This is a genomic window from Paraferrimonas sp. SM1919 (assembly GCF_010993985.1).
Taxonomy (GTDB): domain Bacteria; phylum Pseudomonadota; class Gammaproteobacteria; order Enterobacterales; family Shewanellaceae; genus SM1919.
In genome coordinates this window covers 1-57149 of record NZ_WINH01000014.1, presented here as the reverse complement: position 1 = coordinate 57149, position 57149 = coordinate 1, and the positions used below count along the sequence as shown (strand labels likewise).

General features: G+C 42.1%; 57 protein-coding genes and 1 pseudogene (1 of these 58 running past the window's edge). 18 read left to right on the top strand and 40 right to left on the bottom strand.

All coding sequences use genetic code 11. The features are described from left to right. The 5 genes from GFB48_RS10065 to GFB48_RS10045 form a co-directional block, all read left to right on the top strand. Positions 1–158, top strand: the end of a protein-coding gene (locus tag GFB48_RS10065) for a hypothetical protein (protein WP_163934800.1). The gene continues 670 nt to the left of window position 1, outside the view; 158 of the gene's 828 nt are visible here — the last part of the coding sequence; its start codon lies off the left edge, out of view; its stop codon occupies positions 156–158. 213 nt (positions 159–371) lie between these two features. Next, positions 372–1595 (top strand): aspartate aminotransferase family protein, encoded by a 1224-nt coding sequence (locus GFB48_RS10060; protein ID WP_163934797.1) that lies wholly within the window; start codon positions 372–374, stop codon positions 1593–1595. A gap of 8 nt (positions 1596–1603) precedes the next feature. After that, on the top strand, positions 1604–2614 hold the full coding sequence (gene astA / locus GFB48_RS10055; protein WP_163934794.1) for an arginine N-succinyltransferase: 1011 nt from the start codon (positions 1604–1606) through the stop codon (positions 2612–2614). A gap of 9 nt (positions 2615–2623) precedes the next feature. Further along, a complete protein-coding gene (gene astD / locus GFB48_RS10050) occupies positions 2624–4084 on the top strand; it encodes a succinylglutamate-semialdehyde dehydrogenase (protein ID WP_163934791.1) in 1461 nt (486 codons plus the stop codon). 8 nt (positions 4085–4092) lie between these two features. Further along, a complete protein-coding gene (locus GFB48_RS10045) occupies positions 4093–4887 on the top strand; it encodes a DUF1338 domain-containing protein (protein WP_163934788.1) in 795 nt (264 codons plus the stop codon). A gap of 54 nt (positions 4888–4941) precedes the next feature. Here GFB48_RS10045 and crp read toward each other — a convergent pair whose 3' ends face one another. Continuing rightward, positions 4942–5577 carry a cAMP-activated global transcriptional regulator CRP gene (crp, locus tag GFB48_RS10040; protein WP_163934785.1) on the bottom strand — a complete coding sequence of 212 codons (636 nt, stop codon included), beginning with the start codon at positions 5575–5577 and terminating at the stop codon, positions 4942–4944. Between the two features lie 263 nt (positions 5578–5840). Here crp and GFB48_RS10035 point away from each other — a divergent pair, with 263 nt between their 5' ends. Then, positions 5841–6575 carry a sel1 repeat family protein gene (locus GFB48_RS10035; protein ID WP_163934782.1) on the top strand — a complete coding sequence of 245 codons (735 nt, stop codon included), beginning with the start codon at positions 5841–5843 and terminating at the stop codon, positions 6573–6575. A gap of 1 nt (position 6576) precedes the next feature. Here GFB48_RS10035 and GFB48_RS10030 read toward each other — a convergent pair whose 3' ends face one another. From GFB48_RS10030 to GFB48_RS10010, 5 genes are all read right to left on the bottom strand, one after another. Further along, the gene (locus GFB48_RS10030; RefSeq protein ID WP_163934780.1) at positions 6577–7461 is read right to left on the bottom strand and encodes a phosphoribulokinase; all 885 of its coding nucleotides are present in this window, start codon (positions 7459–7461) and stop codon (positions 6577–6579) included. A 65-nt stretch (positions 7462–7526) separates the two neighbouring features. Continuing rightward, a complete protein-coding gene (locus GFB48_RS10025; protein WP_163934776.1) occupies positions 7527–7763 on the bottom strand; it encodes a YheU family protein in 237 nt (78 codons plus the stop codon). Further along, positions 7757–8731 carry a hydrolase gene (locus tag GFB48_RS10020; protein ID WP_163934773.1) on the bottom strand — a complete coding sequence of 325 codons (975 nt, stop codon included), beginning with the start codon at positions 8729–8731 and terminating at the stop codon, positions 7757–7759. The genes GFB48_RS10025 and GFB48_RS10020 overlap by 7 nt, the downstream gene beginning before the upstream one ends. After that, the gene (locus tag GFB48_RS10015; protein ID WP_163934770.1) at positions 8719–9144 is read right to left on the bottom strand and encodes a TIGR02444 family protein; all 426 of its coding nucleotides are present in this window, start codon (positions 9142–9144) and stop codon (positions 8719–8721) included. Before GFB48_RS10015 ends, GFB48_RS10020 begins: the two co-directional genes overlap by 13 nt. A gap of 1 nt (position 9145) precedes the next feature. Then, a complete protein-coding gene (locus GFB48_RS10010) occupies positions 9146–11044 on the bottom strand; it encodes an ABC transporter ATP-binding protein (RefSeq protein WP_163934767.1) in 1899 nt (632 codons plus the stop codon). Between the two features lie 124 nt (positions 11045–11168). On the opposite strand from GFB48_RS10010, the gene GFB48_RS10005 reads away from it, so the two are divergent. Next, on the top strand, positions 11169–11366 hold the full coding sequence (locus GFB48_RS10005; RefSeq protein WP_163934764.1) for a YheV family putative zinc ribbon protein: 198 nt from the start codon (positions 11169–11171) through the stop codon (positions 11364–11366). 2 nt (positions 11367–11368) lie between these two features. Here the strand turns inward: GFB48_RS10005 and lpoB are convergent, their stop codons facing one another. The 3 genes from lpoB to GFB48_RS09990 are packed head-to-tail and all read right to left on the bottom strand — an operon-like array spanning position 11369 to position 13507. Beyond that, on the bottom strand, positions 11369–11962 hold the full coding sequence (lpoB, locus tag GFB48_RS10000) for a penicillin-binding protein activator LpoB (RefSeq protein ID WP_163934761.1): 594 nt from the start codon (positions 11960–11962) through the stop codon (positions 11369–11371). Positions 11963–12000: 38 nt separating this feature from the next. Further along, entirely contained in the window at positions 12001–13269 is a 1269-nt protein-coding gene (locus tag GFB48_RS09995) for a hypothetical protein (RefSeq protein ID WP_205597716.1), read from the bottom strand. Positions 13270–13297: 28 nt separating this feature from the next. Further along, complete coding sequence (locus GFB48_RS09990; protein WP_163934756.1) at positions 13298–13507, bottom strand: SlyX family protein; 210 nt, start codon at positions 13505–13507, stop codon at positions 13298–13300. Between the two features lie 184 nt (positions 13508–13691). Between GFB48_RS09990 and GFB48_RS09985 the strand changes: the two genes are divergently transcribed. The 3 genes from GFB48_RS09985 to GFB48_RS09975 all read left to right on the top strand — a co-directional run bounded on the left by GFB48_RS09985 (position 13692) and on the right by GFB48_RS09975 (position 15197). Further along, positions 13692–14429 carry an FKBP-type peptidyl-prolyl cis-trans isomerase gene (locus tag GFB48_RS09985; RefSeq protein WP_163934753.1) on the top strand — a complete coding sequence of 246 codons (738 nt, stop codon included), beginning with the start codon at positions 13692–13694 and terminating at the stop codon, positions 14427–14429. A gap of 73 nt (positions 14430–14502) precedes the next feature. Further along, positions 14503–14862 carry a YacL family protein gene (locus GFB48_RS09980; RefSeq protein ID WP_163934751.1) on the top strand — a complete coding sequence of 120 codons (360 nt, stop codon included), beginning with the start codon at positions 14503–14505 and terminating at the stop codon, positions 14860–14862. Positions 14863–14948: 86 nt separating this feature from the next. After that, entirely contained in the window at positions 14949–15197 is a 249-nt protein-coding gene (locus GFB48_RS09975) for a YebG family protein (protein ID WP_163934748.1), read from the top strand. Positions 15198–15272: 75 nt separating this feature from the next. Here the strand turns inward: GFB48_RS09975 and GFB48_RS09970 are convergent, their stop codons facing one another. The 7 genes and pseudogenes from GFB48_RS09970 to GFB48_RS09940 all read right to left on the bottom strand — a co-directional run bounded on the left by GFB48_RS09970 (position 15273) and on the right by GFB48_RS09940 (position 28766). Then, complete coding sequence (locus GFB48_RS09970) at positions 15273–17837, bottom strand: TonB-dependent siderophore receptor (protein ID WP_163934745.1); 2565 nt, start codon at positions 17835–17837, stop codon at positions 15273–15275. Positions 17838–18156: 319 nt separating this feature from the next. Next, positions 18157–21156 (bottom strand): TonB-dependent receptor, encoded by a 3000-nt coding sequence (locus tag GFB48_RS09965; protein ID WP_163934742.1) that lies wholly within the window; start codon positions 21154–21156, stop codon positions 18157–18159. Between the two features lie 319 nt (positions 21157–21475). Next, positions 21476–21857, bottom strand: a pseudogene (locus tag GFB48_RS17690) (TonB-dependent receptor); the annotation flags it as partial. A 135-nt stretch (positions 21858–21992) separates the two neighbouring features. Continuing rightward, positions 21993–22856, bottom strand: a complete 864-nt coding sequence (locus tag GFB48_RS09955; RefSeq protein WP_163934740.1) for a class I SAM-dependent methyltransferase — start codon at positions 22854–22856, stop codon at positions 21993–21995. A 56-nt stretch (positions 22857–22912) separates the two neighbouring features. Continuing rightward, entirely contained in the window at positions 22913–25636 is a 2724-nt protein-coding gene (locus tag GFB48_RS09950; protein ID WP_163934737.1) for a TonB-dependent receptor, read from the bottom strand. A 225-nt stretch (positions 25637–25861) separates the two neighbouring features. Then, positions 25862–27022, bottom strand: coding sequence for a galactokinase (gene galK / locus GFB48_RS09945; protein WP_163934734.1), 1161 nt, complete (start codon positions 27020–27022; stop codon positions 25862–25864). 157 nt (positions 27023–27179) lie between these two features. Beyond that, positions 27180–28766, bottom strand: coding sequence for a cation:proton antiporter family protein (locus GFB48_RS09940; RefSeq protein WP_163934731.1), 1587 nt, complete (start codon positions 28764–28766; stop codon positions 27180–27182). A gap of 71 nt (positions 28767–28837) precedes the next feature. Here GFB48_RS09940 and GFB48_RS09935 point away from each other — a divergent pair, with 71 nt between their 5' ends. Next, the gene (locus GFB48_RS09935) at positions 28838–29065 is read left to right on the top strand and encodes a DUF3820 family protein (protein ID WP_163934728.1); all 228 of its coding nucleotides are present in this window, start codon (positions 28838–28840) and stop codon (positions 29063–29065) included. 233 nt (positions 29066–29298) lie between these two features. Continuing rightward, entirely contained in the window at positions 29299–30663 is a 1365-nt protein-coding gene (locus GFB48_RS09930) for a YjiH family protein (protein WP_163934725.1), read from the top strand. A 79-nt stretch (positions 30664–30742) separates the two neighbouring features. Here GFB48_RS09930 and hemB read toward each other — a convergent pair whose 3' ends face one another. From hemB to rraA, 9 genes are all read right to left on the bottom strand, one after another. After that, on the bottom strand, positions 30743–31753 hold the full coding sequence (hemB, locus tag GFB48_RS09925) for a porphobilinogen synthase (protein ID WP_163934722.1): 1011 nt from the start codon (positions 31751–31753) through the stop codon (positions 30743–30745). Positions 31754–31771: 18 nt separating this feature from the next. Continuing rightward, a complete protein-coding gene (locus tag GFB48_RS09920) occupies positions 31772–32206 on the bottom strand; it encodes a hypothetical protein (RefSeq protein WP_163934719.1) in 435 nt (144 codons plus the stop codon). Positions 32207–32219: 13 nt separating this feature from the next. Then, positions 32220–32954, bottom strand: coding sequence for a twin-arginine translocase subunit TatC (gene tatC, locus GFB48_RS09915; RefSeq protein WP_163934716.1), 735 nt, complete (start codon positions 32952–32954; stop codon positions 32220–32222). 3 nt (positions 32955–32957) lie between these two features. After that, complete coding sequence (tatB, locus tag GFB48_RS09910; RefSeq protein WP_163934713.1) at positions 32958–33281, bottom strand: Sec-independent protein translocase protein TatB; 324 nt, start codon at positions 33279–33281, stop codon at positions 32958–32960. A 2-nt stretch (positions 33282–33283) separates the two neighbouring features. Further along, on the bottom strand, positions 33284–33508 hold the full coding sequence (gene tatA / locus GFB48_RS09905; RefSeq protein ID WP_163934710.1) for a twin-arginine translocase TatA/TatE family subunit: 225 nt from the start codon (positions 33506–33508) through the stop codon (positions 33284–33286). Between the two features lie 33 nt (positions 33509–33541). After that, entirely contained in the window at positions 33542–35188 is a 1647-nt protein-coding gene (ubiB, locus tag GFB48_RS09900) for a ubiquinone biosynthesis regulatory protein kinase UbiB (protein WP_163934707.1), read from the bottom strand. 3 nt (positions 35189–35191) lie between these two features. Continuing rightward, positions 35192–35797: an SCP2 domain-containing protein gene (locus GFB48_RS09895; protein WP_163934704.1), complete on the bottom strand. Its 606-nt coding sequence runs from the start codon at positions 35795–35797 to the stop codon at positions 35192–35194. Then, positions 35797–36552 (bottom strand): bifunctional demethylmenaquinone methyltransferase/2-methoxy-6-polyprenyl-1,4-benzoquinol methylase UbiE, encoded by a 756-nt coding sequence (ubiE, locus tag GFB48_RS09890; protein WP_163934701.1) that lies wholly within the window; start codon positions 36550–36552, stop codon positions 35797–35799. Before ubiE ends, GFB48_RS09895 begins: the two co-directional genes overlap by 1 nt. Positions 36553–36688: 136 nt before the next feature. After that, positions 36689–37174, bottom strand: coding sequence for a ribonuclease E activity regulator RraA (rraA, locus tag GFB48_RS09885; RefSeq protein WP_163934698.1), 486 nt, complete (start codon positions 37172–37174; stop codon positions 36689–36691). Positions 37175–37330: 156 nt separating this feature from the next. Between rraA and GFB48_RS09880 the strand changes: the two genes are divergently transcribed. After that, positions 37331–37843, top strand: a complete 513-nt coding sequence (locus tag GFB48_RS09880; protein WP_163934696.1) for a phosphatase PAP2 family protein — start codon at positions 37331–37333, stop codon at positions 37841–37843. Between the two features lie 9 nt (positions 37844–37852). Continuing rightward, a complete protein-coding gene (locus GFB48_RS09875) occupies positions 37853–38902 on the top strand; it encodes an MJ1255/VC2487 family glycosyltransferase (protein ID WP_163934693.1) in 1050 nt (349 codons plus the stop codon). An 11-nt stretch (positions 38903–38913) separates the two neighbouring features. Here the strand turns inward: GFB48_RS09875 and GFB48_RS09870 are convergent, their stop codons facing one another. The 6 genes from GFB48_RS09870 to priA form a co-directional block, all read right to left on the bottom strand. Next, entirely contained in the window at positions 38914–39765 is an 852-nt protein-coding gene (locus GFB48_RS09870; RefSeq protein WP_163934690.1) for a pirin family protein, read from the bottom strand. A 90-nt stretch (positions 39766–39855) separates the two neighbouring features. Further along, the gene (gene hslU / locus GFB48_RS09865) at positions 39856–41184 is read right to left on the bottom strand and encodes an HslU--HslV peptidase ATPase subunit (RefSeq protein ID WP_163934687.1); all 1329 of its coding nucleotides are present in this window, start codon (positions 41182–41184) and stop codon (positions 39856–39858) included. Positions 41185–41202: 18 nt separating this feature from the next. Further along, positions 41203–41727, bottom strand: a complete 525-nt coding sequence (gene hslV / locus GFB48_RS09860; protein WP_163934684.1) for an ATP-dependent protease subunit HslV — start codon at positions 41725–41727, stop codon at positions 41203–41205. An 83-nt stretch (positions 41728–41810) separates the two neighbouring features. Continuing rightward, complete coding sequence (locus GFB48_RS09855; protein ID WP_163934681.1) at positions 41811–42395, bottom strand: SPOR domain-containing protein; 585 nt, start codon at positions 42393–42395, stop codon at positions 41811–41813. A 3-nt stretch (positions 42396–42398) separates the two neighbouring features. Beyond that, on the bottom strand, positions 42399–44141 hold the full coding sequence (gene argS / locus GFB48_RS09850; protein WP_163934678.1) for an arginine--tRNA ligase: 1743 nt from the start codon (positions 44139–44141) through the stop codon (positions 42399–42401). 114 nt (positions 44142–44255) lie between these two features. After that, the gene (gene priA / locus GFB48_RS09845) at positions 44256–46445 is read right to left on the bottom strand and encodes a primosomal protein N' (protein ID WP_163934675.1); all 2190 of its coding nucleotides are present in this window, start codon (positions 46443–46445) and stop codon (positions 44256–44258) included. 231 nt (positions 46446–46676) lie between these two features. Between priA and rpmE the strand changes: the two genes are divergently transcribed. After that, on the top strand, positions 46677–46892 hold the full coding sequence (gene rpmE, locus GFB48_RS09840; RefSeq protein WP_163934915.1) for a 50S ribosomal protein L31: 216 nt from the start codon (positions 46677–46679) through the stop codon (positions 46890–46892). A gap of 3 nt (positions 46893–46895) precedes the next feature. Here the strand turns inward: rpmE and GFB48_RS09835 are convergent, their stop codons facing one another. From GFB48_RS09835 to rpsF, 5 genes are all read right to left on the bottom strand, one after another. Beyond that, entirely contained in the window at positions 46896–47231 is a 336-nt protein-coding gene (locus tag GFB48_RS09835) for a hypothetical protein (RefSeq protein ID WP_163934672.1), read from the bottom strand. 98 nt (positions 47232–47329) lie between these two features. Continuing rightward, on the bottom strand, positions 47330–47776 hold the full coding sequence (rplI, locus tag GFB48_RS09830; RefSeq protein WP_163934669.1) for a 50S ribosomal protein L9: 447 nt from the start codon (positions 47774–47776) through the stop codon (positions 47330–47332). 37 nt (positions 47777–47813) lie between these two features. Then, complete coding sequence (rpsR, locus tag GFB48_RS09825; RefSeq protein WP_163934666.1) at positions 47814–48041, bottom strand: 30S ribosomal protein S18; 228 nt, start codon at positions 48039–48041, stop codon at positions 47814–47816. A 9-nt stretch (positions 48042–48050) separates the two neighbouring features. Further along, positions 48051–48359 (bottom strand): primosomal replication protein N, encoded by a 309-nt coding sequence (gene priB / locus GFB48_RS09820; RefSeq protein ID WP_163934662.1) that lies wholly within the window; start codon positions 48357–48359, stop codon positions 48051–48053. Positions 48360–48367: 8 nt separating this feature from the next. After that, the gene (gene rpsF / locus GFB48_RS09815; RefSeq protein WP_163934659.1) at positions 48368–48751 is read right to left on the bottom strand and encodes a 30S ribosomal protein S6; all 384 of its coding nucleotides are present in this window, start codon (positions 48749–48751) and stop codon (positions 48368–48370) included. 235 nt (positions 48752–48986) lie between these two features. Here rpsF and GFB48_RS09810 point away from each other — a divergent pair, with 235 nt between their 5' ends. After that, positions 48987–49694 carry a YdiY family protein gene (locus GFB48_RS09810; RefSeq protein ID WP_240464854.1) on the top strand — a complete coding sequence of 236 codons (708 nt, stop codon included), beginning with the start codon at positions 48987–48989 and terminating at the stop codon, positions 49692–49694. A 52-nt stretch (positions 49695–49746) separates the two neighbouring features. On the opposite strand, the gene GFB48_RS09805 is transcribed toward GFB48_RS09810, so the two are convergent. The 4 genes from GFB48_RS09805 to metJ all read right to left on the bottom strand — a co-directional run bounded on the left by GFB48_RS09805 (position 49747) and on the right by metJ (position 52986). After that, a complete protein-coding gene (locus tag GFB48_RS09805; RefSeq protein WP_163934653.1) occupies positions 49747–50670 on the bottom strand; it encodes a sugar kinase in 924 nt (307 codons plus the stop codon). Between the two features lie 9 nt (positions 50671–50679). Next, positions 50680–51522 (bottom strand): 5-dehydro-4-deoxy-D-glucuronate isomerase, encoded by an 843-nt coding sequence (gene kduI / locus GFB48_RS09800; protein WP_163934650.1) that lies wholly within the window; start codon positions 51520–51522, stop codon positions 50680–50682. A 25-nt stretch (positions 51523–51547) separates the two neighbouring features. Further along, complete coding sequence (kduD, locus tag GFB48_RS09795; protein ID WP_305848752.1) at positions 51548–52300, bottom strand: 2-dehydro-3-deoxy-D-gluconate 5-dehydrogenase KduD; 753 nt, start codon at positions 52298–52300, stop codon at positions 51548–51550. 371 nt (positions 52301–52671) lie between these two features. After that, positions 52672–52986 (bottom strand): met regulon transcriptional regulator MetJ, encoded by a 315-nt coding sequence (gene metJ, locus GFB48_RS09790; RefSeq protein ID WP_163934647.1) that lies wholly within the window; start codon positions 52984–52986, stop codon positions 52672–52674. A gap of 188 nt (positions 52987–53174) precedes the next feature. Between metJ and metB the strand changes: the two genes are divergently transcribed. Continuing rightward, positions 53175–54341: a cystathionine gamma-synthase gene (metB, locus tag GFB48_RS09785; RefSeq protein ID WP_163934644.1), complete on the top strand. Its 1167-nt coding sequence runs from the start codon at positions 53175–53177 to the stop codon at positions 54339–54341. 2 nt (positions 54342–54343) lie between these two features. Further along, the gene (gene metL, locus GFB48_RS09780) at positions 54344–56734 is read left to right on the top strand and encodes a bifunctional aspartate kinase/homoserine dehydrogenase II (RefSeq protein WP_163934641.1); all 2391 of its coding nucleotides are present in this window, start codon (positions 54344–54346) and stop codon (positions 56732–56734) included. Positions 56735–57149: the final 415 nt, after the last annotated feature.

Below are 57149 nucleotides of genomic sequence, written 5' to 3'. Positions count from 1 at the left end.
AATATAATTTAGATTCGGTTGACCAAGTAAAGACTCAATTACAGGCTTTAGGTGGGAATTATAGCGCCACCCCTGTATTTGTTTCCCAAGCGTACCTAAGCTATCACTGGCGCAGTAAAAACTCTCAAATTGCTGATTTTATAAGAGATTTAAGCTGATTTTGTTGGTTTTTATCGGCAATGACTTTTTTTTGCTTAATTATTCATAAGTTTTACTGTTATTTGCTTGATAAAACAGCTTCGCTTTATAGCTATGCAATGCCCTCTTTTACGTTGTAAATTTTACTAGAAATTTGTCTATTTCCTCGTTATGTTGCCTGTTGTTAATGTAATGCTGTCAGAATGTATAGCAAAAGTTTTGAAGGAATATCTATGACTAATGTTCACCCAGTCCGTGCCGATTTTGATAAGTACCAAGCACCTAATTATGCCCCAGCACAAATCGTACCGGTTCGTGGCGAAGGTTTAAAAGTGTGGGACCAGCAAGGAAATGAATATCTCGACCTAGCGGGTGGCATTGCGGTTAACTGTTTAGGACATTGTCACCCTACAGTGACTAAAGCTTTGCATGAGCAGGGCGATAAACTTTGGCACGTTGCTAATGTGATGACTAACGAGCCCGCTTTGATGCTAGCGAAAGAATTAGTTGATAATACTTTTGCTGAGAAAGTCTTTTTTGCTAACTCCGGTGCCGAAGCCAATGAAGCGGCATTTAAATTGGCGCGTCGCTATGCCAAAGACCACTTTGGAGAGCATAAAGATCAGATCATCGCATTTAATCAGGGCTTTCATGGGCGTACTTTCTTTACTGTGACTGTGGGTGGCCAGGCCGCGTATTCAGATGGTTTTGGACCTAAGCCACAGAGCGTAGAACACATAGATTTTAATGATATCACTGCACTTGAGCAGCTAATCAGTGATAACACATGTGCGGTAGTTGTGGAGCCTATTCAAGGAGAAGGCGGGGTCATTAGTGCCCATGATGATTTCCTTGTTAAGTTACGTCAATTGTGTGACAAACATAATGCCCTATTGGTTTTTGATGAAGTGCAAACCGGTATGGGAAGAACAGGCAGTTTATATGCTTACATGCAAACCCCGGTGGTGCCTGATATTTTAACGAGTGCGAAGTCGTTAGGCGGTGGTTTTCCTGTTGCTGCAATGTTGACCACAGATAAAATTGCGCAGTCTTTGGTGATTGGTAGTCATGGTTCGACCTATGGTGGTAACCCGCTTGCCTGCGCGGTCGCTTTAGCTGTGCTAAAAGAAGTCAATAAGCCAGAAACCTATGCCAATGTGGCTGCACGCAGCGAGCAATTGAAACAAGGTCTACTTGCTTTAGGCAAGAAATATGATCTATTTGCAGACGTTCGCGGTAAAGGCTTGCTGATTGGTGCACAGTTAAGCTCTAACTACCAGGGTAAAGCTAAAATGATACTTAACGCCGCCCTTGAGCAAGGATTGATGATACTGGTTGCAGGGACCAGTGTTGTTCGTTTTACCCCGGCTTATATTATTACCGCTGAGCAAGTTGAGCTCGCTTTGAATAAGCTTGATGCTGCCATTGCGCAGTTAATGGTAAGCAACTGGGAATAACCAGCAGTATGTTAATAATTAGGCCTATTCGCCATGATGATTTTGAGGCTTTAAAGCACGTAGCCAAAAAAACAGGACATGGCTTCACTTCCTTACCAGAAGATGATGAACTGCTGCAATCTCGAATTGCGCGCTCGGTTGCTTCCATTAATAAAGATGTTGCCACTGTCAATGATGAGAGTTATCTGTTTGTACTAGAGGATACTCTGACTCAAAAAGTGGTCGGAACCTGTGGTATTGAGGCCGCTGTAGGTACTGCAGATGCGTTTTATCATTATCGTTTAGGTAAAGAAGTTTATTACTCCAAAGATTTAAACGTGAGGAATGAAGTTCAAACCCTCACCTTGTGCCACGATTATACTGGCGCCACAGAGTTATGTACTTTGTATTTAGATGAAGACTATCGACAAGGTGATAACGGGCGGTTGTTATCAAGAAGTCGATTGTTATTTCTTGCGAGTCATCCCCATCGTTTTGCATCGACAGTGATAGCTGAAATGCGTGGAGTCAGTGACAGAAATGGCGCCTCACCATTTTATGATTGGCTGCAAAAGTATTTCTTTACTATCGACTTTCCAGAAGCCGATTATTTATCTGGAGTTGGCAAAAAAACCTTTATGGCCGAATTGATGCCACGCAGTCCAATCTACACTTGTTTGTTACCGCAAGACGCTCAGGCGGTCATAGGCCAAGTTCACCCTAGTACTGCTCCAGCATTAAAGTTGTTGCAAAAAGAGGGGTTTAGCTTCAGAAATTATGTAGATATTTTTGATGCGGGGCCAACTATTGAGTGTCAATTGTCACAGATAGAGTCGGTTAAAAATAGCCAAGTATTCACTGTCAATGCCGATAACGTAACCTCCACAACACGGTATTTAGTGACCAATTTAGGTTTGACTGAATTTAGGGCTACGATTTGCGAGGCAACAATTGCAGGCGCCGTCATCCACCTTGAGCCTAAAGTGATTGATGGCCTAATGATCAACAATGGTGGTCAAGTGCGAGTAATAGAGATTTAAGGAAGAGAGATGCTGTTTATTAATGAGCAATGGATAGAAGGTGAAGGGCAAAAGTTTAATTCTTTAAATCCCTCAACCAACGACATAATTTGGCAAGGGTGCAGTGCCTCTGCAGAGCAAGTTGAGCAAGCATTCGAGTCTGCGCGTGAGGCGCAAATGCCATGGCAGTTATTGGGATTTGAAAAACGATGTCAGTTCATCGGTCAATTCAAAATACAATTGGAACAGAATAAACTTCATATCGCTGAAACCATTGCCTCTGAAACGGGTAAACCTCTGTGGGAAACCCAAACAGAGGTAGCAGCTATGATAGGTAAAATTGATCTTTCTATTAGAGCATATAATCAAAGAACCGGCACCAGCATCACTGAAATTAATACAAGTGCGCAAGCAGTATTAAGGCATCATCCCCATGGGGTTGTAGCGGTCTTTGGTCCGTATAACTTTCCAGGGCACCTCCCTAATGGCCATATCGTGCCAGCCCTTTTGGCGGGTAATACTGTGCTATTTAAGCCTTCACCTTTAACGCCTAAGGTTGCTGAAGTTATGGTTAATTTATGGCAACAAGCCGGTTTACCTAAAGGGGTGTTGAATTTGTTGCAAGGGGAATTATCTACCGCGAAGGCGATAGTTAATTTACCAAAACTAGATGGCTTATTTTTCACTGGAAGTTCAAACACCGGTGCTCATTTACAGCAAACCTTTGGTGCCGATCCAGGCAAAATATTAGCCCTTGAAATGGGGGGGAATAACCCGCTTATTGTGAAAGATATAAGCGATATAGACGCTGCTTGCCATGAAATAATTCAATCCGCTTTTATCTCTTCAGGACAAAGATGTACTTGTGCGAGAAGACTTTATATCAAAGATGACCAACAAGGGGAGGAGTTGCTTAAAAGACTGGTCGAATTGGCTGCCAATATCGTTGTTGACGATGCCTTTGCCCAGCCACAACCTTTTATGGGGGCGATGATTTCGATATCAGCGGCAGAAGGGATCATAGATGCTCAACAGGCATTAATTGCAAGCGGTGGTAAATTGCTATTAGAAGCTAAATTTATTAAACCCAATTGTGCCTTAATTAGTCCGGCAATCGTTGATGTCACTGATGTGCAGCAGTTAGCGGATGAGGAACACTTTGGTCCTCTATTAAAGGTCGTTCGATATCATAGTTTCGATGACGCTATTGCAATGGCAAACGATACTCGATTTGGATTATCAGCGGGACTGCTGGCCGACTCAAGGGACGATTTTGATTACTTCCTGGCGAGAAGTCGCGCTGGTATTGTTAACTGGAATAAGCAAACTACAGGAGCAGCAGGCTCAGCCCCATTTGGTGGGATAGGTGCTTCTGGTAACCATCGGCCTTCAGCATTCTATGCTGCGGATTATTGTGCTTACCCTGTGGCTTCGATGGAATTTGAAGCTTTAACATTGCCGCAAGTGCTCAGTCCCGGCTTAAAGTTTTAGGAGAAAATATGAATCGTGATATGCAAGGTTTATTTGAAGCTTTAAAACATGATTTTTACCAACAAATGCCCAGTGCTGAGGCGATAGAGCATCTATTCCAGGCACATGGTCCAATAGTGAACGATCATATTGCATTGAGAACTTTTGATCTTGCCAAAGTTAATATGATGCAGCTTGCAAGACATTTTATTGCTGGTGGCTATCAAGTGAAAGGAGAGTACCAGTTTGAACAGCGAAAACTCAATGCAATCCATTTAGAGCATATCTCAGGTAATCTTCCCAAAGTATTTATTTCTGAGTTACAAATAGAGTCGTTTTCTGCAGGGTTTCAAAATTTGATTCGTGAGTTAGTCGCTGAAGTCGATGAGCAGCAAGTATTGGCGGAAAACTTTCCGTATAGCGGGCGCTTATGGGATCTCAGCTATGATGAATATTTACGACTAAAACAAGAAAGTGAATATGGCGCTTGGGTAGCTGCTTTCGGTTATCGTGCTAACCATTTCACTCTAGATATTAATCGCCTTACCAGTATGAATGAACTTCAGCAGGTAAATCAGCTATTGCAAGACAATGGTTATCAAATGAATAGCGATGGTGGTTTAATTAAAGGCACAGCACAGCAGTTATTAGAACAATCTGCAACGGTTGCTGATCATGTCGAAGTAATTTTTACTGATAAAACTTGCTCATTACCAGGTAGTTTTTATGAGTTTGCTAAACGTTATCCAATGTCCGATGGCACACTTTATCAGGGATTTGTGGCCAGTTCAGCCGATAAGATTTTTTCAAGTACTAACAGTTAGTTATTAATAACATAAGACCCAGTATTAACTGGGTCTTAGCATTTGTGGCAATGGTTAGCGAGTACCATAAACGACGATGGTTTTGCCGTGCGCATGAATTAAGTTTTGATCTTCTAACATTTTTAAAATACGACCCACGGTTTCTCTTGAGCAACCAACAATCTGGCCAATTTCTTGGCGAGTAATTTTAATTTGCATACCATCTGGATGGGTCATTGCATCGGGTTGTTTGGCCAAACTTAATAGAGTCTGTGCGATACGACCAGCAACATCTAAAAATGCTAAATCACCGACTTTTTGGCTGGTTACCTGTAAACGGGCTGCCATTTGCGCTGATAGCTTCATTAAAATGTCAGGGTTTACTTGAATGAGTTGTTTAAATTTACTATAGGAGATTTCAGCTACCTCACAGGCAGCTTTAGCTCTGACCCATGCGGTACGTTCTGATTCTTCTTCAAAAAGCCCGAGTTCGCCAATAAAGTCACCTTTATTGAGATAAGAAAGGATCATCTCTTTGCCTTCTTCATCTTTGATTAAAACTGCAACCGAGCCCTTGACGATATAGTATAAAGTGTCTGAATTCTCACCAGCATGAATTAGTGTACTCTTTGCTGGGTACTTATGAATGTGGCAATGAGATAAAAACCATTCAAGTGTTGGATCGGGCTTGGGCTTACCAATCAGCGCCATAGTATTATCCTCTTAAAAGTGCTCCGAATTGTTGAAAAATACTTCCTAAAATACAGCTTTATTCAGTCAAAATCGGAATTGCATTAGTATAAATTTATAGTATGTAACCTTTTGAACTATATATATTAATAGACCCTTTACTGAGGATTGTCGAACTTTATTCTAAGAAAAGCCAAAATTTGCTAAGGACATAGGCTAAGCTCAACAAATAAGAGACAAAAATTTCTCAAAATTCTTCAAATTTTATAAACAGGTAGGGTCTTTTGTTTAGGATAATATTTTTATTAGTTATTCCATGCCTAGCTTTTGCAGGAAAGCTTCCTTCCGTTGCTGAAGATGTCAAACAAAGTAAAATTGCTTGGATAAGCTTTCAGGCACAAAGGGGGGATATTGATTCCAATTATGCTTATGGCTTACTCGTTTTGTTAGGTCTAGGTGTGCAGCAAGATACTGAATTAGCATTAGAAAAACTGATTTATGCGGCGGATAACGGCCATCAAGGTGCCATTGAAGCCATAGCTGATTTATATTTTGAGGATGATTATGTTAACCAGGATTTGGCTAAAGCTGTTGTTTATTATGAATCCCTAGCAGACCCTAAATCAGATAAAGTGAATTTCAGACTTGGTTATATCTATTCAGTTGCTACAGAGGTCGAACTGGACTGCAATAAGGCCTTAAAGTATTTTGCATTGGTTGATGATATAACCGCAATGGGCAATATTGTGTGGTTACTAGCCACTTGTCCGGAAGATGATGTCCGTAATGGCTATTTGGCGGTTAAATTAGGTTTGAAATTGGTTGAACAAGTAGGAGACGATCCGATTCATCTTGACAACTTAGCCGCTGCTTATGCCGAAATTGGTGACTTTACAAATGCACTGCAGTGGCAGTCTAAAGCGATTGCCGCCAGTGATGAGCAAGATGAACAAGCCCAAGCCGAACTCCAATATCGATTAGAGCAATACCAAAAGGGCTTGCCATATCGTATGCGATAAATTAAGAGTTAGTATTTAAAAGCGCGTGTCGCTTTTGTATCAATTTGCGGATCATTGGCGTTAAAATAAGTTCCATTGATAAGCTCATTTTACCTCCAGGAACCACCAGAGTATCCCGTCTCGACATAAAACTGCCTTGGATCATGCTAAGTAAATATGGGAAATCAACATTATCAATGCCTCTAAATCGGATGACCACAAAGCTTTCATCTAAACTCGGAATATCCTTTGCGCTGAAAGGGTTCGAGGTATCCACAGTAGGTACTCGTTGAAAGTTGATATGGGTGCGCGAAAACTGTGGTGTCATGTGAGTAATATAATCATCCATTGAGCGAACAATTGAATTCATTACCTTCTCATGACTGTGCCCCCTATCATTCGTGTCTCGAATAATTTTTTGGATCCATTCCAAATTTACGATGGGCACCATGCCGATTAATAAGTCAACTTCACTGGCAACATCATAATCCTCAGTGACAACACCACCATGTAATCCTTCGTAATACAGAAGATCGGTATTTTCAGGTAAGGGTTGCCACTGGGTAAAAGTTCCAGGCATTTGGTTATAGGGTACTGCCTCATCGAAAGTGTGTAAGTACTTCCTGATTTGCCCGCTACCGGTTTCACTGTATTCTTTGAAAAATTCTGCCAGTTTTTTAAAGTCATTGGACTGTGGTCCAAAATAACTAATATCTTTACCTTCCTCTTTGGCCTTACGGATCATTACTTCCATTTCAGCACGAGTGTATAAATGAAAGCTATCACCTTCGACTAATGCAGGAATCGCACCTAATTGACGAAAGATATGCTTAAACGCTTTGGTGGTGGTGGTGGTTCCTGCACCTGATGAACCAGTTACCGCTATGATAGGGTGTTTAGCTGACATTAACTTTCCTTGAATTAGGCAAACAATATTAATTTTGAGCGAACAATAATTCTACGAGGGCAGCACTATTTAGGCAAATAATCTTTGTTTTTAATTGCGATAGTTTCATTTTCTTCTGAATATTCAACGACTAACTCACCTTTTTTAAGTAAATCTAAGGTTCTAGCTATTGCACCTTGAATATTTTCTGCGGTGAATGTGGCTAAACTGCCATCTTCAATTTGGCTGTATAAATGTTCTTTGATCAATAACTCTAGGGTTGCTTTATCAAGCTGCTGAAGTTCATCAAATGGAATCAACATAGTGCTAATTGCTCCTGAAAAAATTGCATAAGCTGAGGCTCTAAGGAAAACTCTGGCCGCCAAGGGAGGCCGCCACAGATAAAGCCAATATGACCGCCATATTGATTTTTATGATAATAACATTGATGACTCAACTCTTGCTTACTAGGAATGACTTCCTTACCCATAAAGGGATCATCAACGTTATGGATGATTAAACATGGGGTCTTAATATATTTTAACCTAGGTTTAGCACTTGCTCGTTGGTAATAATCGAAAGCACTTTTGAAACCATGCAAAGGGGCAGTGATGTGGTGATCAAATTCCCAGAATGTGGTTATTTTATCGATATCGAGCTGGGTGTTTATTTGAGCTTGCGGAAATTTTTTTAATTTATTTTTGGCTTTGATTTTTAAGCTATCAATAAGGTGTTTTTGATAAATTTTAGCTGCTCCTTGGGTTAATGCACTCGAGCAACTGGCTAGGTCTAACGGTGCACAAACAATGGCCGCAGCGCGAATTTGAGGGTGGACTGAGTAGCTTAGGTATTGCCCCAGTTGATTGCCCCCTAAGCTATATCCAATAATGACGAATTTATGTTGAGGAAAAGCCCGCGTTAGATGTTGTAATGTTTGGCTAATGTCTTGGATTTCACCACTGTGGTATGTCTTGAGGTGGCGGTTATCTTCCCCTGAGCACCCTCGGTGTTGGTGAACAACCGCTATCCAACCTTTTTCATTGGCTTTTAGTGCCATGCGTTTGATGTAGTTTGAATCTTTATTACCTTCTAAACCCGTAATCATTAGTGCAATGACTTTATTTGGGGTTGAGCTAGGGTAACTAAATGCAAGATCAATAAAATCACCATCGGTTAATTCAAGCCGGTAATTCTCATAGGCAGGCGTAGGCAAGTTAATAAGGCCGGATAAAATAGTATTAATATGTGGATTTTTGGCCCACCATGGTGGCCTCAAGTTTAAATTGTACAATTGAAATTATGCTGAATATTGCCAATAAGTATCTTTAAGTTAGTGGTTTTTAGAGTAGTTTCCAAGTGCATTTTTTGTAACAGTGCGGTTACTATGGTTTGCCCATGGCGCTCTAAAATTAACTCGGTTGCCAATAGTTGTTGGTAGTGCTGGTCGCTAAGTTGTGATTTCGCCTTCCGTCTAATCCTGCGAAATGGATCAACAGTTTGCTGATACCAAGGGGTAATCGCTTGCTTGAGTTGCTGCCAGTGTACTGGACTTAGTTGTAACTGACTTCGATCCAAATACAGAGCAAGCAGTAACAAATTGACGTTACAGCCATGTTGGTCTTGCAGCCGAATACACTCTTTAGCTGTCGACGTATGGCTGTAGATGGCTTCACAATGCTGCCAATGTTGCTCTCTCCAAATCATGCTATTGCGCTTCAATATTTTCAATCTGTTGTTGTAAATCAAGCCAATCTAACTCACTTTCTTCAAGTTGCTCTTTCAAGCTAGCTTGGTCTAACAGCAGTTGTTTAAGCTTGTTTTTGTTGTCTTCGCTGTACAGACTGTTATCTGCTAATTGCTGCTCAATGTTATTTAATTGCTCTGTTAATTTAGCTTGCTGCTGTTCTAAGGTTTGCTGGGACTTTTTCAGTGGTGACAGCTGTTTTCTTAATTCAGCTTGTTGCCTTTTAAGCTCTTTCTTGTCTTGGCTGACACTGTTTTTAGTGGCGCTGTTAAGGCTACTCTTGGCGGATTTGGCGGACTCCAGAAGCCAGCTATGGTAATCCTCTAGATCCCCTGTAAAAGGAGCGATTTGCTGATTGTCAACAAGGTAAAAATCATCACAACAGGCTTTAAGAAGATGCCTATCATGGGATACGATGATCATTGCTCCTTCAAATTGTGCCAGTGCCATAGTGAGTGCATGGCGCATCTCTAAATCGAGGTGGTTAGTCGGTTCATCGAGTAATAACAAATTTGGCTTTTGCCAAACTAATAACGCGAGTACGAGGCGGGCTTTCTCACCCCCTGAAAATGGTCCAACTGCTGATGTAGCTTTATCACCGCTAAAGCCAAAGCCGCCTAAGAAATCACGTAATTTTTGCTCTCGCTCTAGGGGAGCAAGTCGCTGTAAGTGATTGATAGGACTATCTTCTACCCTCAAGGTTTCTAACTGATGCTGGGCAAAGTAACCAATGCTGAGCCCCGGACTGGCCTGATATACTCCAGAAATTGGTGCTAATTGCCCACTTAGAAGTTTAATAAAAGTCGACTTACCCGCACCATTGCGACCTAATAGGCCAATTCTAGCGCCGGCTGTTAGATTCATTTTTATGGATTTTAAAATGATGTTATCCCCATAACCAGCACTAATATTTTCCATAGAAACGAGGGGATTAGGTAAGCTTTGTGGGGGCAAGAAGTTCATGCTAAATGGGTTATCAGCCTGAGCAGGTAACAGATCCTGCATTTTTTCTAATGCTTTTAATCGACTTTGCGCTTGTTTTGCTTTTGATGCTTTATAGCGAAACCTGTCCACGTAAGCTTGCATATGTGCTTTTGCGACTTGTTGTTTTTCATATTGTGCTTGTTGCTGAGCGAGTTTTTCAGCACGTATGCGCTCAAAGGCACTATAGCCACCCTTATAATTATTTAACTTTTGGTGCTCAATATGAATAATTTCAGAAACGACATTATCCAGAAAGTCACGGTCGTGACTGATCAAAATAAGTGTCCCCTGATACTGCTTTAACCAAGATTCTAACCAGTAAATGGTATCGAGATCTAAGTGGTTAGTTGGTTCATCAAGCAGTAATAAATCAGAGCGACATAATAGCGCTTGGGCTAAGTTAAGACGCATCCGCCAACCACCAGAAAATGATTTAAGCGGTTGATTTTGTTCACTCTGAGAAAACCCCAATCCCGCTAGTAGCTCTGCGGCTCGAGCATGGATAGCATAACCACCAATAGCATCAATTTGACCATGGATGAGGGCAATTTTTTCACCATTATTTTGGTTTTGCGCCAGTTCAAGTTTTTGTTGTAATTGACGGTATTCATGGTCACCATCGATGACATATTCAATTGCCGAGGTGTCCAGCGCTGGGGTTTCCTGAGCCACGCTCGCTAATTGCCAATCGCTAGGAAGTTGACATTCACCTTTATCGGCTTGCAGTTTACCCTGCAATAAAGCAAATAGACTGGATTTACCACAGCCATTGGCACCAACTAATCCAACTTTATGACCTGGAAAAATTGTAGAGGAGGCTTCGTCCAGTAGGCTTTTACTGCCACGAAGTAATTGGACTTGGTTAATACTGATCATAAATAAGGCTAGCTAAGATTAAGTAAACAGCCGCTATAGTATCGAAAAATATTGATGCTTACCAACAAGGGTGCTTGTTGGCGTTGGCACTTTTGCTTAAGATTAGCCCAAACTAGGAGTTATTATGAAAACTAAAAAAAGATTTATAGCCGGTGCTAGTTGTCCGAAATGTAAGGCCATCGACAGCATAATGCTTTTTAAAGAAAATAACGTAGAAAAAATTGAGTGTATGGAGTGTGGCCATACCCAATCACAGGGGGATGACCAGCAACAACAAGCTGCTGCCGATCAGCAGCTTATTGGGGTATTTAAGCCAGAATAACCTTATTGGCCGAATAGGGTTTTAGTTTTGGTTTTGCGAATTTCTTTTTCGTCAGACCATTCAACCAGCCCAGTTTCTAATTCCATTAACTTCATGGTCATTTTGTAGTAAACATCACGGGTATCGTCTGTTTGCTTGATGATGCTCGAAAGGTTGCCATAAAGCATATATTCGGCGCCAACTTGGCGACCAAATTTAATTGCGGTTGAAGGATTGACCATAGCGGAGTTATTTTGATAATTTAACTGCTTCTTCACCGCCTCTACTTTAGTCATATCAATAAAGCGGAACTTGCCAGAGCGCAGTAGTTGATTGCTGATACTGTCGGTAATGGACTCGGTATCTATATGCTCTGTGGTTTTGTTTTTAATGCGATCCACAAAGATGATCGGTCGCTCATTGGCGGTAATCGCCACTACTGGTGGGAAAGTCAACATACTGTCGACCATCTTAGTGGTAATCGATTGTACGTCAGAAGAGCCGAAATTTTCGTTAACGGTCTCGACTTCACGGGCATCACCGTAATCAACCCTTGAAGAACAACCACTGACGGTTGCAATGATAAAAACGGCTATTAAATAGTTGCTAATCTTCATAATTTTGCCTTCTATTTAGATCTAAGATCTTTTCTGAGTTAAATAATAATAGAGTGGATTTTAAGCTTGTTGTCAACTTTGATGGCCCAAACTATCGTTGTGCGTCCTGGTTTGATTTCAAGCTGCTTGAGTTGACCGTTAATATTTAGTTGATGCTTACCGGCACTGATATGCTTACGAGTTAAAGAAGTTCCCTGGGGTAGTGTCAGCCAGCTACGAAGGTCGGCTCTTTCTGAGATCAAGTTAAAGATCTCTACCGCTAGCTCAAGGCCACGGGCTTCGTATTCCATTGATTCATTAACTTTAACCTTGGCGTAAATACGGGCAATCTGCCTGGCCGCTATGGCGATGTACTGTTCTTTTAACGCGGTGATGGCCAGCTTATCTAGTTGATTCACCCTGTTATTACTAAGTGGAATACTGTCCAGAGTCAGCTTGAGTGGTGCTGGGGGATAACTGCGACCATAGCTTGGCATAGATAGACGATACCATTTGCGGTCAATCCAAAACGGAATATTGATGGCCTTCTTAGCCTGAATCCAGCCTTGTTCACCAAGTAATACTAATGTACCTTGGCCTTTTGAGGCCGGAGCACCGATAAAGCCCTGCGGCATTTCCAGTTCTGCTTTTTGGGCTAATTCAGCCAGCCAACTTTTAAGCTGTGGGTTATTAGGGCTGAGCTGGTGGGCCTTCTTAATATCAATATAGGCGGCGTTAGCATTGCCACTGATATCATGCAGCAGAGCACTAAAGACATAGTTATAACTGTTTACCAATGAACTGCCATGATTACCGGCATTACGACTGAGTTGGGATAGCTGCTTTTGAATCTCACCGGATTCGAGCGCGGCCACACTGTGCTCACCTTGGTACTGCTGTAATTGCATTTGCTGCAGTTGGTTCACTTGCCGAGCTTCCACCATAGCGGCTTCTAAATTACCCTGAAATAGATAATTCATGCCCTGATATTGGTGTAGCATCAGTTGTTCAAAGGGATTACCACCGTAGCTAATAGCAAGATCGTTAATGATTACCGCTGCGGTCTGCTGTGCTATTTCTGTGGCTGAGAGAGTGGCTCTTTGCCATTGCTGTTGATAGAGCTCAATGGCTCGTTGGTAATGACGTTGTGATTGTGTAAAAGCCCCAGTAAGTTGCTCAAGCCGCCCCATTTCTTGGGCATAAAGTAAAAGATTAGATTCTTGGTCTAGTGGCAGTGGTTGCTGGCTATAGCCTTGATGAATATTTGTTTTAGCTGTCGCCATTAGCAACGGATGCTCAGGAGCAAAACTGCTGGCGCATCCTTGCATTAGTAATACAGTACTAAGGCATAAACTGTTAGTAATGCGGAGGAGGGGTTTCTTCATCTTCAGAAGCAAGGTTGCTACCACCAAGAGCTTGTATTTTACTGGTTAAATAGTTCAATTGTTCTTTTTGGAACGCAACGATTTCATTGAGTTCAATTAATTCTTGATTTAATTTCTCAATGGTTTCATCTTGAAACGCTAATTTCATTTCAAGTAAGTCTATTCGATGTTCTTGGGTCATAAAAATCGCAAAAGTAATAAAAGTACAAATATTAACACAAACCATGAACCAAAAGAGTGCTATGTAGTCTTAATCTGAAATTTAGCTTAATCTTATATGCTTTGCACTTGGAAGTATTGTATATCTAAGTTAGAGTTGGCAATTATAAAAACGATCTGAAGATAATCTGATTTTAAGGGAACTTATGAAGTCTGTATTTAAAATGTCACTATTGGCATTATCAGTAGCTACTTTAGCTGCATGTAATCACGAAGCTGCTCCTGCTAAGGTGGAGCTTACTACCGAAGCTCAAAAACAAGCTTATGCTATGGGTGCCGCAAATGGTCTTTATGCCCATGCACAAAATGGAGAGCTAACAGGTTTAGGCTTAAGCTTTGATTCAGAAGTTGTGGCGCAGGGTTTCAAAGATGGCCTTAAGGGTGAAGAAAACCTGAGCTTAAGCCAAGAAGAAATCCAAACTATTCTTAAAGCACTGGGTGAAAGCATTCAGCAGAAGCGACAAGCGCAAGCTCAAGAGGCTGAAGCAGCTGCGAAAATGGAAGGTGCTCAGTATCTAGAAGAAAATAAAAAGAAAGACGGTGTCATCGTTACTGATTCTGGCTTGCAATATGAAGTTCTGGTTGCCGCTGAAGGCGACAAGCCAAGTGCTGAAGATAAAGTAAAAGTGCGTTACCATGGTACTTTGATTGACGGTACGGTATTTGACAGCTCTCATGGTGAAACAATTACCTTTGCTTTAAACGGAGTGATTCCAGGCTGGACCGAAGGTGTTCAGTTAATGTCAGTGGGATCTAAATTCCGTTTTACTATCCCTTCTGAGCTCGCTTACGGCGCTCACGTCGTGGGCGCTATTCCTCCGTATTCCACACTTATTTTTGAAGTTGAGCTATTCTCTATTGAGAAAGCAAAAAAAGCGGACTAAATCGAATTGAGATGTGATAAAGCCAGCTTTGCGCTGGCTTTTTTTATATCCGTGTACGAGCAGGAACAATTAAGTGGAAGCAGAATTTCGTAGAGATCCTATTACTGGCTTGCTGGTGACAGAGTTTTCAATGGGCCATGAAGCCTTTGCCGTCTGGTTTAATGAAGAGTACGCCGCCGACAAGTCACTACAAAAGCAGTTGCAGCAATGGTTGGCAGAAGATCCCTTTAAACTCGGTGCTAAATGGCAGCACATCGGTAGTGAAGTCAACTTAGTCATTGAAGATGGTCAAGTGCAGGTGTGGGCGAATGCCTTGCATGGGGAAGAGGTGGCACTCGATGATGACGCTCTTAATATAGATAACTCGTTGTTAGAGGCTGATTGTGGCTTAGAAGATTTTATTGAGGTTATTGCGGCTTTCCACAAGTTTTAATGCATGAGTTATTTTAGGATTACTGTTTATTTATCCATGTGTTTTGTGTATGCTATTGAAATCTATAAAAATGGAGACGAGCACGCATGGCTGTTGAAGTTATTTACCGCGTTGTAAAGCGCAATGGAGACACGGCAGGGGAGTACATGGAAAAGAAGTTAGCCGATGCTTATGATCAAAGGTTAGATTGTATGTACTCAATCGTAGATTTAATTGCTAAAGCAGATGATTCTATTGCTGAAGACATCAGTGAGAAAATTGCTGATGTGTTTATCGAAAATCGTAACGAGCTAATGGCTGCACTGAAAAAAGTGAAAGATATCCCAGCCAGTTAGCCTGCTAATTTTTGATGCTACTTAATAAAAAACCCAAGCTAAATAGCTTGGGTTTTTGTTTGCTTTATTACTAATTTAGAAGCTGTAAGACAACTTACCGTAGTAGAAGCCACCGTTGTAATCAAACGGACCACTCTCGTAGTATTGACCACCAACAACAGAATAAGCGCTATCTTTAATGCGTTGTGCCTTTTGATCAAGCAGGTTATTGGCGCCTACAGTAAGGCCTAAACCATCAATGATTTGATAGCTAACATTTAAGTCTAGAGTAATTGCACTATTAGCAATTTCTGAACCCCAGTCTGAAGTGTCATCAGCATGGGTCGCAAAGTACTTACCAAAGTAATTTGCACGTAAGTTAGCACTTAGCTTGTCCCACGACTGGCTCCAAGTTAGGTTAAAGCGATCTAATGGAATACCTTTTTCTAGACGCTTGACCTTACCTTCATCGGTAGTGTCTGGATTATACTTATCAACGGTAGTGACGTTTAGGTTCTGGTTATAGCTAAACTTAGCATCGCCACCTAAGATTTGCGCTTCATAAGAGGCAACGATATCAACACCACGGGTAGTCGTATCAAAGTCATTGGTGTAGAAGGTTACCGCAGAGATCAGCTCTGGATTTTGTACACCAAGCGCTTTCAAATCTTCATGTGAGCTTGCTAAAACATCCACAGGGCTAGACTGTGCTAGACGACCTATTACCTCGATGTTGTAATAATCAACCGTTAAGAAGAAGTCACCAGATTCAAATACTGCACCAAGGGTAAAGTTGGTTGATTCTTCTGGTTTGAGTGGTTGCGCACCGTGGTATGAAGCCAATGGATCCGATGGTGGCGCAATAAAGCTTTGTACTAGTTGACCATTGATCATAGAAGTTTGGGTATTCACTACGTTTTCTTGACCAACCGTTGGCGCACGGAAGCCAGTAGAGTGTGAGGCACGCACCGACAAGTCTTCAGATACCGAGTATTGGGTAGCTAACTTATAGTTTAAGGTATCACCAAAGGTAGTGAAATCCTCATAACGTAATGCAGCATTAACCAACCAGTCGTCGGTCATTTGAGTTTCGGTATCGATATAAATACCAATATTGCTACGTGAATTTTCACCAGCAGACTCAGGGCCAAAGCCTTTGAAACCGTGGGAACCAATTACAAATCCTTGATCTGCATAAGGGCCGGCTTTCCAAGAAGCTTCATCACCTTGATAAATGGTGAAAGTCTCTTTACGGTATTCAATACCGGTTGCAAAGCTAACATCTTTACCACCAATGCTTAAAAAGCGTGATAAATCAAAGTTAGCCGTTAACTCATCCTGCTCATAGGCACCGGTATTGAAGTTTTTCGGTGACTCAAGCCCCATGGATGGGTTGACAGAGTTATTTAAACGGAACTGGGCTTTGTTGTTACCCCAGCCTGCACTTAAATCGTAGTTCCACTCTGCAATTTCACCTTTCACACCAGCAAAGAATGATTTATCTTCAACCGTACCACCAAAACTTGGAGTATAACCACCTGGGTACAGTTGGTTGATGGCAAAACAATTATCATCACCTAAAACGACATCTTGGTATGGTTGAGACGTTAAAACATTGCCGTCAGAACCATCTAAGTTTTTAGGGATCGGCACAATGCCACAGCTTGATGGATCACCGTTTACAGCACCAACGAGTAAAGTTGCACCATCATCTAGCGAAAATACGTTGCCGCGATTGTGTGGGTTACGGTAGTAGAAACCACCTGTCACTTCACGGGAAGAAACGTTACCAAAGGCATAGACCTTAGCTGAATCGCTGATGTCCAATCCTGTGTTGATGAATACTGTGTAATCATCTTTAATTTCTGGATTACCCCAGATTTGCGCAGGGTTGGCCACTGCGGTGTTGCCTTCTGCAATTAAATTTGCAGCATCAGGGCGCTGAACGGAACGGCTAGTGGCATCCGCTTGTTTTAGCTGACCTGAAATATTAATAAAACCAGCATCAGTCAAAGGTAAACCTAGATTGGCTTCAACGGTTGTTGTCGCACCATCACCTTCATAGTATTGGCCAGATTGTACCGCAATTGAACCACCCTCTGAGCTATCATTTAGGGCAAAGTTCATTACACCGGCGATGGCATCAGAACCGTATTGTGCCGATGCACCATCACGCAGAACTTCAACCTGTTTAAGGGCAACCCCTGGGATAACAGAAATATCTGGACCTTGGGCACCATCGTTCAGGCCACCACCTTGGAAGGCGATTACAGAGGCACGGTGACGACGCTTACCGTTCACAAGCACTAAGGTCGAATCAGAAGGTAAACCACGTAGGTTTACGGGACGAATAAGGGTGGCAGCATCAGAAATAGGTTGCGCACGAGAGTTAAATGAAGGTACCGCAGTTACTAACATATCAATCATGTCGGTTGAGCCATTTTTTGCTAGCTCTTCTGCGTCAATAATATCAATAGGAACTGGAGAATCACCTACTGAACGAGGTGCTGCACGGGTACCAACTACCGCAATTTGCTCAATTTTTTCATTATTAGCGGTTGCTTCATCAGCAACGGCTGTAAAACTTGCTCCGCCCAGTGCAACGGTGACTGCTAGACTTACGGCCGTCAAGCCGTATTTCCCTGTTGTTTTAATAGACATAGTTATTTCCCATACAAAGTAAAATGTTGCCGACGTCTTAACGCGCCTTTGGCTTTTGTTGTAATAAACACTCTAATGTTATCTGAGTGTTAAGCTCAACTTCATTGTATGTAGCAAAAAAATTAATATCTATACCGGTTGGTTATAAGTAAAGCTGTTTTTTGCATAATACGCAACGACCGAAATTAATTGTTGCGTAAAGTGAAATTAATTATGGTGTTGTCCGATTAATCTTGCTGGCCACTCATAACAAGTGTGTCGCTTTCTCTTACAAAAACGGCCGCATAAGCGGCCGTTTATTTATAATACCGTTATCTAATTAGAAGCTGTATCTTGCAGATAGCAGTACATAGCGAGGCGTTTGGAATGACACTGGTTTCAGGAAGCCAGGGTTAATTTCATTGTTGCCTTGTGACATATCTTTTTGTTGGTCAATTACTGTAGGTTCTTGACGGTCTAGGATGTTAAATACTTTGGCACTCACAGCTAAGCCTTCAACCCAGCTTGGCGCATAAGTTACACCCATATCTAGGTTGAATAACCAATTAGAACGGCCTTCACCGCCACGCTCATTAAGTACTTGTTGACCAGCTTCATTTTTACAGTAGAAACTAGACGCACCATAGCGACTGAAGTTATGAGCATCATAATCTGTAGAGCCGGAGCCACTTGGATCTTCATCCATACCAGCTAGACTTACATAACCTTGACAGCTTAATGGTGTGCCAGAAAGTAATGAAGCATTCGCTGATACATATAGTTCATCAGTAATTTCATACAAGCCATAGGCTTTAAACTGATGACGACGGTCTGTTGGTAGGTCTCCGTGTGCACCATCCATAAAGTTAGCATGGTCAAAGTCTTGGGTTGCGCCAGCATCTTCTTGGGCTAGTGAAGTATTTACATAGCCCTCAGCATTACCCCAAGTACGTGAAAGTACATAAGAGAAGTTCGCCTGCCAAGAATCAGCTAATTCACGGTTAAGGGTGAACTCAAGACCAGCATAGTTACGCTCATACTTAGGTAGTTCTAAATACGAAGCTGGAACGGTAGCGCTAGTCAGGGTACCATCATGATTTAGATCCATGGCTAAGGTTACGTCTTCACCTGGATTAATCAGTACGCAACCTGCTAAATCATGGCGATCAAAGTTAGTGTGGCCATTATCTGCAGCCCAGCGTGCAAAGCCATCTTTTCCGCAGTAATCATCCATACCGCTCTGAATCATACGTCCGGTAAACTTAACGCCACCGCTCCAGTTATCATCAATAAACTGCTGGTAACCAACAATTAATTCATCTTGGTGCATTGGCTTTAAGTTTTGATCAGCAATACGTTCTGGTTTAGGAACTTGCTCATCGTAAACCCCTTGTCCAATTTCAGCACCCATAGTAACTGCTGTACCGTCAGCATTCCAACCATCTGGAGCTAGATACCAGTTTTCGGTAAATAATTCTTCACGGGTTGCACGAATGTTGGTATTAGCTGCAACAGGGATATAGTTTCGGCCTAAAGAAGCAAATAGCTTGGCAGAAGAATCACCATTTACATCCCATGCAAAGCCTAAACGTGGAGCGAATAGGTTATCAGACTCTACAAAGATTTCACCACTACCTGCGTAGTTAGAGAATTTCTCTGTTCGTAGACCTAGATATAACAACATATCATCGGTCATTTGCCATGAATCCTCTACAAAGAAGGCGGTATTTTCTGTTTTAAATGTGGCGGTTTGGGTGAAGTATGTACGGTAGCGTACAGTTTCGGTGCCACAGGCTTGGTCCACCCCGTTGATACGACAGCCGTTTTCATTGGCATCAGCTGTTACGTATCGGAAATACTCGTCACCAGAATATTTTACACCTGGTGAGGTTGCATCATAAACTTCACTGTTATAGCCTACACGGACTAGATGGTCACCTAGCGCCCAGTCCAGACCTACTTTTAAGCTGGTGCGCTCATCTTTATCATCGACTTGATCAGTTACAATTGCTTGAACCGGAGCATTCCAGCAACCAATTGCTGTTCGCCCACCCCAGCCTACACCACCTGTAGTATCCCAAGCATAAGCACAAGTATCACCCTCTAGGTTAGGGATTTTGGCATATTTGGATTCTAACTTACCGTACATAACATCTAAGGTTATGTCATCGGTTAGGTAACCAGTATAACCTGCAATGTTAATCGTACCACCAGTGGTATACTCATACTCTGAACTTAAATCTCCGTGGCTGCCTGTCCATGGAATAGTTGCACCAGTTTGTGGCTCAACCGGATTGGTATAGTTTTTATATTTCCAATCGGTTTCGTTATTAATATGGGTAAAACGAACTGAGTGATCTTCTGTGATATACCAGTTCAGTTTGGCCATATACTTAGGGTTGGAAATCGAATATTGGTAACTATCATTTTTACTATAGTTATCCCTTTCAATTTTTTGTCCTTGCACGTTACCAAAGAAGAATAGTGTATCTTCAATTAATGCACCACCAGCATGAATATTATACTCTAATGCATCACGGGTATCTTCAGAGCGATATGCGCCAATTGTGTCGTTAAGGTAGTCCGTTGAATTTTTTGCTTTAGATCTTAGTGATTGTGGCTCATAGAACACGGAACCACCAAATTCCCACTCATTTGTACCAGACTTGGTCACAACATTAATAATACCGCCAAGAGAACGACCGTATTCGGCACCAAGGCCACCAGATTTAACCTCAGTTTGCTGAATTGCATCTTGAGGTAAAGTTGCATATTCCAACATGGTGCGTAAATTGGTCACATCCATGCCGTCTATGTAATAGCCATTCTCCGCAATAGAGGCGCCACCAAAAGAAGGTAAATTTCGACCAAATGCACTACCGCCTTGAATTGCGCCAGGTGCGAGTAAGGCGACTGATACAGAATCACGAGCAACAGGTAAGCGCTCAACATCTGATGCATCAAACACAAAAGAGGATTCGCTGCTAGTGGCATCGATGGTAGAAACTCGAGAACCAGTGACCTCAATTATTTCTGAAGCTCCAAAGGAAACATAAGCACCGCTACCTAAGTTGACTCGAATCTCTTGGGTATTCCCTGAGGAGTCTTTAACTACGTAGATACCTGGTGGTACGCTTTTAACATTAAAACGTCCATTTTCAGAAATGGTAATAGTGCGAGAAACACCTGTTTGGGTATTTGTATAGGTTATTTTCTCACCTGGCTCGGCTTGCCCATAAATTGAGCCAGTGGCACTGTTCGCAAAAGCTGGGGTGCTTAATGCAAATAATGCAGAAACACTGGCCGCAATCAGCGTATGTTTATATATTTTTGATTTCATGTTTTTTTATCTCCCTGTAAAAAATATAGAGTGTAACAATTTGTTAACTCTATGTTTTCATATTGTGATCTTTTGTAGGAAGATGCAAGCGGTTGCATCCAAAATGTAACCATATGATGGTGGACAATTTTAAATCTATGGGAGATGAGTAGGAATCTAGGGAGGTTAAAAATTGTATGGAATAACAATTAATTGAATAGTTTTAAAAAAGGCAGCTTAAAAGCTGCCTTTTTATTTGATGATTATAAGATGACGTAGAATGATACGCCTAAGTTAACGAATAAACCGTCTCCGATAACATCATAAGTATCGCATTGACGGCAACAACAGGGTTACGTTGACGACGCTTACCATTGACTAACACTAAGGTTGAATCAGAAGGCAGCCCACATAAATTCGCAGGCTGCATTAATGTTGCCGAATCAGAAATCGGTTGCGCACGAGAGTTAAATGAAGGTACCGCAGTTACTAACATATCAATCATTCAGTCGAGCCATATTTTGCCTAGCTCTTCTGCGTCAATAATATCAATATGTACTGGTGAGTCACCTACAGAGCGAGCCGCAGCTCGGGTACCAACTACCGCAATTTGCTCAATTTTTTCATTATTAGCGGTTGCTTCATCAGCAGCGGCTGTAAAACTTGCTCCGCCCAGTGCAACTGGTAACGGCTAGACTTACGGTCGTAAAGCCGTATTCAATATTATTTGAGCGTCAAGTTCAACTTCATTGCATGTAGCAAAAAAATTAATATCTATACCGGTTGGTTATAAGTAAAGCTGTTTTTTCGCATAATGCGCAATGATCGAAATTAAATGTTGCGTAAAGTGAAATTGATTAGTTTATTTGCAGCTGCCAGGCAAGTAAACCATTGTCAGGGCAAATTACCTCAGAATATGAGCTACAATAAGGCTTTGAGCTTAGAATGCTATCAAGTTGTTCGGCTGATTTTGCAGCATTCATCATCTCTAATAAACGTGCTTGAGATGCTTGAAACTCTTGCTGCCATTGCTGGATTAGCTTTTGTTTTTGATTCGAATTTAAGTTGCTTTGTATTAAACCAGCAAAACACTGACCAATGCCTGAATTATCAAAACCTTCACCATTTAATTTCACTAATGCATTCATCACCGAATTGAATTGTTTAAATGCTACAGATTTGGGATTAAATTCGACTAAAGCGGCAGTTGCTTTATTGAATAAATCCAATTCAAACATGGCATTAATGGTTGTTAAAATACTTTGATTGAGATTAATTAAAGTAGAGCCTTGGTGGTGGATGATAAAATGTGCTTTGCCGTGCGATTTTAGCACTCGATAAACTTCATCTAGGGCTAGGTCTAAATTGGCATATTCAATGCCAAAGGAAGAGGTGATGCAATCGAATTTTAGATCCGGATAGGGCAGTTTTTCACAATTGACTTGTGAATGAAACTCAATTTTGTCTAATAATGTTGGTTTGGGTTGTAGCTTGGCTAAATCGCAAGCAATAATAGATTTTGGAAGATCACAAAAGTTTAATGCTAGTTCAGCAATCGCACCATTCCCAGATGCTATATCTAGAATCGCAGCTGCGCATGGAGCTTGTTTAAAGATATTTTTCCAAAACTCAAATAAGACTCCTTCGTAATTATCTTTATAATCTTGGCTAAAAGAATGAAAGTTTCCTGCTTGCCAATAATTATCCCAGTGATTTGACATCTTTACTCCATTAAAAAAGGCTGCCGAAGCAGCCTTTACTTTACACTTAATAGTGATTAAAAGCTAATACTGTAATTAACTCGAACTTGACGTCCTAAGTTATTGTATAGCTCTGGGTAATCCCACGTACCGTTTGCTGACAATACTGGATCTTCATCAGTTAAGTTAGCAACAGAGGCTGTTACTTTACCAAATGGTGAAGCATAGTAAGCTGATACGTTGTGGATTAACCAAGAGTCTAGCTTACCAGTTGGATTGTTGTTGTCATCAAACTTATCTTCGTAAGTTGAGTGAGTGTAATTCGCATTGTAAGTTACACCAAAATCTGACCATGCGTAGCCAGAAGTGAATACCGATTTAAGCTTCGGTTGACCAGCCCAACCGGCAGTGTTACGAGCTGCGGTTCCAGCTTCAGCTTCATAAGAGTAATCCAAAGTGAAACTGTTAACCCAATTAAAGCTTAAATCACCAGGGCCTACTTCAAATGAAGCTTGATACGCAACGTCTACACCCTTGATTTGAAGTTTAGAAGCGTTGTCATAACCAGTACCTGCTTCTACTAAACGACCGCTAGTGCTTCGTAATAAGTAGAAAGTTGAAGCATCTGCAACAGCTTCACTGGTGGTAGACTGGAATGTACCGTTTTTCTCACCATTAATTAGACTTTGAACAGTACGAGTGTTAATTACGTTATCGATTTTTAGATCGAAGTAATCAACCTTAATCATGTTGTCCTCAATGAAGTCCCAAGCGAAACCGAAGTTGAAATAATCAGAAGTTTCTGGACCTAGATTTGGGTTAGACTTGTACCAAGTATCGAACTGTTGAGGCTGAGTACCACCATTTACAAAATCAATAGCGGATTCTGCAGAGAATGATGTTGCAGCATATAGTTGATCTAGTGCAGGTGCTCGGAAAGCTTCAGCGTAAGATGAACGAATAATTAGACCATCAACAAAACTTGGGCGGTAAGTAATACCAGCCTTTGGGGATGTTTGACCACCAAAATCAGAGTAATTATCGTAACGAGCAGCAAGAATAACTTCTACACCATCAAAAACTGGCAGGTTAGTTTCGAAAAATGCTGCATCAACAGTACGTTCGCCCGCAGCAGAGTTACCAGCAGACCCGCCTACAAGGCCAACTTCAGATTGGGCATCGTAGATTGAAGCATAACTTTGCTTGTATGTTTCAAAACCAAAGTAGTGGCCTGCTGTACCGCCTGGAAGTTCTAATGCGCTAAAGCCAAAACCAGCGTATAGCTGATCCATTACACCTTTATCATTTGTCAGTGTAGTCTGTTTTAGCATATCTGCATAACTAGCGTAATCACTTTCGTGGTTTTGATCGATGTATGCTTGACCGCCATAACTTAGGTAATATTCACCTACGTTTTTATTATCTTGAGTATTGTGGTGATAGTAAACTTCCCAGTTAGCATCCTCTAGGATGTCTAGTTCACCACGGAAACCCATAACGTAATCTTGAGTGTAATCATCTGAATTACCATCACGGTTACCCACATCAACCCAGCGCCAGTAGCCAGTTGTGCTTGTATAACCATTAGCTGGATCGTAAGCAATTACATTACCATCTTTATCTACAGGGTTGCCATCTGTATTACGAGGCACCCAAGACTGTCCAGGGTTGTTTGGGTCAGCAAAAGCTTCTGGGTTATCATCTGCAACCCCCCATGGATTTAGCGAGTTAGTCGCTTGCATGTTGCTCCAAGGAGCTGCCGGTGGAGCGTAACGACCAAATGAAGAATTTTTAACAACCATAGCACGACCAAACCACTCTACATTATCAGTAATTTGGTAATCAGCATCTACAAATACTGTGTTACGATCAATCGATGCCTTGTTGTAAGAAACGTTAGCATATGCAAATGCGCAGGCTTCACTTCCAGGGCCAAAAATCGAAGCATCTACAAGTGCAAATGTATCGTTTCCATATTGCTCGATTAATGAGTCACAGTTTGTTGCAGGTTTGATGTGCGATCCATCTGGTGCGTTAAGATTAGCACCGTAGTAACTCCAACCATCAGTATTAAAGTAAAGGCTTGAATCTGGGCCTATAGTAGAGGCTTTAGTAAAATCACGATCTTTATCTGCGATACCGTCACGTTTTTGCATATCAAATGCAAATGTAATACTACCTTTATCGTTTGTGGTACCTGCCACTACAGAAAATTCACGGCTGTTAATACCTTCATCACGTGTACGAGAACCAATTCCAGCATTAATGGTTACACCTTCAACTTCTTTTTTCATGATGATGTTAACTACACCAGCAATCGCGTCAGAGCCGTAAATCGAAGATGCACCATCAGTAAGAATTTCAATTCTTTGAACGGCAGCCATTGGGATGGCGTTAAGGTTGGCAGAAGCACCACCTAGGGTTGGTGAACCAACCATACGACGGCCATCAATAAGTACTAGAGTGCGACTTGAACCAGCGCCACGTAAGTTGATGGTTGCTTGTGATTGAGCTGAGCTACCTGAAGTTTCTGAGAAACTACCAAAAGAGTTTAAGTTAGAGTTACGAAGTGCATCAGCAACAGTAAAGTTACCTTCCAGCTTCATGTTTTCAGCTGTTAAAATAGTAACCGGACTTACACCTTCTAGGTCCGCACGCTTAATACGCGAACCCGTTACTTCAACGCGTTCTACTTCTTCAGCGGCTTCTTCAACAGCCAAAGCTGGAGCGGTATATGCAGTTGTCGCCGCACCACCGATTAAAGCTAAACGAATTGTTTTAGCCATAAATGAGCTTTTCATCTTATCATCTCCCTGTGATGAATTATTTTTCAGATGGGTTTTGTTTGAGTTTTGTATACAAACTCTTAACGATAACATCCTAGCAATATGGCCAACTGAATTGCAACAAAATATTTACAATGAAATAGATGTTGTTGAGAAAATAATTAATAAAGAGAGGCAATTAATAGAGAGTAATAAAAAAGCCAGCGATAACTGGCTGGCTAATTTATTAACAAAGTAGTTTTATAATTTAAATGCACCACTAGATGCTGTGCATAAATAAGTTTTCGTTTCTAGACCAGTATTTTTTACAAAATCGTTTTCTACAATATTAATCACTTTTTCAGTTAATTCATGTTCAACTAAAACCACAACACAACCCCCTACACCACCTCCGGTAACGCGAACACCGCCTTGATTGCCAATAGTATCGCTGAGCATTTCAACGAGATTATCAATTTCAGGGAGGCTTAAATCAAAGTCATCACGCATCGAGGCATGGGCATTTCTCATTAGCAAACTGAACTTATCGATTTGACCTCGTTTGAGGGCTTTGCTGGCCTGGTACACTCGATTATTTTCCGATATAACATGGTGTGCTCGTTTAAAAAGTATTGGATCGAGTTGGCTTTTGGCTGCGAGCAATTGCTCATAAGTGAGTTCTCGTAAACTGTTTAAGCCAAAAAAATCAACCACTTGCTTGCACTCTCGTTGGCGGTTGGCATAGTCGTTAGCTGTTCTGCTTAGAGAGACTTCAGGCTTTATGATCAATAAACTTAAGTTATCAGGTATTGAAACAGGCTGAGGGTCAAGGTCCATGCAATCAATAAGAAGAGCATGGCCTTCTTCGGCGCAAGCACTTGTAATGTGGTCCATGATGCCACATTCAAAACCAATGTATTGGCTTTCGGCGCGTTGGCATAGCTGTGCTAAAGCAAGGGGTGAGAGTTCAAGAGCTTGGCAATGATTCATTGCTTTGGCAAAACCGACTTCGAGTGCTGCTGATGAGGCTAAACCACATTTTACCGGCACATTGGAAGCGATGGCGATATTCATTCCTGCAATGTCTAGGCCGGTATCAATAAAAGAGCGGCAAACCCCTTTAAGATACTCTCCCCAGTTGCCATTGAGCTTTGAACTTGCTTGGAATTGATCGAGTTCATTGGCATGCCAGCTTAATGGGTCGCTATAGTGGTGAGATATCGCATTAAAATGTAAATCATCACGTTTAGAGATGGCGATGGCGGTATAAAGATTGATAGCAGTAGGGAGTACATAACCTTCATTATAATCGGTGTGACCACCAATCAGATTAACTCGTGCAGGCGCAATAAAAATAGCTTCTGGCTGACTTTTAAAATGTTTACTAAAAAGTGCACCTGCCAACTGCTCTGGGCTTTGCATTTAGATTGCTCCTATGCCAAAGGGCTTTTAAACTAAATTTAGCGCAGTTTTTACTTAACTGCGCTATCTAAGCCTTTCGGGGCTTAATGCTAATTAACATATAAAACAAGCGGCAGAAATCGCCCTTGATTTAGTTACCAGCAAAAATAATAACCCGTTATCTGGTCTGAGGTCTAGGCTGTTTTTTGATAAAATTTTCTGCAAAACCGGCACCGGCAGCTTGATAAAGATTATAAATATTATCGGCACCGAGTTCCTTTAGCTGTTTAGCTTCATCTTCAAATCTAGCAATGGCAGCTACTTGGCCCAAATAGCCACTGGCTCTAAGTTGCTCCAGTGCAAAAATGTTACCCATATGGTGTGGCATTGCCAGTAACACTAGTTGGCTACTGTGATGGCAAAGTTGATCCCAAAAATCTTTATCTGAAGCATCGCCGCAGATGACATTACGCCCTTGTTGTTGATGTTGTTCAACCAATTCTATCTTGTGGTCGATACCAAGGATATCATCATCATAAAACTTTTTGAGTTCATCATAGGCACCAGCGCCTACCCGCCCCATACCAAGTACTAAACATTTGTGGGTGCCAATTTGTAGTGGAATATCAAGCGGGTGCAGTGTAGATTTTTGGGCGGTAGAGAAAAATTTGGCAAATTTCTGATAAAGTTGTTCGTTGAGTATATTTAGCGGAGAGCTAATGATAAAGCTGATAGACAAGCTGATCGCGATCGCAGTAGCAAACTGGCTAGGCAGACTGCCAGCAGCGATGGCAATACTAATCACAATCAGGCCAAATTCACTGAAGTTAGTCAGTGCTAAACCTGTCATTAATGAGGTTCTGCCTCGAAACCCAAACCAATAGTTAGTTAAATAAAACACAATAAATTTAATGGGCAGCAATAGCAGTAAGATTAATCCTAGGTATAGATCGCTAAGGGTAGGTAAACCACTTAAACCTATCGTTAAAAAGAAGCCAATCAATAGTAGCTCCTTCAAACTTAATAAGGATTTTGCAAGTTCATTTGCTTTGGGGTGTGGCGCCAGTAAAACTCCCAAGAAAAGTGCGCCAAGATCTGGCTTAACCCCGAGTTGCTCGAACAACCAAGCGCCTAGAACAAAGGCACTAAATAGCCCAAATAAGACGAGCAGTTCACCATGGCCGACTTTATCTAAGATGCGATACAGTAGCGGTCTTGCCAGAGGAAGCAGTAACAAACCTAAGGCATAAATACTTGGCCATTGACCTTTACTGGCGGTCATATAAATTACAGCAAAAATATCCTGCATAATCAGAATGCCAATAGCAATCTGTCCATAAAGGGCTGCCATATCCCCCTTATCTTCTAGGGTTTTCACCGCAAAAACAGTACTTGAGAAACTTAGAGCAAAGCTGATAAGCAACAACTGATTCAGGTTTAAGCCCTCTATTGCTGTTAGCCCTATCCATGCCATACATTTCAGTAAACCCAAAGTCACTAAAATAGAAGCTGAAAATGTTAGACTTGCCCCCGCCCAAATTTCTTTTTGCAAAAGACTTTTGATATCTAGTTTTAAGCCGATAGCAAACAGTAGTAAGGTAATACCGATCTCGGCAATATGTTCAATAATACTTAATTGTTGCAAATCTAAGCCAAAGGAAAAGAGGGCAAAGCCAGCAATCAGGTAGCCAATCATCGGCGGTAAGCCTATGCGGCTGAACAGTAATCCGCAAGCAAAAGTGGTGAGTAATACAGCAGCTTCCATGGTTTATCCCAGCAGTACACAAGTGGTACAAAATATTAAAATTCTTTCAACATTATAAAGAGCTTAAGCTTATGAATAAAGCAGATGCACAGCAGCAGAAGTTTATTAACGCCTTAAACCAAGCCATGCCATTTGGTAAATATAAAGGCGTGCCGTTATTAAAGCTGCCAGAACCTTATCTAGTATGGTGGCACAGTAACGGATTTCCTGAGGGAACGTTGGGGCAGCAACTGGCATTAGTATATGAAATTAAATTAAATGGCCTAGAAACAGAATTTTATCATTTATTAAATAGTTAGCTTTAGTTAAGCTGGCACTTAATTTCCTTTTGTGGTGATGTCTTTAATTTTGTGGGTATTGAATACTTAAAGTTTTAAATTATTTGTATATGCATTATTTGGCAATAAATATGAATAATAAGTCACACTTTGGGGTAAGTGGGGGTTTACTTATTTACGATTTAAGGTAATCTTCGCGCAGCTTATAAAATACAGAGCCTGTTTGCTAAATAAACAGAATATTAGGTTGAAGTATGAAAAACCCAAAACAGAATAAATCTTACTCAATGACGACTTTAGTTACGTTTTTGATCCCTTCCATTATTGGTATTTTATTATTCATGACTCCAGTAAGTTATGAAGGGAATATCACGATACCAATTGCTATTTTGGCGAAAGGGATTCAAGCATTAGTGGGCGATTATGCGACTTTAGTATTGACAGTGGTGGTTTCTATCACAGGTGTAGCCAGTTTGATTTATAAGCTAAGTAAACCAAGCTTTATCAAGTCAGGCTCTTTCTTAGAGCAGTTGCTAAGCGTTAGTTTGCCTTGGCTGTTAGTAAGATTGGTGGGCATGGTATTTGCGTTAGCGACTTATTTTAAATTGGGTCATGAAGCTATCTATAGTGCAGATACTGGCGGCTTAGTTTTTGGCGATCTGATGCCTGTGCTGTTCTCTGTTTTTATCTTAGCTGGCTTACTTTTGCCATTGTTACTGAATTTTGGTTTGTTGGAGCTATTTGGTATTTTGCTAACTAAGGTTATGCGCCCTGTTTTCAACTTACCTGGCCGTAGTGCAATTGATTCATTGGCGTCTTGGTTAGGCGATGGCAGCGTGGGTATTTTGCTGACTTCTAAGCAGTATGAAGAAAAGTATTATACTCAGAGGGAAGCGGCAGTCATCGGTACTACATTCTCAGCAGTATCAATTACCTTTTCTTTAGTGGTGTTGGCGCAAGTTAACTTAGAGCATTTATTTGTTCCTTTCTATTTTGCTATTTGTTTGGCAGGAGTAGCCGCAGCTATTATTGTTCCAAGATTGCCACCGCTCTCTAATAAACAAGATCTTTATATTGATGGCAGTCAACCGCAACAGGAAAATGAGGTGATACCGGCGGGTTATAGCACGGTAGGTTATGGCTTTGAAATGGCGCTTAAACGTGCTGAGACTGTGCCTAGTTTAGCAAGTGTGGCAAAGGATGGCGTAAAAAATGCTATCGATATGGTTTTCGGTGTATTGCCTGTAGTAATGGCCATTGGTACTACCGCGCTGATGATTGCCACATACACACCTGTTTTTGATTGGTTAGGCATGCCGTTTATTCCATTGTTTGAATTATTGGCTATACCACAGCCAATTGAAGCCGCTAAGACGGTTATGGTGGGTTTCTCAGACATGTTTGTACCTTCTATTTTGGCCACCAGTATCGAGGCTGACATGACTCGCTTTGTGATTGCGGCGATGTCGGTAACACAGTTGATTTATATGTCTGAAGTAGGTGCACTGTTATTAGGTTCTAAGATCCCAGTAAAACTATGGGAACTGTTTGTAATCTTTATCCTTCGTACCTTGGTCACCCTGCCTGTAGTAGCAGGCGTGGCGCACCTCGTATTCTAAATTAGTCTATATATAGCGGATACAAAAAAGCCTGCTCTGAGAGATTACAGAGCAGGCTTTTGTCGATTCAGGGGCTAGCTTAGCTTTGTTGTTTTAACCACTGGGCTACACGCTTAGCGAAGTAAGTTAAAATGCCATCGGCGCCAGCGCGTTTAAAGCACAGCAGAGATTCCATTACAATGGGTTTCTCAGCTAACCAGCCTTTCTCAATCGCCGCCATATGCATGGCGTACTCGCCACTGACTTGATAGGCAAAGGTAGGCACTTTGAATTCGTCTTTAACGCGGCGAACAATGTCTAGATATGGCATACCTGGTTTAACCATCACCATATCTGCGCCCTCTTGAATGTCTAATGCAACTTCATACAGAGCTTCATCAGAGTTGGCTGGGTCCATTTGGTAGCTGTGCTTGTTGCCGCCTTTTAGGTTGCTCGCAGAGCCTACGGCATCACGGAATGGACCATAATAGCTCGAGCTGTATTTGGCTGAGTAGGCCATAATTTGGGTGTTGATGTGGCCTGCAGCTTCTAGCGCTTCTCTAATTGCACCAATACGACCATCCATCATATCAGATGGAGCAACAATATCGGCACCCGCTTCAGCATGGGAAAGGGCTTGTTTTACTAGGATTTCAGTGGTTATGTCATTTAGGATGTAACCTTCGTCATCAATAATGCCATCTTGTCCATGGGTCGTGAAAGGATCGAGGGCGACATCAGTGATCACTCCTAGCTCTGGACAGGCTTGCTTTAACGCTCGCACCGCTTTTTGAGCCAGACCATCTGGGTTGAAGGCTTCTTCAGCAAGCAGCGATTTTTTCTCTTGGGGGGTTACAGGGAATAGTGCAATGGCAGGTATGCCAAGTTCGACCAACTCTTTTGCTTCATCAATCAACAAGTCGATGGAAACACGCTCTACACCAGGCATTGAATCCACCGCTTCGCGACGGCCGTTACCTTCTAAAATGAACATAGGGTAAATCAGGTCATTGACAGTAACTTGGTTTTCTTGCACTAGGCGTCTGCTAAAGTCATTTTTGCGTAAACGGCGCATGCGTTTATTAGGGAAGCCACTGGTAATGATGTTCATAAATTACTCCGCTAGTATTTATTTTATTCTTTTCACTCGGGTGCGTTTGTTTATGCCTTCTTGGCTTAACCAAAATGAACCTAATGCACCATCTGAAATGATCACATTTTTGGTGTGATCTAATTTTAAATAAGCCTTTTCCTTCTGCTGCCATATCTGACCGTTATCTAAGGTCCAAATATAGTATCCATAGGCATTTTTCTTTTGTTTAACGACCTTGGCCGCGATTTGGTCTACAGCCTCAGCAGGTTTTTGCTTCAGCCCATAACTGCTTACTGGGTTACTGTTGTTTAACGTTGTAGTTGAAGTCTCTGTGTGGTTGCTATTAATTTGGTCATAGCACATAAGTCGTTTTAAAGAGTCTTGCTGTTGGCGACAATCCAACAAAGATTGTTCAATATTATTGGCCAAAGCAATGGGCGATATTAGGGCTAGCAAAGTAATTAAGCGCATAAAAATCCTTTTATTATTCCGTGGTTGCGGGTTGCTCAGGTTTTGAATATAGGCGAGCAACAACAAGACCAATCTCAAACAGCAGCAGCATAGGAACAGCCAGTAAGGTTTGTGAAATCACATCCGGTGGGGTGAGTAACATGCCAATGGTAAAAGCGGCCACCACAATATAGGGGCGCTTTGCTGCTAATGAATCGGCTTCTGTCACACCAGCCCAGCATAATAACACCACGGCTATGGGGATCTCAAAGGCTAGCCCAAAGGCAAAAAACATTTTAAGAATAAAACTAAGATAAGTAGAAATATCTGTCGCTATCTCAACCCCTTCAGGGGCGACACTGGTAAAGAATCCAAAAATAACCGGAAACACTAAGAAATACGCAAAAGCGATGCCTGCGTAGAACAAAATGGTAGAACTTAACAATAAGGGAAAAATTAACTTTTTCTCATGTTTATATAAAGCGGGTGCGATAAAGGCCCAGACTTGATAGAGCACATAAGGAATCGCTAAAAAGAAAGCTAAAAATAAGGTTAATTTAATGGGGGCAAAAAGAGGATCTGTAACATCAATAGCAATCATTGACGTGCCTTCTGGCAAAACTTGTTGCAAAGGTTCAGAAACAAAATGATAGATGTCTTGAGCCCAATAGGCCATGCCGATAAACAGCAATAGCACACAGGCAACCGCTTTTAGCAGCCTGTTTCTAAGTTCAAGTAAGTGGCTGATTAAAGGCAACGAAGCTGACATAATTTATTCTTTCGGTTTATCGTTGGGAACGTCTTGATAGGGACGATTGACATCTGCAGCCGCTTGCTGCAATTGTTCGACTGACTGTTGTAATTCCGGTGATAAATTTTCAAGACCCAGTTCTTCTGCTTTTTTTAGGTCTTTATGAAGTTTATCTATTTTTAACTCATGTTCTAGCTCATCTCGAACGGAGCCAGCCATACGCTTGATGGCACGAATCCAACTCGCGACACTCCTCACAGCATGGGGAAGTCTTTCTGGGCCAAGCACAACCAAGCCAATGATCATGATAACCAGCAGTTCCATAAAGCCGATGCCATCGAACATTTTTAAGCCTTATCTTTTGCTTTTTCAGCTTCGGTCTTTTGTTGATTGGCAGTTTGCTGTTCAGCTAAAGTTTTAGGCTCGTTTGCTTCTTCATCTTTGATCGCTTTTTTGAAGCCTTTGATGGCTCCACCTAAGTCACCACCAAGTCCTTTTAGTTTTTTAGTACCAAAAAGTAAAATAATGATTACTGCAATGATAAGTAGTTGCCAAATACCGATATTTCCCATGTTAAGGTCCTAATGTCTTCTTAATATATAAGGTTAAAGTTTATCTTTTTCTGGGCGGCTTAGCCAACCTTTAATCCATAGTGCAGTGGCAATTACCCCTAAAGCAATATTCGCCCATTCAGGTAGTTGATATGGATGCAGTAAAGGGATAGTTAAAAAGCCTACTAAGCCACTAAAAAAATAGTAGTTACTGGTAATTTTTTTCCTTTGAAAACTTAAAAATTGATTCAGCATTTGTTGTTGGGACTGCAGCAGTCCACGCCCCATTTTTAAGTTATCGACTAATAACTCTGGTAACTGGGGGAGATGTTCCAACCAACTTGGTAACTGTTGTTTTACCTTTTGGTATTGGGCTTTAACGCCAATTTGCGATTGCAGCCAACTCTCAAGGAAAGGTTTAGCGGTTTGCCATAAATCCAGTTGAGGGTAAAGCTGACGACCAAGTCCTTCTACATAAAGTAAAGTTTTCTGTAACAAAATCAGTTGTGGTTGAACGATCAGTTCAAAATCACGAGCAACACTAAATAGTTCTAATAGCACTTGGCCAAAGGAGATTTCAGCAAGAGGCTTATCAGCTAATGGTTGGCAGATGCGAGTGACCGCACGTTCAAAAGCCATTTTGTCAGTGTTATCACTTACCCAACCTTGCTCAATAAATAAATGTGCGAGTTTGCTGTAGTTGTGATTAAAAAATGCTAGGAAGACATCAGCAATTAAGCGTTTATCCTGTTCATCTAATTGACCTACGATTCCATAATCTATGCCAATATAGTGGGGATCTTCAGGCTTTTCGTAGGCCACAAAAATATTGCCTGGGTGCATGTCGGCATGGAAAAAATTATCTCTAAATACTTGAGTAAAGAAAACTTCAACTCCGCGCTCTGCTAATAACTTCAAGTCTGTGCCTTGTTCTTTTAGGGCGGCGATATCAGCTACTGGAATACCGTATATTCGTTCCATGACCATAAGTCTTGAATGGCACAGTTCATCATAAACTTTAGGGACATATAACGCATTGGAATCCTTGAAATTATTTTTAATGATGGTGGCGTTTTCCGCTTCAAGTGTTAGGTTAAGTTCTTTTAATAAAGTGCTCTGATAATCTTCAATCACTTCCTTCAATCTTAACCTTTTGGCTTGGCGCACCCACTTATCAATTAGACTGGTGCTTAGTAGCAGTAAATCAAGGTCTGCATATATTTGTTTTTCGATCTCTGGACGCAGCACTTTGAGAACCACTTCGCTATCGTTTTGTTTGAGCTTGGCAGTATGCACCTGAGCAATTGAGGCGCTCGCTAATGGAGTGCTATTAAAGTCATAAAAATACTGGTCAATACTACAGCCAAGTTCAGATTCTATTTCAGCAATAGCCTGCTCACCTGAAAATGGTGGCACGTCATCCTGTAACTTCGACAGTTCATAAGCCCATTGCTCGTCAAGCAAATCTTTACGGGTCGATAGCATCTGCCCTAGCTTGATATGAATCGGCCCTAATGTTTCTAGGGTTAGGCGAAGGCGTTCGGCAGGATGTTTGTCGGCATGGCGATTCCGTAGCCAAAAAAATAACTGTCTGACAATACGAATACTGATAGGCAGTTTTGACCATACTAATTCATCCAGGCCATGTTGTAAGATCGCTCGAATAATTTGATATCCGCGTCGTATGCTAGAAAAAACCATAATTTAGGACTTTAAACTCTTGAACAGTTGTTCGATATGTTGAGTCTGTTGTTCAAGCTCAAGCAGTTGTTGTTTGAACAGACTAAGCTCAGCGTTTCTTGGCAGCAGTTGATACTCTTCTTGTAATAGATCGGTAGTATGTTCAACCGTATCTTGATGGAGTTGGCTCAATTTACTTTGTAAGGTAAGCGCCCCTTGTTCTAGCAAACCTAGAATATTATCACTCAAATAGGGGGAAAGGTTGTCAAACCAATCTATGTCAAGATTATTAATTAATGCACCAAAAGCTTGAAGGGTTGGCAAATCACCTTCGAGTAAAATTTTATCTTGTTTAATGAGCTCGGTGAGCACGTTAGCCTGGTGTAATTGTGACAAATCTTTGATGGATAACTGCACCATAACATCAGGACTATGCTCATATTGTCCCATTACCGAGACTTGCTGGTAAAAACCGATATATAGGGGCCAAGGCGCCTCAGAAAGCTGTATCGCAATGACCTTACCAGCAAGGGAATGATCATAATTGCTGTCTCTTCTAGTTTGTTGCAAGAGATGGTTTAAGGTTTTCTCTAGTGCAATAGTGACTAGCGCTGGAGCCCCGAGTTTCATTAGTATTTGTAGCCCCGATGTAGTGCAACAATACCATTGGTCATATTGATATAGTCAGTTTGGTCAAAACCAGCGCTGTCCATCATCGCTTTTAGCGTTTCTTGGTCTGGATGCATACGGATAGATTCCGCTAAGTATTGGTAACTTTCAGCGTCATTAGCCACCAGTTGCCCCATTTTAGGCAGGAGGTTAAAACTATAGAAATCATAAGCCTTATTCATAAGCTCAGAAGTAGGCTTAGAAAACTCTAATACCAGCAATTTACCGCCAGGTTTAAGCACGCGGTACATTGATCGTAAAGCCGCATCTTTATCCGTCACATTTCTTAAGCCAAAGGCAATGGTAATAATGTCAAAATGATTATCAGGGAACGGCAGTGCTTCGGCGTTGGCTTGCACATATTGCACATTACCTACAATGCCGCGGTTTTGCAGTTTAGCGCGACCAACCTTTAGCATGGACTCATTAATATCGGCCAAAATGACTTTGCCTGTTGCACCAACAATATTGGCAAATTTAGCGGTTAGATCACCGGTACCGCCGGCTAAGTCTAAAACCTTCATGCCTGGGCGAGCTGCTGCTGCATCAATGGTATGCTTTTTCCAAAGTCTATGAACGCCAAATGACATAAAATCATTCATGACGTCATATTTAGCCGCAACTGAATGGAATACATCGGCTACCATATCAACCTTATCGTTGGTCTCTACAGTTTTAAATCCAAAATGAGTGGTATCTTTATGTTCGTTTGCCATAGCAAATCCTGTGCAGTAAAAAAGGTGCTAGCCCTAAAATTTGTCTGCGTGCATTACACCATAGCTGGTGGCCTAAATGAAGTAAAAGCAGCCAATTGGGCTGCTTAGTGTGTGAAAAATGTTGTCAGATTATTGATTAATCGATATCGAGTGGATCTGGGGATAAAATGATGCCGGTATTATCACAATAGATATGGTCATCGGGTATAAAAGTCACGCCACCAAAATTCACTGCCACATCAATTTCGCCCACGCCTTTGGTGTCAGCGCGTACCGGAATGGCAGCAATAGCCTGAATACCGATATCGATATCCTCCAAGGCATTAACATTGCGAACGCAACCATTAACGACAATACCTTCCCAGCCATTGTCAAAGGCTAATTGGGCGACTTCAACATCAACCAATGCTCTTCTTAAGGAGCCGCCGCCGTCAACTAATAGCACTTTACCGGCACCAGGCTGAGCAAGCACTTCAAGTAATAACCCTAGGTCCTCATGGCATTTGATGGTTGTGATAGTGCCACCAAAAGAATCAACGCCACCATAATTGCCAAGGATGGGCTCTAAAACATCAACGCTGTCGATATAGATATCACAAAGTTCAGAGGTATTATATTTCATAGTGGTAAGCCTTGTTTTCAATTGCAACAAGTATATATGCCAATTTACAGTACGTAAAATAAGGATTTTGGGTTGTCATAATTATTTAGCAAAGTTTTCACAGGAGTGTCATTGAAGCCATCTAAGGTGAGTTAAAAATCATAGAAGGTTTGGATTATGTTGAAAAAAGCTTTAAGGGTCGACCAACAAATATTCTTGTGGTTGGCCAAGGTTAATCACACCAACAATGGAGCTAGGCTGGCTACAGCTGTTTCGAAAAGTGGCGATGGTTACTGCTATTTTATGCTTGCCCTCGGATGCTATTGCTTTTCTCCTCGAGGAGAACATTTTTTTACCCTAATACTGATGGCTTTTGCTATTGAGTTGCCCTTATACGTCATCATAAAGAATGCAGTTAAGCGGCCAAGACCATTTGACGTTGTCGCTGGGGTAACTGCGATCATTACCCCTTCCGATAAATTTAGCCTGCCTTCTGGGCATACTGCAGCGGCGATGGTAATGGCGACATCAACCTTGATTGTTTACCCAGATTATTTTGCTGCAAGTTTTATCTGGGCGGCAGCAGTAGCTATCTCAAGAGTTGTGTTAGGTGTTCACTATCCTAGCGATTTAGTGGCTGGTGGGTTTTTAGGTGGTTCCGCAGTTTATATCGCCAATCTATTGGTGTAGGACGATACGATGAAAATCTTATATGGCATTCAAGGAACAGGTAATGGCCACCTTACTAGAGCTAGAGTGATGGCAAAAGCGTTGACCAATAAAAAGGTAATGGTCGATTATTTTATTTCTGGCCGAGACAGAGCTCAATTATTTGATATGCAGCCCTTTGGCGATTTTAAAGTGGCGAAGGGCTTAACCTTTGCGACCAACAAGGGTGCCGTAGATTACTTACAGACCGCATTTAATAACGACTATTTGGCCTTATATCATGATATTAAAAACATGGATTTAAGCCAGTATGATTTAGTGCTTAATGATTTCGAACCCATTAGTGCTTGGGCGGCTAAACGCCAGCAAGTGCCTTGTATTGGCATTAGTCATCAGAGTGCGTTTGTGCATCCTGTGCCTAAGGCCAAAGCTAATTTCATTAGCGATCAACTCATGCAACATTTTGCTCCCAGTGATATTAGTTTAGGCTGTCATTGGCATCACTTTGATTGTCAAATTTTGCCGCCGTTTGTGGATATTGAGGCCCTGCAGCCCCAGCAAAAGGGGCAAGTGCTGGTTTACTTGCCATTTGAAGACGGTGAACTGATTAACAACACCTTAGCCCTTATCCCCCATATTCAATTCCATGTGTTCCACTCTCAACAACCCCAGCAGACGCTGGCCGATAATGTTCATTGGCATGGTTTCAGCCGAACTAAGTTTAAAGGTTACTTAGCCAGCTGTGAGGGCATTATTGCCAATGCCGGGTTTGAGTTGTCCTCTGAAGCATTGACCCTAGGAAAAAAGTTATTGCTCAAACCGCTTCATGGTCAGTTTGAGCAGGCTTCTAATGTTGCTGCACTCACGTTACTGGGGGCGGCGGATAGTATGGATGAACTTTGCATCGATAATATTAACCGCTGGTTATTACAGCCTGCAAAAGAGGCCATCAGCTATCCTCAGGTTGCTGACCAGCTGGTGGATTGGATTTTGGCCGGTGACTGGCAGGATACTAAAAGCCTATGTGATTCACTGTGGCAACAGGTGCAAATGCCGAAGTCGTGGCAGCAAGCGATTTAGCAACTAAACCGTTATGGTAATGGAGTAAATTCTTGATTATCCCCAGGGATAGTTGGGAACTTACCTTGAATCCAATCCTGTTTTGCTTGTTCAATGCGGGCCATATCAAAAGAGACAAAGTTCCAATACATGCGCGGGACTTCAGGCCAGTTCTCGCCCCCTAATAACAAAAAGCGGCTATAGCGATCAGTAACCATGTGTTGTTCGTGCTCAAGTAGTACCGCATCGCCAGTTTGATATTGATTGTCACCGATTGTTAACTTGCCATCGATAATATAGATCATGCACTCTTGCTCTGGGGTGGGGCGGGTGATGGTTTTATTGGCTTTAGCAACCACATCTAGATAGAACATGGGGCTATAGGTTTTCAGCGGAGATGTCATGCCATAGGCTTCTCCGGCGATAAGCCGTTTGGTTATCCCTTCTTTAATAAAATGAGGCAACTGAGCCCGCTTGATATGATGGAAGCTAGGTTCTATTTCAGCCATAGCTTTGGGAAGAGCCAGCCAGCACTGAATACCATTCAACGTATGGCGGTGGGTTTGCACCTCTAGGGTTTCCCGTTCGGAATGGACGATACCTTTACCGGCGGTCATCCAGTTTACATCGCCGGGCAGTATCTCTAAGTTATTGCCGAGACTGTCACGGTGTAATAGGCTGCCATCAAGCATATAGGTAATGGTAGAAAGGCCAATATGGGGATGAGGCCTCACATCGATACCTTCACCCGGCAGGAAGTCTGCTGGGCCCATATGATCAAAAAAGATAAAAGGGCCAACCATGCGCTTTTTCATATGTGGCAGGAGCCGAGTAACACTAAACCCGTCTAAATCCTTAACGCTGCCTTTGAGTAACACTGCCATGGTAATAATCCTTATAAAGAAAAAGCCCCGATAGCTTTCACTATAGGGGCTTACAATTAAACTGTCACTATGACCTGTTGACTTTGATGTTTACAGAATGAAGCGAGATAAATCTTCATCTTGTACTAGATTGTCTAGGTGGCTATTGACATAGTCAGCGTCAATCCTGAAGCTTTCTCCTGCTTTGTCTGAAGCTTCAAAGGATAGGGTTTCCATTAAACGCTCTAATACCGTGTGCAGGCGACGAGCACCAATGTTTTCGGTTTTTTCGTTGACTTGGAAAGCGGCCTGGGCGATACGCTCAATACCATCTTCAGTAAACTCAATATCCACACCTTCGGTCTTCATTAGGGCAATATGCTGCTCAGTTAAAGACGCGTTTGGCTCGGTTAGAATTCGCTTAAAGTCATCAGCACTTAGGGCTTCTAGTTCTACGCGAATTGGTAGGCGACCTTGCAATTCAGGAATGAGATCAGAAGGTTTTGCCAGCTGGAATGCACCTGAAGCAATGAATAGAATATGGTCGGTTTTAACCATGCCGTGTTTGGTGTTTACCGTAGAACCTTCAACTAAAGGTAGCAGGTCGCGTTGCACACCTTCACGAGAAACATCTGGGCCAGAAGTATCGCCACGCTTACAGATTTTATCGATCTCGTCTAAAAATACGATGCCATGTTGTTCAACCAGTTCGATGGCCTGCTCTTTTAAGTCGTCTTGGTTAACTAATTTAGCGGCTTCTTCATCAACTAAAGCTTTTAGGGCATCTTTTACCTTCATTTTTTTACGCTTAGAAGGCGTTTGGCCCATGTTTTGGAACATAGACTGAAGTTGATTTGTCATTTCCTCCATACCTGGAGGTGCCATGATTTCAACCCCAACCTGCGGCTGAGAGACTTCAATCTCAATGTCTTTATCGTCTAACTTACCTTCACGAAGTTTTTTACGGAAAATTTGCCTAGTAGAAGAATTTTCTTGCTCTTCATTTTGACCCCAGTTGTCTTTTGCTGGTGGCAGTAAAGCATCTAGAATGCGTTCCTCTGCTAATTCTTCAGCACGGAATTTATGCTTGGCCATTTGTTGATCGCGAGTGAGTTTAACTGCGACATCGGTTAAATCGCGAATAATTTGCTCTACTTCTTTACCAACATAACCGACTTCGGTAAATTTTGTCGCTTCCACTTTAATAAATGGAGCATTGGCTAATTTAGCAAGACGTCGAGCAATTTCAGTTTTACCGACACCAGTAGGGCCGATCATAAGAATATTTTTTGGGGTAACTTCTTGACGCAGTTCTTTGTCTAACTGCATACGGCGCCAGCGATTACGAAGAGCGATAGCCACAGCACGTTTAGCGTTACCTTGACCAATAATATGGCTATCTAGCTCATGGACGATTTCTCTTGGAGTCATTTGTGACATGTTGGCTTCCTACTGCAATTAGTATTCAATTTTTTCGATAGTTTGATGATGGTTGGTGAATACACAAATATCACCTGCAATCTTAAGGGCTTTAGTTGCGATATCTTCAGCACTTAGTTCGGTATTTTCTAGCAGTGCAGTGGCTGCAGCTTGGGCAAAATTACCACCAGAACCGATAGCGATCAGATCATTTTCTGGCTGCACTACATCACCATTACCAGTGATAATTAATGAGCCAGTATGGTCAGCAACCGCCAATAGAGCTTCTAGTTTACGTAGCATGCGATCAGTTCGCCAATCTTTTGCAAGCTCAACTGCAGCGCGCATAAGATGGCCTTGGTGGGCTTCTAATTTGGCTTCAAAGCGTTCAAACAGGGTGAAAGCATCCGCAGTACCACCAGCAAAACCAGCTAAAACTTTGCCATTATAAAGACGACGAACTTTGCGAGCATTACCTTTCATTACGGTATTGCCTAGGGAAACTTGGCCATCACCAGCGATGATAACTTGATTGTTACGGCGAACAGAGACAATTGTAGTCACGTTGGTTCCTCATATTAGAAAGTTGACCCAGAAAATTCTGGGTCAACGTAGTTAATTTTAATATGGGGATATTTTCTAGAAGATCAAGCTTTGCTTGGCCAAAATTGGCAGTTAGCGATTTTAAGTTTGCGTAATTGCTTTTGTAGCCCCTGCGCTTGCCTTTTCGGGGTGAGCTGATTTTCAGGATCTCCAGTAAAGGGACCTAACCTGACCCGATACCATACTCCATTTTGTCCTTCAGTTCTTTCTACAGTACTGTGCTGGCCAACTTGCCATGCAATAGAGGCCTTCATCACCTCGGCATCGTCTTGGTTCCTGAATGAACCACACTGCATAATATAAGGCGTTTTAGAGTCTGACTGCTGTTGCAACTCAATTTCAACTTCTTTTTGCTTTAGAGTATCAACATACTCATAAATCTCTTTGGGCGGTTTAGGCAATGGTTTTTCAGCTACCTTTGCTTGAACTGTTGCTTTTGGTTTATTAACGACAGCTTTAGCCTCTTCGGCGGAACCACTGATACTGTTAAGAAAGTGAATTCCCCAAGCGACTAGAGCAACAGTAACTACAGCGAATAAGCCCAGTTTAAATTTGGATTTTGGGGCTTCCTTGCGCCTTCCGCGACTTCGACGTTTGGCCGGTTTGCGGTTTTTATAGTCCCTTGTCATTGATTACATCCGCTCTAGGGTCTCGATGCCTAATAGAGATAAACCCGCTTTTAGAGTACGTTCTGTCAGTACAGATAATTGCAAACGAGTATCTCTGGCAGCATCGTTGTCGGCAGCTAGTACCGGACAAGCTTCGTAGAAACTTGAAAAGATTCCAGATAATTCAAACAGATAGGTACAAAGCGTATGTGGTGTACCACGTTCTGCAACTTTTAACACAACTTCTGAGAATTTAAGTAGCGCATTAGCGAGTTCAATTTCTTTGTCATGTTCAAGCTGCAACTCACTACCGATGAAGTCGATATCTTTCGCTTTAACCAAAATATTAGCCACACGAGTTACTGCATACAGTAAGTAAGGCGCCGTATTACCCTCGAAACTTAACATCTGTTCGAAGCTAAAGATGTAATCAGAGCTGCGGTTTTTTGACAGATCGGCATATTTAACCGAACTAATGCCAACCACATTAGCGATGTGGCGTAATTCATTTTCACTTAGATCAGGGTTCTTTTGTTTTACCAGATCATAAGCTCGTTGCTCAGCTTCATTAAGGAGATCAATTAACTTAACAGTGCCACCAGAGCGGGTTTTAAATGGCTTGCCATCTTCTCCGTTCATGGTACCAAAGCCTAAGTGCTCAGCCTTAGTGTTATCATTTAAAAAGCCAGCTTTGCGGGCAACAGTAAATACCTGCTGAAAATGTAAGCCTTGACGTTGGTCAACAAAGTATAAAATACGATCGGCATTGAGCTGGTTTTGACGGTAGCGTACTGCGGCTAAGTCAGAAGTGGCATATAGGAAACCGCCACCTTTCTTTTGTACGATGACCGGTAGAGGATCGCCCTGTTGGTTTTTAAATTCATCTAAGAACACACACATCGCGCCTTGGTCTTCTTGCAGCAAATTAGCGGCTTCAAGATCCGCGACCACTTGGGCAAGATCGTCGTTGTAAGCACTTTCACCACGGACATCGTCACGGGTTAGCTTAACGTTCAGCTTTTCATAGACTTCTTGGCAGTGAGCCAGGGAAACATCATTAAATTCACGCCAGAGTGCGAGACATTGTTGGTCACCTGATTGCAGGGCAACCACCAGTTCACGGGCACGATTGGCAAAGTCTTCTGACTCATCAAAGCGGCCTTTAGCGGCGCGATAGAAACTTTCTAAATCTGAAAGCGCCATAGAGATTTCAGTATTTTCAGCACGCTTCTCTTCCATATAGGCAAGTAGCATACCGAATTGAGTCCCCCAGTCACCAACGTGATTCTGGCGAATGACATTATGTCCCAAGAACTCTAGGGTACGGGCAACGGCATCGCCAATAATCGATGAGCGTAAGTGGCCAACATGCATTTCTTTAGCGAGGTTTGGTGACGATAGGTCAACCACAACAGTTTCGCGTGCTGGCAGTTTAAGACCAAAGTGTTCATCGTTTAGGGCTGCTTTAATTTGACCGGCTAGGGCGTTGTCGGCAACAAAGAAGTTAATAAAACCAGGACCGGCAATTTCAACTTTTTCGATCACACTTGATTCAGGCAGTGCATCACAAATCATCTGAGCTAATTCGCGTGGTGGTTTGCCGGCTGCTTTGGCCATCATCATGGCGAGGTTGCTGGCAAAGTCGCCGTGAGATTTGTCACGGGTACGGTCGATCTGCAGGCGAGGGGTGAAATCCGCTGCAATCACTTGTTGCTCTTTCAAGCGAGTAACCGTTTGTTCTAATAACGCTAAAATTTGCTCTTTCATGTGCTCTTACTACCAAAGCTTAAATTCTGATAATCAAACCCTCGATTTTAGACTTGAATGACTGATAAATCTACGCTTTAGCGTGACTTATCTTATAAAATCGAGCAATTTATCTTAACTCAAGTCAATCGGGTCGATATCAAGATGCCAACGACACTTTCTGGAGCTGGGCAGTTGCTCAATTTGGACAATACTAGACTCAAGGGATAAGTGTAAATGCTTTCTTTGATTGCATTGTATGATGAGAGTTTGCCTAAATTTACCCGCGCGCCTTTCCATTGGCGCAGGCATAGGTCCAATAAGTTCAAGTTGGTACTGGGTTAGGATATCTCTAATTTGAGCGAGAAAGTGGTTGGCGTCATTAATATTAAAAGCTTCTGCCTTGAATATTGCCATAAATTGGGCGGGGGGTAATTGTGCTTGCTGCCTTTCTAAGAGTAAATTTCTTGATAGCGTTTGGTAGCCTTGAAAAAGGATCTGCTGGAGCACTGGGTGCTCAGTTTGGTGACTCTGTAATACCACAGTGCCAGGCTTTGAAGCGCGACCCGCTCGACCGGAAACCTGTGAAATTAATTGTGCAACCTTTTCTGATGCTCTGAAATCAGAACTAAATAGCGCTCCATCCACTTCCAGCATACCGACTAAGGTCACATCGGGAAAGTGATGTCCCTTGGCCAGCATTTGGGTGCCAATTAAGATTTTGAACTCATTCTTTAAAATACCATCTAGGCGCTGTTCTAACTCCCCTTTATTGCGAATGGTATCGCGATCGATACGCACAACTGGGTAGTCAGGGAATTGCTGTTCTAACAACTCTTGTAGTTGCTCTGTACCCACACCTTGAGGCATTAATAGGGTACTAGAGCAGTTGGGGCATTGCCTTGGAATATAATCTTGATCACCACAGTGATGACAAACAATACTGTTACTTGATCTATGTAGGGTGTAATAGGCATCGCAGCGCTTACATTCATGTAAATGACCGCATTCGTGACAAAGCAGAGCAGGGGCAAAACCACGACGGTTCAAAAATAGCATGACCTGATTGCCTGCTTGTAAATGCTTGCCCATCTCATCGAATAATGGCTGTGAAATACCAGCTTGAAGATGCAATTGGCGTATGTCTATCATGCCAGCCCTAGGAGGCGTTGCCTCGCCTGCACGTTGATTAAGGTATAAGTGCAAGTATTTACCGCTGAGGGCATTATTAAGACTCTCTAACGATGGCGTTGCACTGCCAAGCAATACAGGTATATTATCAATTTGACCGCGCATTACCGCCAGATCACGGGCATGATAACGGATGCCGTCATTTTGTTTAAAGCTGGCGTCGTGTTCTTCATCAAGAATGATAAGCCCAGGGTATTTCATTGGCGTAAACAAGGCTGAGCGCGTACCAATGATGATGCCGGCCGCACCAGCACGGGCCTTCAGCCAAGCCTGACACCGCTCAGTATCATTAAGGCCCGAATGTAACACCACAATAGGGGTCTTAAAGCGCTTGGAAAAGCGAGCAATGGTTTGCGGTGTTAAGCCGATTTCAGGAACCAATACCAGTACCTGTTTTCCTTGCTCTAGAACAGAGGCCATTAACGATAAATAGACCTCGGTTTTGCCTGAACCAGTGATCCCTTCTAATAGACAGCATTGAAAACCATCGTGCTGATTAAGCCTGGCAACGGCAATCGCTTGCTCACTATTAAGGGTCAGCGATTGCTCGGTTTGTTCAAAGCTGTTACGCCATGATTCATCGTAACTGATGGGCTCTTGCACCTTTTCAATTAAGCCTTTATTGGCCACTGTAGTAATCAATGCTTTGCTGATGCCATGGCGGACTATAGCATCAGGTGTTTGTTTGCCCTGACGCAAAAACTCTATCAGTTCAATTTGCTTTTTAGCATTACCCAAATCAGTGTTACTGGTGGCGTTACCTTGTGGGGACAGTTTCCAATATTGATGGTAGCCAAGCTCTGCATCTTCGCCTTTTCTAAGTTTTACAGGAATGGTTTGATTAAGCATCATACCCAGGGGGGCAATATAGTAACGAGCCCCCCAGCGTGCCAACTTAACAATATTTTCATTCAAAATACTTTTGTCATCAATCAAGCTGATGATATCTTTGATTTTGTTAGGATCAAATTGGCAATCGTCACTAAACCCCCAAATAAACCCAATCAAGGTTTTAGGGCCGAAAGGCACCTTTACTCGAGCTCCTATTTGGGCGTGCGAATGCTCAGCCTTAAGGCGATAGCTGAAAGTTTGGCGCATAGGAACAGGTAAGGCGACAAGAGCAAATTGATTCATGCAGTTTTGGCTGTCAAAAGGGTGTTTTAGCTATCCTACCAGATTAACTCCGCTTTAAAAGTTCCTTAGACTTCACAAATATGTAACCAGAAGAAAAAAACAGCAATTAACTATTGTATGAGTAGTCATTATCACGTAGTATTCGCCACCTGAAATTTTATTTATTTTCGTGTGGTGTTTGGCACATTGATGACCAAATGGCGACGCGGCCTTAACTTAGAGGTTACCCTTATGAAAGCTGGTATTCACCCAACTTACGAAGCTATTAAAGCAACTTGTTCTTGTGGCAACGTAATCGAAACTCGTTCTACAATTGCTAAAGACATCCATTTAGATGTTTGTTCTGCTTGTCACCCATTCTACACTGGTAAGCAAAAAGAAGTTGCTACTGGCGGTCGTGTTGATCGTTTCCAAAAGCGTTTCTCTGCTTTCGGTGGAAAGAAGTAATCATTACTTCTTTAATAAAAAAGGCGCATATTGCGCCTTTTTTTGTAGCCACAATCCAGGGGGATTGAGGCCGCTTCGCTTCGAGAGCGTCGCTTTGTGACTGCGAGCTTCGCTGTTCGATAACGGACGGCGTCCACCGGGAATACGGATTACAGAATACTGAAGATTAATAAAAAAGGCGCATATTGCGCCTTTTTTTGTAGCCACAATCCAGGGGGATTGAGGCCGCTTCGCTTCGAGAGCGTCGCTTTGTGACTGCGAGCTTCGCTGTTCGATAACGGACGGCGTCCACCGGGAATACGGATTACAGAATACTGAAGAGCATTTGACGTTCTTCATTCATCATCCAAATTTTGCCAGTAAAATTTAGATATAAAAAAAGCCAATCTAATGATTGGCTTTTTTACTAAAATCGCCCGAGGGCCATTTTATTACTATTAAGCAGCAACAACAGTTACTTTAACAGTAGCAGCAACTTCAGTGTGAAGTTGAACTGTGATGTCGAACTCACCAGTGTGACGTAGTGGGCCTTCAGGAAGACGTACTTCGCTCTTAGCTAGCTCTGCACCTGCAGCAGTTACTGCATCAGCAACATCACGTGCACCGATAGAACCGAATAGCTTACCTTCGTCACCAGCAGTTGCTTCGATAGTCACGTTTAGTGCAGCTAGTGCTTCAGCACGAGCTGTAGCAGCAGCTAGAGTTTCAGCTAGTTTAGCTTCAAGCTCAGCGCGACGCTCTTCGAAAACAGCAACGTTAGCAGCGTTAGCAACAACTGCTTTGCCTTGTGGAAGAAGGAAGTTACGTGCGTAACCAGCTTTAACAGATACTTGATCGCCTAAACCACCTAGGTTAGCAATCTTATCAAGTAAAATAACGTTCATTACTTTATCCTCTAAAATTCAATTACTAAACAGTGATTTACTTGTGTAGATCAGTGTATGGTAGTAGAGATAAGTAACGAGCGCGTTTGATAGCAGTTGCTAGTTGACGCTGGTACTTAGCGCTAGTGCCAGTAATACGGCTTGGTACAATTTTACCACTCTCTGTGATGTAGTTCTTTAGAGTAGCGATATCTTTGTAATCAATTTGAGTTACACCTTCAGCGGTGAAACGACAAAACTTACGACGACGGAAATAACGTGTCATGGGTTTCTCCTAACTTATCAATTTGATAGTTTCGGCATGTAAAAGATGACGACCGGGCTTATTACGACCCTGTTGCCAGCCAAGGTTGCCCTCAACTTTAACTTCACATCCGATTTTCAATTTGCTGGTCCAGTCCGAAGATTGTGGACCACTTAATACCACCTGTAATATGCAATACATTTGCCGTGGTAGGCCTGCATGCTCTGACATTGATCGATGTTCTAGGGTAAATAACGTGTGGGGAATACCCGCCGCGTTGGTCACCGTTTTCGGTCCCTTGACAATCGTGCCAGTTAATATCAGGTGATTAGCTGTCAAGCTGTTGCTTATTCTGCAGCTGCTTCTTGAGCTTCAGCTTTTTCTGCTGGAGCACGACGCGCTTCACGCTCTTCTTTAGCTTTAGCCATTGGCGAAGCTTCAGTTACCGCAGCTTTAGTGCGGATAACCATGTTGCGAAGAACAGCATCGTTGAAACGGAAAGCAGTTTCTAGTTCAGCAACTGATTCAGCAGTAGTTTCAGCATTGATAAGAACATAGTGAGCTTTGTGTAGCTTTTCAATTGGGTAAGCCAGTTGACGACGACCCCAATCTTCTAGACGATGAACAGTACCACCTGCAGCGTTGATAACGCCGGTGTAACGCTCGATCATACCACTAACTTGTTCACTTTGATCTGGGTGAACCATGAATACGATTTCGTAATGACGCATGATAGCTCCTTACGGTTTAAGTAGCCCCTTTATTGGCTCAGTCAGACCAATGTTCGAGGCAAGGAACAAAATAGATGACTGATTTGGACGCGCAATAGTACATAAACTCGTCAGTTAACTCAAGGGTTATCGTTGCTATTGATAAAATAAATAGTATTATCAGAACCAACTCTCATTTTTGTTATTTTTTATAATGTTAAACCTTAGATTTAGCCTTGGCCTTAGCTTTTTTTTGATGCCTTGTGCGCACGCAGTCGTTCCTACATATTATGAAGAGCCATTTAGTCCATTTAGCGCCGAAGTCGAGTTCGGTTTGCAAATTAATACTGGTAACACAGCCACCTCTAGCGGTAATGCTCGAACCAAGATGCAGTACGATACACAAGACGTGCGCCAAGAAGGGGAAGTTAGAGGGTATTATTCTTCGAATTCTGAAAAAACCACGACCCAGCAATTGCAGCTTCGATATCAGAATGATTTAAAGTTTGACGATGGCGACTACTTATTGGGCCGTGCCGAGTTTAGTTGGGATAAATTTGGTTCTTTTACTCGCCAACACACGATTTCAATTGGTTATGGTTTTAGTACCTTTAATTTAGGAAATAAAAGCAAACTTAAGTTAGAAGTGGGCCCAGGTTTTCGATATAACCTGCCCATTGAATCAGCTGAAAACTTAAACCCAACCAGTAATCAGGAGTTCATTGCTCGTACCGCGGTGAAGTATGAGCAAGAACTTCATGAGTATTCGACATTAGAGGCGGATTTAACCGCCGAAGTTGGTACTGACAATAGCATTTTAACAGGTGAAATAAGCTATAAAAGTATGCTGTTTCAAGATTGGGCTTTGAAAGTTGGCATTGATACTAAATACACTGCGATTGTTCCTGTGGAAAGTAAAAAATTTGATACGAAAACAACCATTAATCTTTTGTATCGTTTTTAAGGATAAGATGAATAAAAAAGGAGTGGCCATCACTCCTTTTTTACAGGAACCATTAATTGGGCATGTAAGCTTTATCAATGATGGCCCCGCGATGCTGAATCACCACGGATGCGAGATCGTGTCCGCACTGAGCGCAATCGGCAAGTGACCGGCCTTTGAAATATTGACTTAAAAAGCCACCATTGAAGGAATCGCCAGCACCGGTAGTGTCGATAACATTAGCAATCTTATGGGCAGCAACCCAAGATTGGCTAGCGCCATCACTGGTGAGGCAGCCATCGGCACCTTGTTTTACCACTACTTTAGCCACGCCAGCACTGTGCATTCGAGCGGCCGTTTGCTGTGGAGTTTCATCACCAAATAAGTCTTGCTCATCTTCAAAGGTTGGTAAGCAAAGGGTGGCAATAGCTAACACCTGATTAAAGGCATTTTGCGCGGCGGTTTTATTAGGCCAACCCTTAGGGCGGTAGTTACCATCAAAAATAATTTCTACCCCTGCAGCTTTCAGTTTGGCGAGGCCATCAAGCAATGGTTGCCAAGCGGCACCTTGGAATAGGGATAAGGTAATGCCTGAGAGATACAGAGCATGGTAGCCACTTAGCTGTTCAAACAATTTATCAGTTTCAGTGGCATCATTAAGTAAATCACGCACTGGCGCATTGTCACGCCAGTAATGAAAGCTACGCTCACCAGTTTCGTCGGTTTCTATCATATATAGACCGGGAACTCGATTATGCATACGGCGGACTAGATCCGTACCTATTCCTTCTTGTTGCCAGTTATCGATCAGCATTTGGCTGTAAGGATCATCTCCCAATGCCGTTACATAATCAGTATCTACACCAAGTCGGTTCAGGTAAGCGGCGGTATTTAGGGTATCGCCACCGTAAGACATTTTAAAGTGATTGCTGTTATCGCCATTAGCCCCTAAACGGCTAAACTCCAACATGCACTCTCCTAGCGCAGCAACTTTCATCGGTCGTCCTTACTTAAGTTGGTCTGGGTTGTACTTATCCATATCGTTGTAGTCGTGGTTTTCACCAGACATACCCCAGATAAAGGTGTAGTTAGCGGTACCTGCACCTGAGTGGATTGACCAATCTGGAGAAATCACGGCTTGCTCGTTCTGCATCCAAATGTGGCGGGTTTGCTGTGGTTCACCCATAAAGTGACAAACCGCTTGCTCCTGTGGCACTTCAAAGTAGAAGTAAGCTTCCATACGACGGTCATGCTGGTGACATGGCATAGTATTCCAAATTGAACCAGTCTTAAGTTCGGTCATACCCATTTGTAGGTTACAAGTATCGACTACAGAGCGGATAATGAATTGGTAGATGTTACGCTCGTTACAAGTGTCGCCTGAACCCATTTCTAGTAGGTTAGCCGTTTCACGGGTAATAATCTTAGTTGGGTGAGCAATATCAGCAATAGTAGAGTTAATGTAGAACTTAGCTGGATTGGCGGCATCTTTAGAAGCGAAGGTCACTTCTGTGTTGCCCATACCTACATAAATGGCTTCTTTGAAGTTAATCTCGTATTCAGTGCCGTCAACCGTTACTACGCCTGGGCCACCTACGTTAATGGTGCCTAATTCACGACGGAATAAGAAGTAATCGGCTTTAAGTGCATCAATGGTTTCTAGCTTCACTGCGCCGTTAATTGGCATAGCACCACCGACAATAAAACGATCGTAGTGGCTGTAGGTAAGTGAAATAGTATCGGCAACAAATAGTTGCTCGATTAGGTATTCGCTACGAAGACGATCGGTATCATAGTGTTTCGCATCAATAGGGCTAGACGCGTAGCGTGAGGTATAAGTAGTAGTCATAATTATTCTCTGTTTAATTCTTTAATTAACGAGCCATCCAGCCGCCATCGACATTTAGCACATGGCCATTAATATAATTACTGGCAGCCGATGCTAAAAATACTGCGGCGCCACCTAAATCTTCAGGCTGCCCCCAGCGTGCTGCAGGGATGCGAGCAGTAATATCGGCGTTACGCTTTTCATCGGCACGAATTGCAGCAGTATTGTCGGTTGCAAAATAACCAGGTGCGATGGCATTTACTTGGATATTGAATTGAGCCCATTCATTCGCGAGAGCTTTGGTTACGCCGGCGATGGCATGTTTGGAAGCGGTATAAGCGGGTACTGTGATGCCGCCTGAATAAGAAAGCATGGATGCAGTATTGATGATTTTACCTTCACCCTTAGCAATCATGTGTCTACCAATTTCTTGGCTAAGTACAAATGCTGAATCCAAGTTAACTTTGAGGACATTTTGCCATTCCTCATAGGGGAAATCTACGGCAGGGTATCGAGCTATAGTGCCACCATTGTTGACTAAAATATCAACACCATTATTTTTAGCTAATGCTTTTTCAGCCAGAGCTTTAACTGAATCCATATCACTGAGATTTGCTGCTATTTCACAGCCTTGGAATCCATTTTCAGTTATTTTAGCCAGTGTTTCACTGCATCCGCCTTCCCTAGAACTAGAGCAAATGACATAAGCACCGGCTTGGGCAAGAGCAAATGCTATAGCTTGACCTAAACCACGACTCGCGCCGGTAATAAGTGCAGTTTTTCCTTTTAATGAAAACATAATTAAAATCCTGTGATTGATTCACTGAGAACGTCTATGAAGATGTTAAATGTTGAGGAGTGTAATGATAAACAAAAGGGGTCTTATGTTTCTAATATGAACTTATCATGTTAAGTTGCTAAACATAATTCAAATATGAACGAGTTACAATCCCTTTTAATAGAGTCGGATGAATGTTCTAAGTCTTAATTTTAAATTATGATTTATAAAGGTGATTTGTTGCTTGCAGTGATAGCGAAATGAAATTTTTAGCTTCTTTAGAAACTGGAGTTCAGTAATAGCGCAAGAGTTAGCATGGACAAAAATAACTTGTAGCAAGGTTAACTTGGTCGAAATGAATCGCAGCAGTCCGACCAAATAACGGGCAGAATTTAATCTTCCAGATCGATTTCAATGCCTTTTTCTTTCATAATCGCTAAGGCTTCAGTGGGGATACCATCGGCTTTGTCTTTTCTTAAGTCTTCATCATTCGGAAGCGGCTGACCAGTGTATGCATGCAGGAAAGCTTCACATAATAATTCACTGTTAGTTGCATGACGCAGGTTATTAATTTGACGACGCGTGCGTTCATCTGTCAAAATTTTTAAAACCTTCAAAGGAATCGAAACAGTTACCTTTTTGACCTGTTCGTTTTTCTTGCCATGTTCAGCGTAAGGGCTGATGTAGTCTCCGTCCCACTGTGTCATATTAAAGCCTTCTTAAATTGTCTAGCAATGGTGTTTTTTAAAACCGTTTTCCCTAATGGGTTATTTCAATTATAAACATATTAATTACTGTACGTATAGACGTCTAAACATCTCTTGACGATATATAACGGTTTAGGTTAGTTTAGACGTCTAGACATCCTTTTGAGTAAGCCCTTTTGGAGCCGTAAATGAGCAATCGTAAAGTCGCCACCCATGCAGTAAGACAAGGTTTAGAGAGCGATAGTCAGTTTGGAGCTGTAGTCCCTCCCATTTATTTGTCTACTAATTATATTTTTGATGATTATCGTGATCCACCACAATACGATTACGGACGTGGTGGCAATCCAACCAGAAATGCGGTTGCAGATGCAATCAATAAGTTAGAGGGTGGGGCTGGAGCAGTTATGACTTCTTCAGGTTTAGCTTCTATAACGCTTGTTGTTAGCTTATTAAAATCTGATGATCTTCTAGTCATTCCCCATGACTGCTATGGGGGCAGCTATCGCTTATTTACTAACTTAGCTAATAAGGGCCATTTTAAATTGGCGGTGGTGGATCAAACTAATGAACAGCAGCTTAGGGCAGTATTTAAAGATAGGCCTGCGATGGTTTGGCTAGAGACGCCATCTAACCCGCTACTACGGATAGTCGATATTGGAGCCATTTGTCAGCAAGCTAAAGCGGTTGATGCCAAAGTAGTTGTCGATAATACTTTCTTATCACCTTTCGGACAGCAACCCCTGCAACTAGGTGCTGATATCGTGATTCACTCAACCACAAAATACATTAACGGTCATTCAGATGTTATTGGTGGTGTAGCAATTGCAAATACTGAGCAATTAGCAGAAGAACTGAGTTGGTGGGCTAATACACTAGGTTTGACAGGTTCGCCATTTGATGGCTATTTAACGCTGCGTGGTTTAAGGACCCTTGGCCCAAGGATTCGTCAGCACACTGAAAACGCACAAATACTAGTAGAGACTTTAGTTAATCATCCAGCAGTGACTAAAGTGTATTATCCTGGTTTGGAAGATCATCCTCAGCATCAACTTGCTAAACGGCAACAAAATAACTTTGGTGCGATGATTTCTTTTGAGCTCATCGGTGGCGAAGATGAGGTTGCTACTTTAGTGGGTAATTTAAATGAATTCTGTCTTGCAGAAAGCCTTGGCGGGGTAGAATCTTTAGTCTGTGTGCCAGCAACTATGACCCACAGAGCAATGGCGCCAGAGGCTCGCTTAGAAGCGGGTGTAAAAGATACCTTAATTCGATTATCAGTTGGTATTGAAGATAGCCAAGACCTAACTGCTGATTTAACCCACGCACTTGATAAAGTGTTAGAGACAAATAAATGACAATGCAGAAGTTATGCCTTCATAAATTTGGTGGTTCCTCACTAGCTGATGCCGATTGCTACCGTCGTGTCGCTCATATCTTGTTAACACACGGCCAAGCCAATGACCTAATTGTAGTGTCGGCTGCGGGTAAGAGTACCAACGCCCTGTATCATTTAGTGGACTTAGCCAATAACAAAGAGTCCACCGCAGAAGCATTAAAAGATCTGATCGATTACCAGCAACAACTGATTGAACAACTAGTTTCCAGTGAGCAGGCTCGCTATCTACGTGAGCAGTTAGCCGCTGATAAAGCGCTAATATATAGTTTGCTCAATAAAGCAGATCGTACTGGGGTTGAGCAAAACACCATCATTAGTTTTGGTGAACAGTGGTCAGCAAAACTATTAAGCGCACTATTAGCCAGTAATGGTGTTGCGTCTGGGTATTTAGATGCAAGAGATGTGCTGGTTGCTAAAGGTGGCGTACAGCCGCAAATAATTGAGCAACAATCTAGCCATAATCTGAAAGAATTCTTAAAGACTCACCCTAATCAACGAACCGTGATTACTGGGTTTATTTGTGCTGATGAACAAGGCCAAACTTTACTACTAGGACGCAATGGGTCTGATTACTCAGCTACCTTAATTACTCGATTAGCCGGTTACGATAGGGTAACTATTTGGACTGATGTAGAAGGTGTCTTTAACGCTGACCCAAATAAAATCAGTGATGCCAAATTACTGCCAAGTATGAGCCTCGCAGAAGCGGATACACTTGCCCGTTTAGGATCACCGGTATTACACCCAAGGGCATTACAACCTTTAAAAGGACAGCAAATCTCTTTAGCAGTTCGTTCAAGTTATGCGCCTGATACCGAGTTTACCATTGTCTCCCCCCAAAGTGCTCAGGCAAGTATGGCGGTGGTTACCAGCTTAAAGAGCGTTGCGACGATAAGTTTAAGCGTACGCGAAGATCTTGAAGAATTGTTAACTCAATTTCGCGCCGCAGATCTAGCCCCACTTGGATACTGGCGTGGCTATAGAGGGGATGTGGAGTTTGCTTTCACCTTAGAGACATATCAGGCGGCTTTAGAATTAATTGACAATTGGGCGGAAAGTTTTGGCATTACCCAAATATCAATGAATAAAGATAAGGGGCTAGTTGCCTTAGTAAGCTCAGCCGCTGATAAGTATCGTTACAGCTTCTCAAGATTATTATCTAGAAAAGCAAACCCGTTATATGGGGATGGCTTATCGTTGCTAACATTAGTGCCAAGTGAAGAAGTGTCAATATTGACTCACAAAGTACACCGTCGTTGTGCTGGTCCAAGAAAAGCAATTGCTATTGCATTATTTGGGGCAGGCAATATTGGCCAGGCTTGGATAGACTTATTTACGCAAACAAAACAGAAGCTAGAAACTGAATTAGAAGCGAAAGTGGAGCTCGTGGCTATTGCAAGTTCTAAGCTTAATTTAATAGATGAAGCTGGGATTGAATTAAGTAACTGGCAAGAAGCTTTTGTTAATGCTCGTAGTAGTCGTGACACTGAAACGCTAATTACTGAATTAGCACAGGTGAATTATGATGAGATTATCGCTTTAGATATTAGTGCCAGTGATCAGGTTACGCAATTGTACCCAAGGTTGTTCAGTTACGGCATCCATCTAGTGAGTGCAAACAAGCTGGCGGGTTCAGGTCCACTGGCATTTTATCGTCATTTAAAGCAAGAGTTAACTCGTCGCCGAATATATTGGCGTTACAATGCCAGCGTAGGTGCAGGCTTACCTGTGCAATATGGACTTAATGATCTCATTAATAGTGGCGATAAACTTAAACAGATTGGTGGTATCTTTTCGGGTACTTTATGTTGGCTATTTGAAAACTATGATGGTAGCCGTTCATTTTCAGAATTGGTTTTAGAGGCCAAATCATTAGGCATCACTGAGCCCGACCCAAGGGATGATCTTTCAGGTAAAGATATGCAACGCAAGCTGCTAATCTTAGCGAGAGAGATGGGCCTAGAATTAGAACTTGATGACATCAACCTAACATCGTTAGTGCCAGATGATTTGGCAAACATTCCACTAGAGCAATTTATAGAAAGAATAAACGAGTTGGATGCGCCAATGGCGAAGGCGCTTGCAGAGGCTAACTTAAATAAAAAAGCCATTAGATATATTGCGCACTTGGATGTTAGCCAAGGTATTAATGCAAAAGTTGCACTAGAGCAAGTTGAAGTGAATCATCCATATGCCAATTTAACTCCTGGTGATAACGTATTCGTACTGACTAGTCACTTCTATAAAGATAATCCACTGATTATTCGTGGTCCCGGTGCAGGTAAAGAGGTAACAGCGGCAGCAGTACAATCTGATTTAGTACAAATATGTGAAAATTTACTCATCGAGTAAAGTCAAGTTAACTAACAAAAAGGAGCATTTAAGCTCCTTTTTGCTGTTAAGGGCTGAAAAAGTGTGATCTAAAGACGTTAAAGTGCGATAAATAGGCAGTTAGATGTAATTTTCTAAAAAGAACTTGCGCTAAATGAAAAGCTCCCTATAATGCGCAACCACTGAGACGGGGAGCGGTGCTAAACACCAACAACCAAGCCAAATAAGGTTTATCTCAGAGTCAATTAAAAGCTTGTTTAAAACGTTTGAAAAAACATTTAAAAAAGCACTTGACGAAGGGTTTTAATTCTGTAGAATACGCAGCCCTGACCGACACGGTCAAACGTTCTTTAACAATGTAATCAAGTAATCTGTGTGGGCACTCACAGGCATTTGAAAATCAACAAAACGATTTTCTCAATGTACTTTAGTGTTC

Excerpts from the sequence above, each read along its gene's own strand:
- GFB48_RS10060 (WP_163934797.1), top strand. The coding sequence starts at position 372 with ATGACTAATGTTCACCCAGTCCGTGCCGATTTTGATAAGTACCAAGCA.
- astA (WP_163934794.1), top strand. The coding sequence starts at position 1,604 with ATGTTAATAATTAGGCCTATTCGCCATGATGATTTTGAGGCTTTAAAG.
- astD (WP_163934791.1), top strand. The coding sequence starts at position 2,624 with ATGCTGTTTATTAATGAGCAATGGATAGAAGGTGAAGGGCAAAAGTTT.
- GFB48_RS10045 (WP_163934788.1), top strand. The coding sequence starts at position 4,093 with ATGAATCGTGATATGCAAGGTTTATTTGAAGCTTTAAAACATGATTTT.
- crp (WP_163934785.1), bottom strand. The coding sequence starts at position 5,577 with ATGGCGCTGATTGGTAAGCCCAAGCCCGATCCAACACTTGAATGGTTT.
- GFB48_RS10030 (WP_163934780.1), bottom strand. The coding sequence starts at position 7,461 with ATGTCAGCTAAACACCCTATCATAGCGGTAACTGGTTCATCAGGTGCA.
- GFB48_RS10025 (WP_163934776.1), bottom strand. The coding sequence starts at position 7,763 with ATGTTGATTCCATTTGATGAACTTCAGCAGCTTGATAAAGCAACCCTA.
- GFB48_RS10015 (WP_163934770.1), bottom strand. The coding sequence starts at position 9,144 with ATGATTTGGAGAGAGCAACATTGGCAGCATTGTGAAGCCATCTACAGC.
- GFB48_RS10010 (WP_163934767.1), bottom strand. The coding sequence starts at position 11,044 with ATGATCAGTATTAACCAAGTCCAATTACTTCGTGGCAGTAAAAGCCTA.
- GFB48_RS10005 (WP_163934764.1), top strand. The coding sequence starts at position 11,169 with ATGAAAACTAAAAAAAGATTTATAGCCGGTGCTAGTTGTCCGAAATGT.
- lpoB (WP_163934761.1), bottom strand. The coding sequence starts at position 11,962 with ATGAAGATTAGCAACTATTTAATAGCCGTTTTTATCATTGCAACCGTC.
- GFB48_RS09995 (WP_205597716.1), bottom strand. The coding sequence starts at position 13,269 with ATGCAAGGATGCGCCAGCAGTTTTGCTCCTGAGCATCCGTTGCTAATG.
- GFB48_RS09990 (WP_163934756.1), bottom strand. The coding sequence starts at position 13,507 with ATGACCCAAGAACATCGAATAGACTTACTTGAAATGAAATTAGCGTTT.
- GFB48_RS09985 (WP_163934753.1), top strand. The coding sequence starts at position 13,692 with ATGAAGTCTGTATTTAAAATGTCACTATTGGCATTATCAGTAGCTACT.
- GFB48_RS09975 (WP_163934748.1), top strand. The coding sequence starts at position 14,949 with ATGGCTGTTGAAGTTATTTACCGCGTTGTAAAGCGCAATGGAGACACG.
- GFB48_RS09970 (WP_163934745.1), bottom strand. The coding sequence starts at position 17,837 with ATGTCTATTAAAACAACAGGGAAATACGGCTTGACGGCCGTAAGTCTA.
- GFB48_RS09965 (WP_163934742.1), bottom strand. The coding sequence starts at position 21,156 with ATGAAATCAAAAATATATAAACATACGCTGATTGCGGCCAGTGTTTCT.
- GFB48_RS09955 (WP_163934740.1), bottom strand. The coding sequence starts at position 22,856 with ATGTCAAATCACTGGGATAATTATTGGCAAGCAGGAAACTTTCATTCT.
- GFB48_RS09950 (WP_163934737.1), bottom strand. The coding sequence starts at position 25,636 with ATGAAAAGCTCATTTATGGCTAAAACAATTCGTTTAGCTTTAATCGGT.
- galK (WP_163934734.1), bottom strand. The coding sequence starts at position 27,022 with ATGCAAAGCCCAGAGCAGTTGGCAGGTGCACTTTTTAGTAAACATTTT.
- GFB48_RS09940 (WP_163934731.1), bottom strand. The coding sequence starts at position 28,766 with ATGGAAGCTGCTGTATTACTCACCACTTTTGCTTGCGGATTACTGTTC.
- GFB48_RS09935 (WP_163934728.1), top strand. The coding sequence starts at position 28,838 with ATGAATAAAGCAGATGCACAGCAGCAGAAGTTTATTAACGCCTTAAAC.
- GFB48_RS09930 (WP_163934725.1), top strand. The coding sequence starts at position 29,299 with ATGAAAAACCCAAAACAGAATAAATCTTACTCAATGACGACTTTAGTT.
- hemB (WP_163934722.1), bottom strand. The coding sequence starts at position 31,753 with ATGAACATCATTACCAGTGGCTTCCCTAATAAACGCATGCGCCGTTTA.
- GFB48_RS09920 (WP_163934719.1), bottom strand. The coding sequence starts at position 32,206 with ATGCGCTTAATTACTTTGCTAGCCCTAATATCGCCCATTGCTTTGGCC.
- tatC (WP_163934716.1), bottom strand. The coding sequence starts at position 32,954 with ATGTCAGCTTCGTTGCCTTTAATCAGCCACTTACTTGAACTTAGAAAC.
- tatB (WP_163934713.1), bottom strand. The coding sequence starts at position 33,281 with ATGTTCGATGGCATCGGCTTTATGGAACTGCTGGTTATCATGATCATT.
- tatA (WP_163934710.1), bottom strand. The coding sequence starts at position 33,508 with ATGGGAAATATCGGTATTTGGCAACTACTTATCATTGCAGTAATCATT.
- ubiB (WP_163934707.1), bottom strand. The coding sequence starts at position 35,188 with ATGGTTTTTTCTAGCATACGACGCGGATATCAAATTATTCGAGCGATC.
- GFB48_RS09895 (WP_163934704.1), bottom strand. The coding sequence starts at position 35,797 with ATGAAACTCGGGGCTCCAGCGCTAGTCACTATTGCACTAGAGAAAACC.
- ubiE (WP_163934701.1), bottom strand. The coding sequence starts at position 36,552 with ATGGCAAACGAACATAAAGATACCACTCATTTTGGATTTAAAACTGTA.
- rraA (WP_163934698.1), bottom strand. The coding sequence starts at position 37,174 with ATGAAATATAATACCTCTGAACTTTGTGATATCTATATCGACAGCGTT.
- GFB48_RS09880 (WP_163934696.1), top strand. The coding sequence starts at position 37,331 with ATGTTGAAAAAAGCTTTAAGGGTCGACCAACAAATATTCTTGTGGTTG.
- GFB48_RS09875 (WP_163934693.1), top strand. The coding sequence starts at position 37,853 with ATGAAAATCTTATATGGCATTCAAGGAACAGGTAATGGCCACCTTACT.
- GFB48_RS09870 (WP_163934690.1), bottom strand. The coding sequence starts at position 39,765 with ATGGCAGTGTTACTCAAAGGCAGCGTTAAGGATTTAGACGGGTTTAGT.
- hslU (WP_163934687.1), bottom strand. The coding sequence starts at position 41,184 with ATGTCACAAATGACTCCAAGAGAAATCGTCCATGAGCTAGATAGCCAT.
- GFB48_RS09855 (WP_163934681.1), bottom strand. The coding sequence starts at position 42,395 with ATGACAAGGGACTATAAAAACCGCAAACCGGCCAAACGTCGAAGTCGC.
- argS (WP_163934678.1), bottom strand. The coding sequence starts at position 44,141 with ATGAAAGAGCAAATTTTAGCGTTATTAGAACAAACGGTTACTCGCTTG.
- priA (WP_163934675.1), bottom strand. The coding sequence starts at position 46,445 with ATGAATCAATTTGCTCTTGTCGCCTTACCTGTTCCTATGCGCCAAACT.
- rpmE (WP_163934915.1), top strand. The coding sequence starts at position 46,677 with ATGAAAGCTGGTATTCACCCAACTTACGAAGCTATTAAAGCAACTTGT.
- GFB48_RS09835 (WP_163934672.1), bottom strand. The coding sequence starts at position 47,231 with ATGAAGAACGTCAAATGCTCTTCAGTATTCTGTAATCCGTATTCCCGG.
- rplI (WP_163934669.1), bottom strand. The coding sequence starts at position 47,776 with ATGAACGTTATTTTACTTGATAAGATTGCTAACCTAGGTGGTTTAGGC.
- rpsR (WP_163934666.1), bottom strand. The coding sequence starts at position 48,041 with ATGACACGTTATTTCCGTCGTCGTAAGTTTTGTCGTTTCACCGCTGAA.
- rpsF (WP_163934659.1), bottom strand. The coding sequence starts at position 48,751 with ATGCGTCATTACGAAATCGTATTCATGGTTCACCCAGATCAAAGTGAA.
- GFB48_RS09810 (WP_240464854.1), top strand. The coding sequence starts at position 48,987 with ATGCCTTGTGCGCACGCAGTCGTTCCTACATATTATGAAGAGCCATTT.
- GFB48_RS09805 (WP_163934653.1), bottom strand. The coding sequence starts at position 50,670 with ATGAAAGTTGCTGCGCTAGGAGAGTGCATGTTGGAGTTTAGCCGTTTA.
- kduI (WP_163934650.1), bottom strand. The coding sequence starts at position 51,522 with ATGACTACTACTTATACCTCACGCTACGCGTCTAGCCCTATTGATGCG.
- kduD (WP_305848752.1), bottom strand. The coding sequence starts at position 52,300 with ATGTTTTCATTAAAAGGAAAAACTGCACTTATTACCGGCGCGAGTCGT.
- metJ (WP_163934647.1), bottom strand. The coding sequence starts at position 52,986 with ATGACACAGTGGGACGGAGACTACATCAGCCCTTACGCTGAACATGGC.
- metB (WP_163934644.1), top strand. The coding sequence starts at position 53,175 with ATGAGCAATCGTAAAGTCGCCACCCATGCAGTAAGACAAGGTTTAGAG.
- metL (WP_163934641.1), top strand. The coding sequence starts at position 54,344 with ATGCAGAAGTTATGCCTTCATAAATTTGGTGGTTCCTCACTAGCTGAT.